This window comes from Portibacter marinus (genome assembly GCF_021533195.1).
Lineage (GTDB): Bacteria > Bacteroidota > Bacteroidia > Chitinophagales > Saprospiraceae > Portibacter > Portibacter marinus.
Genome location: NZ_JAJNKB010000011.1, coordinates 1 through 57,671, shown reverse-complemented (window position 1 = coordinate 57,671; position 57,671 = coordinate 1). Strand labels below are relative to the sequence as shown.

53 protein-coding genes and 3 pseudogenes (1 of these 56 running past the window's edge) are annotated in these 57,671 nt (G+C 39.8%); 47 read left to right on the top strand and 9 right to left on the bottom strand.

The annotated features are described in order from the left end of the window. The 8 genes from L2567_RS18880 to L2567_RS18845 form a co-directional block, all read left to right on the top strand. Positions 1-90, top strand: the 3' end of a protein-coding gene (locus tag L2567_RS18880) for an HAD family hydrolase (RefSeq protein ID WP_235299414.1). The gene continues 771 nt to the left of window position 1, outside the view; the window shows 90 of its 861 coding nt (coding positions 772-861); the start codon falls outside the window, past its left edge; the stop codon is at positions 88-90. Positions 91-107: 17 nt separating this feature from the next. Then, a complete protein-coding gene (locus tag L2567_RS18875; protein WP_235299413.1) occupies positions 108-1,151 on the top strand; it encodes an AI-2E family transporter in 1,044 nt (347 codons plus the stop codon). Positions 1,152-1,327: 176 nt separating this feature from the next. Then, positions 1,328-2,605, top strand: a complete 1,278-nt coding sequence (locus tag L2567_RS18870) for an NHL repeat-containing protein (RefSeq protein WP_235299412.1) — start codon at positions 1,328-1,330, stop codon at positions 2,603-2,605. 228 nt (positions 2,606-2,833) lie between these two features. After that, complete coding sequence (locus tag L2567_RS18865; protein ID WP_235299411.1) at positions 2,834-3,205, top strand: hypothetical protein; 372 nt, start codon at positions 2,834-2,836, stop codon at positions 3,203-3,205. A gap of 10 nt (positions 3,206-3,215) precedes the next feature. Continuing rightward, a complete protein-coding gene (locus tag L2567_RS18860) occupies positions 3,216-3,584 on the top strand; it encodes a nuclear transport factor 2 family protein (RefSeq protein WP_235299410.1) in 369 nt (122 codons plus the stop codon). 49 nt (positions 3,585-3,633) lie between these two features. Further along, a complete protein-coding gene (locus tag L2567_RS18855) occupies positions 3,634-4,518 on the top strand; it encodes an alpha/beta fold hydrolase (protein WP_235299409.1) in 885 nt (294 codons plus the stop codon). Positions 4,519-4,562: 44 nt separating this feature from the next. After that, on the top strand, positions 4,563-5,402 hold the full coding sequence (locus tag L2567_RS18850; RefSeq protein ID WP_235299408.1) for an alpha/beta hydrolase: 840 nt from the start codon (positions 4,563-4,565) through the stop codon (positions 5,400-5,402). 25 nt (positions 5,403-5,427) lie between these two features. After that, on the top strand, positions 5,428-6,678 hold the full coding sequence (locus L2567_RS18845) for a glycosyltransferase (RefSeq protein WP_235299407.1): 1,251 nt from the start codon (positions 5,428-5,430) through the stop codon (positions 6,676-6,678). A 40-nt stretch (positions 6,679-6,718) separates the two neighbouring features. On the opposite strand, the gene L2567_RS18840 is transcribed toward L2567_RS18845, so the two are convergent. From L2567_RS18840 to L2567_RS18820, 5 genes are all read right to left on the bottom strand, one after another. Beyond that, complete coding sequence (locus L2567_RS18840; RefSeq protein ID WP_235299406.1) at positions 6,719-7,780, bottom strand: aldose epimerase family protein; 1,062 nt, start codon at positions 7,778-7,780, stop codon at positions 6,719-6,721. A gap of 215 nt (positions 7,781-7,995) precedes the next feature. Continuing rightward, positions 7,996-9,516 carry an L-arabinose isomerase gene (araA, locus tag L2567_RS18835; protein WP_406626729.1) on the bottom strand — a complete coding sequence of 507 codons (1,521 nt, stop codon included), beginning with the start codon at positions 9,514-9,516 and terminating at the stop codon, positions 7,996-7,998. Next, positions 9,503-10,201, bottom strand: a complete 699-nt coding sequence (locus tag L2567_RS18830; RefSeq protein WP_235299404.1) for an L-ribulose-5-phosphate 4-epimerase — start codon at positions 10,199-10,201, stop codon at positions 9,503-9,505. Before L2567_RS18830 ends, araA begins: the two co-directional genes overlap by 14 nt. Beyond that, positions 10,188-11,879 (bottom strand): ribulokinase, encoded by a 1,692-nt coding sequence (locus L2567_RS18825; RefSeq protein WP_235299403.1) that lies wholly within the window; start codon positions 11,877-11,879, stop codon positions 10,188-10,190. The genes L2567_RS18830 and L2567_RS18825 overlap by 14 nt, the downstream gene beginning before the upstream one ends. Before the next feature lie 7 nt (positions 11,880-11,886). Further along, positions 11,887-13,434 (bottom strand): alpha-N-arabinofuranosidase, encoded by a 1,548-nt coding sequence (locus L2567_RS18820; protein WP_235299402.1) that lies wholly within the window; start codon positions 13,432-13,434, stop codon positions 11,887-11,889. A gap of 277 nt (positions 13,435-13,711) precedes the next feature. Here L2567_RS18820 and L2567_RS18815 point away from each other — a divergent pair. The 10 genes and pseudogenes from L2567_RS18815 to L2567_RS18770 form a co-directional block, all read left to right on the top strand. Continuing rightward, positions 13,712-14,023, top strand: a pseudogene (locus L2567_RS18815) (nuclear transport factor 2 family protein); the annotation flags it as partial. Positions 14,024-14,090: 67 nt separating this feature from the next. Continuing rightward, complete coding sequence (locus tag L2567_RS18810) at positions 14,091-14,552, top strand: (2Fe-2S)-binding protein (RefSeq protein ID WP_235299400.1); 462 nt, start codon at positions 14,091-14,093, stop codon at positions 14,550-14,552. 39 nt (positions 14,553-14,591) lie between these two features. Further along, positions 14,592-16,844 carry a xanthine dehydrogenase family protein molybdopterin-binding subunit gene (locus tag L2567_RS18805; RefSeq protein ID WP_235299399.1) on the top strand — a complete coding sequence of 751 codons (2,253 nt, stop codon included), beginning with the start codon at positions 14,592-14,594 and terminating at the stop codon, positions 16,842-16,844. 172 nt (positions 16,845-17,016) lie between these two features. Continuing rightward, positions 17,017-17,796, top strand: a complete 780-nt coding sequence (gene ku, locus L2567_RS18800; RefSeq protein WP_235299398.1) for a non-homologous end joining protein Ku — start codon at positions 17,017-17,019, stop codon at positions 17,794-17,796. Further along, a complete protein-coding gene (gene ligD, locus L2567_RS18795) occupies positions 17,762-20,182 on the top strand; it encodes a DNA ligase D (RefSeq protein ID WP_235299397.1) in 2,421 nt (806 codons plus the stop codon). The genes ku and ligD overlap by 35 nt, the downstream gene beginning before the upstream one ends. Before the next feature lie 323 nt (positions 20,183-20,505). Beyond that, positions 20,506-23,505: a SusC/RagA family TonB-linked outer membrane protein gene (locus tag L2567_RS18790; protein ID WP_235299396.1), complete on the top strand. Its 3,000-nt coding sequence runs from the start codon at positions 20,506-20,508 to the stop codon at positions 23,503-23,505. A gap of 70 nt (positions 23,506-23,575) precedes the next feature. Next, on the top strand, positions 23,576-25,159 hold the full coding sequence (locus tag L2567_RS18785; protein ID WP_235299395.1) for a RagB/SusD family nutrient uptake outer membrane protein: 1,584 nt from the start codon (positions 23,576-23,578) through the stop codon (positions 25,157-25,159). A 127-nt stretch (positions 25,160-25,286) separates the two neighbouring features. After that, positions 25,287-26,741: a glycerophosphodiester phosphodiesterase family protein gene (locus L2567_RS18780; RefSeq protein ID WP_235299394.1), complete on the top strand. Its 1,455-nt coding sequence runs from the start codon at positions 25,287-25,289 to the stop codon at positions 26,739-26,741. A 10-nt stretch (positions 26,742-26,751) separates the two neighbouring features. After that, complete coding sequence (locus L2567_RS18775) at positions 26,752-28,239, top strand: sulfatase family protein (protein WP_235299393.1); 1,488 nt, start codon at positions 26,752-26,754, stop codon at positions 28,237-28,239. A gap of 189 nt (positions 28,240-28,428) precedes the next feature. Next, complete coding sequence (locus tag L2567_RS18770; protein ID WP_235299392.1) at positions 28,429-29,445, top strand: LamG-like jellyroll fold domain-containing protein; 1,017 nt, start codon at positions 28,429-28,431, stop codon at positions 29,443-29,445. Between the two features lie 131 nt (positions 29,446-29,576). Here the strand turns inward: L2567_RS18770 and L2567_RS18765 are convergent, their stop codons facing one another. Continuing rightward, positions 29,577-29,981: a hypothetical protein gene (locus L2567_RS18765; protein WP_235299391.1), complete on the bottom strand. Its 405-nt coding sequence runs from the start codon at positions 29,979-29,981 to the stop codon at positions 29,577-29,579. Positions 29,982-30,179: 198 nt separating this feature from the next. Between L2567_RS18765 and L2567_RS21200 the strand changes: the two are divergent. The 5 genes and pseudogenes from L2567_RS21200 to L2567_RS18745 form a co-directional block, all read left to right on the top strand. Continuing rightward, positions 30,180-30,374, top strand: a pseudogene (locus tag L2567_RS21200) (mercuric transporter MerT family protein); the annotation flags it as partial. A 15-nt stretch (positions 30,375-30,389) separates the two neighbouring features. Then, positions 30,390-30,608 (top strand): GDCCVxC domain-containing (seleno)protein, encoded by a 219-nt coding sequence (locus L2567_RS21195; protein ID WP_319942141.1) that lies wholly within the window; start codon positions 30,390-30,392, stop codon positions 30,606-30,608. 227 nt (positions 30,609-30,835) lie between these two features. Next, a complete protein-coding gene (locus tag L2567_RS18755; protein ID WP_235299389.1) occupies positions 30,836-31,324 on the top strand; it encodes a DUF4199 domain-containing protein in 489 nt (162 codons plus the stop codon). Positions 31,325-31,387: 63 nt separating this feature from the next. Then, a complete protein-coding gene (locus tag L2567_RS18750) occupies positions 31,388-32,437 on the top strand; it encodes a serine hydrolase domain-containing protein (RefSeq protein WP_235299388.1) in 1,050 nt (349 codons plus the stop codon). 118 nt (positions 32,438-32,555) lie between these two features. Further along, positions 32,556-33,080 (top strand): methyltransferase domain-containing protein, encoded by a 525-nt coding sequence (locus tag L2567_RS18745; RefSeq protein ID WP_235299387.1) that lies wholly within the window; start codon positions 32,556-32,558, stop codon positions 33,078-33,080. Here the strand turns inward: L2567_RS18745 and L2567_RS18740 are convergent. Further along, entirely contained in the window at positions 33,077-37,105 is a 4,029-nt protein-coding gene (locus tag L2567_RS18740; RefSeq protein ID WP_235299386.1) for a PKD domain-containing protein, read from the bottom strand. The genes L2567_RS18745 and L2567_RS18740 overlap by 4 nt on opposite strands. A gap of 519 nt (positions 37,106-37,624) precedes the next feature. Here L2567_RS18740 and L2567_RS18735 point away from each other — a divergent pair. Further along, positions 37,625-38,671: a serine hydrolase domain-containing protein gene (locus L2567_RS18735; protein ID WP_235299385.1), complete on the top strand. Its 1,047-nt coding sequence runs from the start codon at positions 37,625-37,627 to the stop codon at positions 38,669-38,671. A gap of 178 nt (positions 38,672-38,849) precedes the next feature. Further along, a complete protein-coding gene (locus tag L2567_RS18730) occupies positions 38,850-39,971 on the top strand; it encodes a CehA/McbA family metallohydrolase domain-containing protein (RefSeq protein ID WP_235299384.1) in 1,122 nt (373 codons plus the stop codon). Between the two features lie 15 nt (positions 39,972-39,986). Here the strand turns inward: L2567_RS18730 and L2567_RS18725 are convergent, their stop codons facing one another. After that, entirely contained in the window at positions 39,987-41,048 is a 1,062-nt protein-coding gene (locus tag L2567_RS18725) for a bestrophin family protein (protein ID WP_235299383.1), read from the bottom strand. Positions 41,049-41,673: 625 nt separating this feature from the next. Between L2567_RS18725 and L2567_RS18720 the strand changes: the two genes are divergently transcribed. The 3 genes from L2567_RS18720 to L2567_RS18710 all read left to right on the top strand — a co-directional run bounded on the left by L2567_RS18720 (position 41,674) and on the right by L2567_RS18710 (position 42,924). After that, positions 41,674-42,099, top strand: a complete 426-nt coding sequence (locus L2567_RS18720) for a hypothetical protein (RefSeq protein WP_235299382.1) — start codon at positions 41,674-41,676, stop codon at positions 42,097-42,099. Positions 42,100-42,269: 170 nt separating this feature from the next. Then, positions 42,270-42,716 (top strand): SDR family oxidoreductase, encoded by a 447-nt coding sequence (locus tag L2567_RS18715; RefSeq protein WP_235299381.1) that lies wholly within the window; start codon positions 42,270-42,272, stop codon positions 42,714-42,716. A gap of 70 nt (positions 42,717-42,786) precedes the next feature. Beyond that, positions 42,787-42,924, top strand: coding sequence for a hypothetical protein (locus L2567_RS18710; RefSeq protein WP_235299380.1), 138 nt, complete (start codon positions 42,787-42,789; stop codon positions 42,922-42,924). Here the strand turns inward: L2567_RS18710 and L2567_RS18705 are convergent. Beyond that, positions 42,918-43,556: an NAD(P)-dependent oxidoreductase gene (locus tag L2567_RS18705; protein ID WP_235299379.1), complete on the bottom strand. Its 639-nt coding sequence runs from the start codon at positions 43,554-43,556 to the stop codon at positions 42,918-42,920. The genes L2567_RS18710 and L2567_RS18705 overlap by 7 nt on opposite strands. 84 nt (positions 43,557-43,640) lie before the next feature. Between L2567_RS18705 and L2567_RS18700 the strand changes: the two genes are divergently transcribed. From L2567_RS18700 to L2567_RS18615, 19 genes and pseudogenes are all read left to right on the top strand, one after another. Next, positions 43,641-43,967: a winged helix-turn-helix transcriptional regulator gene (locus L2567_RS18700; RefSeq protein ID WP_235299378.1), complete on the top strand. Its 327-nt coding sequence runs from the start codon at positions 43,641-43,643 to the stop codon at positions 43,965-43,967. A gap of 22 nt (positions 43,968-43,989) precedes the next feature. Continuing rightward, entirely contained in the window at positions 43,990-45,618 is a 1,629-nt protein-coding gene (locus L2567_RS18695) for an N-acyl-D-amino-acid deacylase family protein (protein ID WP_235299377.1), read from the top strand. 17 nt (positions 45,619-45,635) lie between these two features. Beyond that, complete coding sequence (locus tag L2567_RS18690; protein WP_235299376.1) at positions 45,636-46,097, top strand: hypothetical protein; 462 nt, start codon at positions 45,636-45,638, stop codon at positions 46,095-46,097. A 55-nt stretch (positions 46,098-46,152) separates the two neighbouring features. Beyond that, a complete protein-coding gene (locus tag L2567_RS18685) occupies positions 46,153-46,347 on the top strand; it encodes a hypothetical protein (RefSeq protein WP_235299375.1) in 195 nt (64 codons plus the stop codon). A 200-nt stretch (positions 46,348-46,547) separates the two neighbouring features. After that, positions 46,548-46,679: a type II toxin-antitoxin system HicA family toxin gene (locus tag L2567_RS21370; protein WP_406626727.1), complete on the top strand. Its 132-nt coding sequence runs from the start codon at positions 46,548-46,550 to the stop codon at positions 46,677-46,679. 50 nt (positions 46,680-46,729) lie between these two features. Continuing rightward, entirely contained in the window at positions 46,730-47,119 is a 390-nt protein-coding gene (locus L2567_RS18680; RefSeq protein WP_235299374.1) for a type II toxin-antitoxin system HicB family antitoxin, read from the top strand. 171 nt (positions 47,120-47,290) lie between these two features. Continuing rightward, on the top strand, positions 47,291-48,964 hold the full coding sequence (locus L2567_RS18675; RefSeq protein ID WP_235299373.1) for a hypothetical protein: 1,674 nt from the start codon (positions 47,291-47,293) through the stop codon (positions 48,962-48,964). Positions 48,965-49,120: 156 nt separating this feature from the next. Further along, positions 49,121-49,375 (top strand): type II toxin-antitoxin system Phd/YefM family antitoxin, encoded by a 255-nt coding sequence (locus tag L2567_RS18670; RefSeq protein WP_235299372.1) that lies wholly within the window; start codon positions 49,121-49,123, stop codon positions 49,373-49,375. Positions 49,376-49,387: 12 nt separating this feature from the next. After that, complete coding sequence (locus L2567_RS18665; RefSeq protein ID WP_235299371.1) at positions 49,388-49,663, top strand: Txe/YoeB family addiction module toxin; 276 nt, start codon at positions 49,388-49,390, stop codon at positions 49,661-49,663. Between the two features lie 151 nt (positions 49,664-49,814). Next, positions 49,815-50,054 (top strand): DUF6364 family protein, encoded by a 240-nt coding sequence (locus L2567_RS18660; protein WP_235299370.1) that lies wholly within the window; start codon positions 49,815-49,817, stop codon positions 50,052-50,054. Further along, complete coding sequence (locus L2567_RS18655; RefSeq protein ID WP_235299369.1) at positions 50,055-50,489, top strand: type II toxin-antitoxin system VapC family toxin; 435 nt, start codon at positions 50,055-50,057, stop codon at positions 50,487-50,489. It abuts the gene before it with no gap. A gap of 74 nt (positions 50,490-50,563) precedes the next feature. Continuing rightward, complete coding sequence (locus tag L2567_RS18650; protein WP_235299368.1) at positions 50,564-51,880, top strand: DUF6090 family protein; 1,317 nt, start codon at positions 50,564-50,566, stop codon at positions 51,878-51,880. Between the two features lie 178 nt (positions 51,881-52,058). Then, a complete protein-coding gene (locus tag L2567_RS18645) occupies positions 52,059-52,970 on the top strand; it encodes an amidohydrolase family protein (RefSeq protein ID WP_235299367.1) in 912 nt (303 codons plus the stop codon). Positions 52,971-52,987: 17 nt separating this feature from the next. Then, entirely contained in the window at positions 52,988-53,677 is a 690-nt protein-coding gene (locus L2567_RS18640) for an Lcl domain-containing protein (protein WP_235299366.1), read from the top strand. A gap of 262 nt (positions 53,678-53,939) precedes the next feature. Beyond that, positions 53,940-54,161 carry a hypothetical protein gene (locus tag L2567_RS18635; RefSeq protein WP_235299365.1) on the top strand — a complete coding sequence of 74 codons (222 nt, stop codon included), beginning with the start codon at positions 53,940-53,942 and terminating at the stop codon, positions 54,159-54,161. Positions 54,162-54,559: 398 nt separating this feature from the next. Next, positions 54,560-55,114, top strand: a complete 555-nt coding sequence (locus L2567_RS18630; protein WP_235299364.1) for a hypothetical protein — start codon at positions 54,560-54,562, stop codon at positions 55,112-55,114. An 11-nt stretch (positions 55,115-55,125) separates the two neighbouring features. Continuing rightward, complete coding sequence (locus tag L2567_RS18625) at positions 55,126-55,995, top strand: hypothetical protein (RefSeq protein ID WP_235299363.1); 870 nt, start codon at positions 55,126-55,128, stop codon at positions 55,993-55,995. An 87-nt stretch (positions 55,996-56,082) separates the two neighbouring features. After that, positions 56,083-57,303 (top strand): LamG-like jellyroll fold domain-containing protein, encoded by a 1,221-nt coding sequence (locus tag L2567_RS18620; RefSeq protein WP_235299362.1) that lies wholly within the window; start codon positions 56,083-56,085, stop codon positions 57,301-57,303. A 175-nt stretch (positions 57,304-57,478) separates the two neighbouring features. Next, positions 57,479-57,671 (top strand): annotated as a pseudogene (locus L2567_RS18615) (Fic family protein); the annotation flags it as partial.

Here is a 57,671-nt window from a genome sequence, read left to right as displayed (position 1 = left end):
GAAGAATCAGAACTATTTAAAAGCCTCAAGCTCGCCATTGATCGCATGACTGCAGAAATAAAGCTATTGCGATTCGGCGTAGGAGAATAGTATAATATGATGGTACGATGAAAAAGGAAAGCGCAATACAGATTAAGAGGTCAACGATGGTCATGCTGGTAGTCATAGCCGCCTCCATCATCATGTACTATGGCAAGGGGCTGCTGATCCCTCTCGTTTTCGGAGGGATGTTTGCTTTTTTACTCAATCCGATTTACGATAAGCTTTTAAAGTGGAGGCTTAATAAGTATCTATCAGCAATAGTCAGTACCCTGTTGATTTTGCTTTTTGTTGTAGGTCTTTTGAGTGCCTTGGGTTGGCAGATTAAAGAGTTAGCAGAACAATCTGACAAGATCAAGGAGGAAATGATTGAACTTCAAAAACAGGCACAGAACTATATTAAAAATTGGTTTGGGATTAACTTTAAAGATCAGGAAGAATACGCGAAAGAAGCAGTCAATAAAATGCAGAATAACATTCTAGCATTTATAGGTGGTGTAGCAGGTATTGTGAGTAAATTTTTTCTTTCACTTGTATATTGCATTCTATTATTGGCAGAAAGAAATCGCATCAGTAATTTTTTTCACAGAATTTTTCATAATGATGAGAAGGCAGAGAATACCATTGAAGATGTGGCAACGGTGACACAAAAGTACCTTAATGGCAAGTTAATCATTATAGGAATTCTATCAGTGGTTTATTGCTTAGGTTTTTTCCTGGTTGGCATTGACTATGCTATTTTACTTGCGGTTTTGGCTGCTTTTCTGACTTTTATCCCATTTGTTGGTAATCTTGTGGGTGGGCTTATGGCTTGCCTGATTACACTAGCTACAGGAGGGAGCATGACAGATATATTATTAATTGTAGCCATCATGTCCGTCGCTCAAGTGATTGAATCGTATATTTTACAGCCCTGGATTGTGGGTGACAATATAGACCTGAATCCTCTCTTTAGCATTTTAACAGTGGTTGCCTTTAGTATTATATGGGGAGCAGCGGGTGCTATTCTTGCTTTGCCTCTATCAGGAATGCTCAAAGTGATGTTTGATCATCTGAAAGCCTATCAACCACTGGGATATTTAATGGGTACCAAGGATGTGGATAATGACTAAGTGATCTATCGAGAGGAATAATATCTATTTTATCCTTAAGTAATATTGTATATTGATGGATGCTTTTCTTCAGAACTTTGTACATTTTGGCATTTGGTAAGGTAAATCTTGCAACTTCATTTTGCATGTTTTTTTTCCTGATCTTTCTTTTTATCATGACGTATGGCTGTCAAAAGATGGAACCTACACAGAGCTTAGAGCCTGCATTCGATCCACAGGCACGTGATAACGGCAACAGGGCAGATGCTTCAGATATAGAAATAAAATACCACCAATTTGGACTGGATCACATCGCCAAGTATAGAATCTATATCGTGAAAGCAGAGCGATTTTCATCACAAGATTTGGACTTTCTTCAAAGTTTGAGTAATGCTCATTATGTAGATGCTCAGCCCAATGAAGTGATCCCTAGAAAAGGTAAGCGGATGCCTTCTGAATTGTTGGATAGCGATGGGGATTTGATCATAGAGGGAAGACCATATCGTGCTGCAATCATTTCCCTACCTAAAGATCCGGAAGTTTATTTACCCTCACTGGTTCATACTCCTGAAGATCTGATACTAAGCTCTAACCGTATAGTTTGTCATCATACAAAACAACTGGAAGGTGGATCAGGTGAGTTGGCCATGAATAAGGACGGCCAACTTGCCATGGCATCTTACCATATTATCAATGATCTTTCAGATGGAGATTTTGAGATGTCCCATCTCATTTACATTGGAGCAAATGGACAAACAACTAATTCAATTAACGCCTACCCATATTTAGGGGGCATAGACAGTGATCCACAAGGAAATTTTTATGTCAGTCATACACAAGCAGGTCAGGTTCTCAAATTTTCATCAGTAGGGTCGAGTGAAGTGATAAGCATGGGAGAGGTAGAATTAAAAAAGCCAGAGGGTATATATTTAGACGGTCAGGGTGTCTTATACATTGCAGATCGGGAAGGGTTTGTAATTAAAGTCGCCATAGACGGAAGTGCATCGATCTTAGCCAAGGTAGATAAAGGCATCAGAGGGCTAACAGGTGATGATTCTGGGAATCTCTATGCCAGTATAAATTCGGAGGAAGGTAAAATTATTAAAATAGATCCCAATGGTGAAGTTGAAACCATCGCTAACATTCCAACCTATGTACCGGATGACTATTTAGTGCCTTTTATTATGTGGCTTGGACATCTGGAATTCTACAATGGTAAGTTATACGTAGCAGGAACCTCTACTCACCGTATTTATTCCGTTACAATGGACGGCAAAGTGGAGGTTTTTGCGGGTACAGGAGAAAGGCTATTGCCATATGGGGATATTGTGACAGCAGATTTCAATCGGCCTATGGGTCTCGAGTTTAGTCAAGATGGTCAGACCTTATTTGTCAGCGGTTGTGAGGATATTGTACCTCAACATACACAAGCCTCCACTCCGAGCAGAATTTATCAAATTAAATGGGTAGAATAGAAAATGCCGGATACAAAAAAGCAGCCGGCATCTTAATTACTAATTTGTGTACTCTTATTCTTACAATGTTTCTCCTTTGATTATAGCAGAACATTGTTTTTTCATGCAAATATGATAACGTTCGCAATTTAAGTTTTGGTGTATGAAAACTCAAGCTTTAGTCACACTCAATTTGTCGCATTTTTCGCATTTGTATGAAAATCTTATCTTCAATATAAAACATCGATCATGCGAGTAATGGGAAAGTGGATGATCCTCATGATTTGTATTTTTATCTTTTCTTGCCAAGTTGATCATAGAAATAATGGCGTGAAAGGATCTGAATCTGCATTTGATGCTAGAAAATGGAAAGAAAAAAAAGGTGCAGATTATCCTTATCGGGCGTCGATGGTTGATGAAATATTATATGGCGATCGCGTAAGAAGCCTTAGGTATCCTGAAATTATTGACTTATTGGGCGAACCAGATCGCACCTCCGAAAAGCATCTGTATTACACCATATCTCAAAAAAGAATTGGAGCATGGCCTATGAGTACTCAAACATTGGTCATCAAGATTTCTGATAATGATAATGTAGAATGGATTAAATTGCATGGATAAATAATAAACGATGAAAAAGAACCCAAAGGATATTGCTAAGGATTTCTTACATCTCGTTGGTACTGGTAAAGTGGAGGAAGGCTACGATAAATATGTTTCAAAAGAATTCATTCACCATAATCAATATTTTAAAGGTGACCGCCAGTCATTGTTGGAAGCCATGAAACAAGCCCACAATGATGAACCCAATGAGTTGGTCGATGTTAAAAATGTTTTTCAGGATGGTCAAACTGTGATCACACATTCTTTGATCGTAAAGAAGAGCATGAAAATTACGGTGGTCCACCTTTTTAAATTTGAAAATGGAAAAATCGTGGAGCTGTGGGATCTAGGACAAATAATTGATGAAGCCAGTCCCAATGAAAATGGTTTGTTTTGATGTACCTTGCCTGCTCTAAGTAAACTTTATAGAGGATCGGAAGTCATTTATGGAAATACAATTTTATCATCATGGTGATCAGAAAATAGCTTTCTCTTCTAAAATATCAAAATCCAATCTTGCACCGATTATCCTAATTCATGGCTTTTCAGCATCATTCAATTTCTGGCAAATTGGTATGGAACAGTTGGCCGTGGAAAGAACCTGGTATCAACTAAGTTTGCCAGGCCACTATCCATCGACTTTACCTGACGGTTTCAATCCCGCAACTGTTGACATTAATTTCTTCAATGACTTTCTCAATGGTTTTATTCTTGATATCGTCAAAAGCAAGGCACTGCTTGTAGGCCATAGTATGGGCGGATTTGTAGCTTTGAATTATGCCAGTCAATTTCCTCAGCATGTCATTTCAGTGATGAGCATCAGTGGTTTTCTTAACGGGAATTGGACGGGATTTGAAGGTTGGGTACAAAAAATATCACAAGGCAACCTACTTCAATCTAAAGCTTTTCAATCCGCTTTTCACATGATGAAGCGAAGCAAGCTTATTTTCAAAGAAGCAGCACTATCATATGCCCATCAGGCTCTCAAACTTCGACGAAAGGAAATATTCAACAAGACCATTGACAAAATGTATCCCTTAATTCGCAAGCATGATATAGCAAAATTACACATGATATTCAGTCAATTGCCCAGCATCAATATCACGGATATGTTGAGAGATTTAAAACCGGAAACCTGGATTATCACAGGAAATCGTGATAAAATCATCAGAATTGAACACGCCATGATCATAGATCATGTGATTCCTCATTCAAAATTATTAATTTACGATGATTGCGGTCATTTGCCCTTAATAGAAGATTTTGAGCGTTTCAGTCAGGATTTTGGCGATTGGTTAAATAATTTTAGTGAAATAGAAACAAGCATTTGAAAAGCAAGTAGAGCATCTTGCAAAACCCTTTAGAACTACGGCATATGAAAGATTATTTTTTATTGCTGATGTGTGCGATGTTCTGGAGTCTTTCTTGGACTCAGGATACGGAATACATTATGGAATCTAATTTGAAATACTATCAGGATTCCAACTTGGTTTCAAATTCATATCAAAGTGAAAGATGTGTTTTAGATCTTTATTATCCGAAAGGCAAGGAGTCTTTTGCTACAATTGTGTGGTTTCACGGAGGGGGATTGACGTCTGGTGAAAAGGAAATACCTGTTGCCCTGCTGGATAAAGGGGTAGCAGTAGTAGGAGTCAATTATAGACTTTATCCGCGCGTGCGAGCTCCAGAATACATTGAAGATGCAGCTGCAGCAGTAGCATTTGTTGTCAAAAATATTAAAAAATACGGTGGGGATCCTTCCCTAATTTTTGTCTCAGGACATTCCGCTGGAGGTTATCTGGCAAGTATGATTGGTCTTGACACGAGCTATTTGGCAAAACATGGCGTTGATGCCAATAATATCGCCGGCCTAATACCATTTAGCGGCCATACCATCACTCACTTTACGGTCCGGAAAGAGCGTGGAATTAGAGGAACCCAACCTATCATTGATGAATTGGCACCACTTTATCACGTGAGAAAGGACGCTCCTCCGGTTCTTTTGATAACTGGGGATCGCGAATTAGAATTACTTGGTAGATATGAAGAAAATGCCTATTTCTATAGAATGATGAAAATAATCGGGCATCAAGACATTGAAATACTAGAATTAGATGGTTATGATCACTCCATGACAGAACCCGCTTTTCCGTTATTATTAAAAGAAATAGAACGGATAACAAAGCGCAATCAAAATTCAGTCATAGATAAATAGTCAAACATAAAGCATTTTCAAAATCATGAAATTTATACTAACCTCAGTAGGTACTCGCGGAGATATGGAACCCTTCCTGGCAATAGGTGAAATTCTGCGAGCCAGAAACCACGAAGTATTATGCTTAATGCCGGAACAATTCAGAGATCTGGCTTTAGATACAGGGCTCAGATTCGAATCTTTGGGACCTGATTTTATTGAAATGTTGGATAGTCCTGCGGGTCAAATAGCAATGGGTGGCGGCTCGTTTGGCTGGAAGAAACTGAAGGCTTATTTGAAGCTCGTCAAAATGCAGAATAAGATCAATGCGGTCATGCTTAAGATTCAAAAAGAGGTGGTGGAGCGAGAACAGCCTGATAAAATTATACATAATGGTAAAGTCATCTATCCGGTAATTTGGAGTCATTCGAACCCTGGACAAACGACTCTAATCAGCCCGGTACCTTATCTTCATTATGTGAAAGACCATGCACATGTTGCCTTCAATAAGGACTTTGGACCTATGATCAACAAATGGACGTACAAATTGGCCAATTTTGGCTTGGTGAAAACGGTAATGGGTGCGGTTAAAAAATTAGATGTCCCGCAGAAAATCAGACAAAAAGATATCCAACAGGCTTTGTTTGGCAATAAAGCCATTTACACCATATCTCCAACATTGTTTCAACGTCCTGATTATTGGCCTCCTCATTGGACGGTGAAAGGATATCACGAACGGTCTAAAACGACTCATTGGAAACCGGATCAAGCCTTGGAATCATTCCTTAAAGATCATAATAAAGTAATTCTGGTCACCTTCGGAAGTATGATTAATTCAGATCCTAAGGGAAAATCTGAAATTGTATTGGATGTTCTTATGAGATTAAGGGTACCAGCCATCATCAATACGGCAGCAGGAGGCTTAACAGCTCTATCTGAATATGACCATGATCTTCTTCATTTTGTAGATCAAATTCCTTACGACTATATTTTTCCTAAACTTTATGCGGTGGTTCACCATGGGGGTTCTGGTACCACACATACTGGACTGAAATACGGTTGTGCTACTTTAATTATTCCTCACATCGTTGATCAATACGTATGGAATAAAATCATTGCCAAAAAAGAATTAGGTCCTCTAGGGATCGATATCAGCAAGATCAATAGCGATAATCTGTATGACAGGATCTCTGATCTTGTCAACAATAAGAAATACAAAAACAATGCTTTAAAAATAAGCGAAAAATTACAAAACGAGAAGCTCGAAGAAGCGCTCTATGAGGAGATCATGATGTGACATATACTATCTTGTAATGGAATGGCATGTCCATTTATAGTCACTTTACGGAAAAGCGATAAGTCGTTTTTGAACGGTATGGCTGACCTGGTTCTAATGTGACTGAAGGAAATTCTTTCTGGTTAGGCGAATCGGGAAAATGTTGTGTCTCCAGACAAAATCCGGAGCGAAATCCGTAAGTGCCGCCTCCATATGCTGGAAGCGTTCCATCCAGAAAATTTCCAGTGTAGAATTGAATGCCCGGTTCGTTCGTGATGACTTCTAAAAATCGACCTGTCTCCTCGTGATAAGCACTCGCTACTTTTCTAAAGGAGCCGTGGTCATTGAGAACCCAACAATGATCGTATCCATTTCCTCTTTTCAACTGCTCATTTTCTACTTCAATGTCTTGTCCAATGGCTTTGGGTACTTTGAAATCAAATGGCGTACCTTCTACCTTTCTCTTCTCACCTGTCGGAATTAAAGTTTCATCTACAGGTAGATATTCATCTGCCAGAATCCGCACTTTCTGGTCCAATATGCTCTGAGAAAAGTCTCCGGATAAATTGAAATAAGAATGCTGCGTCAGATTAACGATTGTTTTTTGGTCGGTTGTAGCCATATAGTCAATCTCTAAAGCATCATCATTGGTTAATCTGTAAGTGACTGTTGAAGTAAGTTTCCCAGGGTATCCTTCTTCGCCATCAGGACTGGTATAAGTCAAGATCAACACTGCAGCATCACCTGGCGAACCTACACTTGCTTCCCAGATTACTTTATCAAAACCTACTTCTCCACCATGCAGATGATTGGGGTCATTATTGGTAGCCAGGGTATATTCTTGCCCATCTAACTGAAATTTACCATTTGCGATTCTATTGCCATATCGACCTATAATTGCACCGAAGTAAGGACTGCCAGAGAGATACTGGCTGAGACTGTCATAGCCCAAAACGATATTTTTGTAATTCCCATCCTTATCTGGTGCTGTCCATGAAGTAATAATTCCACCATAGGTGATGACATCGATCTTCATTCCATTGGTATTGGACAAGGTGTATTTCTCGACGCTGTCACCGGCAGCTGTTAATCCGTATGCACTTTTAGTGATGTTGGTTTTCACTTGATCAGATGGATTTGAATCTGTTTGATTTGCATTTTTCTTGCATTGACATAACAGTAATACCAAGAGAATTAAACCTAAATAAACTTTAACTTTTGAATGCATTTTTTTGAATTAAACATGTATAGAATATGATCAGTCCGAACTGTGTAACTGATTTCATAGAAGCTTTAGTCTAAGTTAATCTCAGGAAAACACCGACGAAGCCCATATGATTAAATGGTATTCTGAAACAAGTGGTAATATACCTCATTTGACTTTATTTTATCTTTAAATGCTCTGATCTTTGTTTCGAGATCGATGACCAAAAGCTCGATTCCTGACATTTCTGACCAGTCTTCCAGGAAGTCCGTACTTAGGGCCTGGGAATAAACCGTATGGTGTGCACCCCCGGCCAGCATCCAGGCTGTTGCGGCGGTTTCAAGATCAGGTTTGGCTTCCCACAGGACACGGGCGACCGGGAGATGCGGCAGTCTGGATTCCGGAGTTACTCCTTCTACCTCATTCACCACAAGCCTGAAACGGTTGCCCAGATCGATCAAGGAAGCATTTAATCCAGGCCCGGGCTCGCCGTCAAATACCAATCTTACTGGGTCAGCTTTTCCGCCAATGCCAAGAGGTTGTATTTCGCATGAGGGTCGACCGGTAGTTATGCTGGGACAAATTTCCAACATATGGGAACCCAGAACCAGTGAGCGTTCTTGTGAAAAATGATAGGTATAATCTTCCATGAATGAGGTACCGCCTTCGAGCTGAGCGGACATCACTTTCATACAGCGCAGTAATCCTGCTGTTTTCCAGTCGCCCTCAGCTCCAAAACCATATCCTTTTTCCATTAATCGCTGCACTGCAATTCCCGGCAATTGCTTAAAGGCTCCTAAGTTTTCAAAAGTGTTGGTGAAAGCTCCGAAATTGCCTTCTTTCAGAAATCTACTCAAGGCTATTTCAATCCTGGCAGCTTCGATCAAAGAATCATGCATGGATTCACCTGATTTTAAATCCTGTGCTATTTCATATTTGTCTTCGTAATCTTGAATTAGTTCAGAAACCAACCTGTCTCCCTTGTCCGGCAGGTGTTTTAATACATCAGAAGTATCATATCCATTGACAGACATGCCTAACTGAATTTGAGCAGAAACTTTATTCCCTTCCGTAACCGCTACTTCCCTCATATTGTCTCCAATCCTTGCGATCTTGAGATTTTGCATTTCATGCCATCCCAGCACAGCCCTAGACCACACGTCAATCTGCTTATGAACACGCTTACTTTTCCAGTGACCCACAACAATCTTCCTCCTTTTTCTCATCCTGGTCAACAAAAAGCCAAACTCTCTGTCTCCATGTGCAGATTGATTGAGATTCATGAAATCCATGTCGATATTTTCCCATGGAATTTCAGAATTAAACTGGGTGTGGAGGTGGCAAATCGGCTTTGTTAAATTTTGAAGCCCACGAATCCACATTTTGGCAGGGGAAAAAGTGTGCATCCATAGCATAACACCGATACAATTTCGAGATCCATTGCCTTCCAGACAGGCTTGATAAATCTCTTCAGGAGTGGTAACCACTTGTTTTTTGACCAGGCGCACTAGTAAGTTAGCTTCTTTATTTAGAACATCTACTATGGTTTGAGTATGATGATCGACCTTTTTCAAAACATCCTGGCCATAGAGGTGCTGACTGCCTGTCATAAACCATATTTCCTTTTTTATGAGGGCTTGACTACTGTCCATAATAAGCGTCTTTTCCGTGTTTTCTTTCGTAATGTTTTTGAATAAGGGAATCTTTCAAAGGCACAGCCTCAGGATTAATCTGCAAGGTTCGATAAGCCATCTCCGCAATCACTTCCAATATTTTGCTGTGATATACAGCAGCATTCGCATCCTTTCCCCAGGTAAAGGGTCCGTGATTTCCGACCAGTATCATACTTACTTCTTGATAATCAAGGCTTCTTTCTTCAAAGCATTCTGTAATCTGAATACCAGTATTGTGCTCGTAATCTCCGCGGATGAGATGATCAGACATACATTGCACGCAAGGTATATCTTTGGTGAGGTGGTCTGCATGAGTGGTTCCATAAATAGGAATGTCTTTCTGCGCCTGTGCCCAGGAGACGGAAAAGGTGGCGTGGGTATGAGCGATTCCTCCGATTTTACTCCAATTTCTATACAACCAGGCATGTGTCTTCGTGTCAGAAGAAGGCCTTAGATCACCTTCAATGATGTTGTTATCAAAATCGACGATGACCATATCTTCAGCATGCAGGTCCTTATAGGGAATGCCACTTGGTTTGATTGCAAAATGGCCTTTGGAACGGTCAACTTCACTTACATTGCCAAAAGTATAAACCACCAATCCTTGCGCCCGTAGCTCCATGTTGGCTTCATAACACGATCTTTTTAGTTCTTTATATTTTGACATTGCTTCTTCTTTTTTCAGTGATTTCTTCAATGAAACGGGCGAGTTCATCGTATGACCGTTCATAATTCTGCAATTCGACAACTTCCTTTTCCTGTGGGAAATAGGTTGCTTCTATACCACAGGTCATTATTTCCATAGCAGATGTAACATTGGGATAGATTCCGGCTGCAACAGATGCATATATCGCCGCTCCCAGTGCAGGAGTTTGATCAGATTCAGCCACTTCGATTGGCTTATTTAAAACATTTGCAAGTAACTGCATGATATATGGTGATTTCCTGGCAACGCCGCCTATTCCAATTACTTCTTTAATTTCGACTCCTTCTGACTCAAAACGATCTACTATTTTTTTTGATCCTAAGCAGATGGCATATACCAGACTTTTGAACAAATGTGAAGCTTCCGTTCCCAGAGAAAGATTGATCATGGCACCTTTTAAATACTGATTGGCATCTGGAGTTCTTCTGCCATTGATCCAATCTAAGGCAACAGGCAAGCTTTCAGTATGGGGAATATGCTCTGCCTCAAAGGATAGTTTTTCTATCAGACCCTCATCAAAAGATTTTCTTATGGCATCTTTTTGTGAGTCAGAAAGGAAACTGATCTGTGGCAACATCTGATCCATGGGCCACAAAAGAATGCTTTTGAACCAAGCCAAAACATCTCCAAAAGCAGATTGACCTGCTTCAAGCCCTATCATTCCAGGGATGATGGATCCGTTCACCTGGCCACAGATACCTGAGACTGGATGATCCTGTAGGGTGTCTTCTGAAGCTACTATCATATCACACGTGGAGGTTCCCATTACACGCACCAAGGTATGTTCACGAGCGCCTGCTCCCACAGCTCCGGCATGGGCATCGAAAGTGCCCACAGCTATCCTGGTCTCAGTGGTCAATCCTAACTTCGTGGCCCATTCTGAGCTTAGCGTACCAGCAATTTCATCTGACGTAAAAGTCTCTTCGTACAAATGATCTCTCAATTGGGCCAGATAAGGATCTAGTTGCTTCAGAAAATCCTTCGAGGGAAGTCCATCCCATGATTCATGCCACATCGCCTTATGACCGGCAGCGCATCGGCTTCTTTTCAGTAGATGGATATCGTTATTCCCTGTCAACATATGGGTTATATAATCACAGTGCTCGACCCACGAATAAGCTGCTTCGCGAACGCCTTCATCCTCCCTGATAATATGTAAGATTTTAGCCCAAAACCATTCAGAAGAATAGATTCCACCTTCAAACACGGTGTAATCGATCCCTCCCCAGTTCCTGGCCAGATGATTTATTTCTTCAGCTTCTTCAACTGCAGTATGGTCTTTCCATAATATCATCATGGCATTGGGATGGTCTGTCCAGGGTGGTTGTAGACACAATGCCTCACCACTTTTGTTGACCGGAAGTGGAGAGCTTCCCGTCGTGTCAATGCATATGGCTTTCACCAATTGTGGATCGAGATGGGCTTCTGTCAGTACTCCCCCTATGGTGATCTCAAGCCCTTCTATATGATCCAAAATATGCTGCCTATATTGATTTTTTGGAGGCTTACAGTAAAGTCCCTGGTTCCATCGTTTATATTCGTGAACCATTGCTGCAACTTCATTTCCGGTCTCTGCATTGACAAGTAGTGCCCTGACAGAATCAGTCCCGTAATCCAATCCAATGACATAGCTACTCATAACGCATCTATTTTGCTGCCTGAATTGCCACCAAGGAAAATGGTGGAACGTCTAATTTAACGATACCGTTTGACATGGAAACATTATTAAATTCTTGTACTACAATGTTATCGGGATCCTCAAACGAATTGTGATCTTGAAGATTGGCTGATGTCAGAATTTTAGCGTCAATTTTATCTACATCAATGGCAGCCACCTTAATTTCAATAGTATGTGTTTGTCTGGCATCAATATTGGCAATCGTTAAATAAGTTTTTCCCTCCTTACCTGAAGAGGCTGAAATAGAGATGGCAGGAAGTTTTTGACCTTCGAATTCATACGTCGGTGAGTCAAAAGATACGGGAATCAGTTGAGCATCGTGATGAGGCGTATACATTTTGAAAACGTGATAGGTTGGTGTCAAGATAAGCTTTTCCTCGTCAGTCAGGATCACTGCCTGTAGCACATTGATGGCCTGAGCAATATTGGCAAACTTAACACGATCTGCATGATTGTTGAAAATGTTAAGGGTTGTGCTGGCGAGCATTGCATCCCTCATGGTATTCTGTTGATATAGAAATGCGCTATTCGTACCTGGTTCCACATCATACCATCCTCCCCATTCATCAACATAAAGATCGACTTTCTTTTCCGGATCATACTGATCCATAATGGCTACATGTTTGGAAATCAGTTCCTCCATTCTAAGAGCCTCCTTCATAATTTGGAAATACTGTTTCTCCGAAAAATCTTTGGCAGGTCCTTTATTTCCCCAGTCGATCACGGAGTAATGATGTAAAGCTATCGCTTCAATCAGATTTTTAGGGATGTTTTGCATCAAAACCTCAGTCCACTTGTAATCTGAACTACTTGCCCCTGAAGCAATTCTCACCATACCTCCACTATTGCTCCAATCTGAAGCATAGGTCGCAAATCTTCGATAAACATCTGCATAGTATTCTGGTCTCATATTTCCACCGCAACCCCAGGCTTCATTTCCGATTCCCCAGTACTTCACTTGCCAGGGTTCAGTACGACCGTTTTTGGCTCTTAATTCCGGCATAGGACTGGAACCTGCCGGATGAGTAGTATACTTGATCCAGTCTGCGAACTCCTGTACTGTTCCGCTACCCACATTGGCCGATAGGTATGGCTCTGTATCCAAAAGCTCACACATGTTTAAAAAATCGTGCGTTCCGAAACTGTTGTCTTCTCTGACATTTCCCCACCATACATTCAATATAGAGGGCCTGTCTTCTTTAGGACCGATGCCATCTTTCCAATGATAGGTATCGGCAAAGCATCCACCCGGCCATCTCAAATTGGGAATTTCCAAAGCCTTTAAAGCCTCTACCACATCATTTCGGACACCAGAAGTATTGGGGATCTGGCTATCTTCTCCGACGTAAAACCCTCCGTATATGCAACGACCCAAATGCTCAGCAAAATGTCCGTAAATATGTTTGCTGATGATGGGTGACTCGCTGTCAGGGCTAAGATTGACTTCAACACTTTGTCCAAAAATAAAAATGCTTGGCAGTAATAATGCGAAAGTGATAAATTTGAATGGATTCATAATTTTTAGTATAAGAGATCTGCTAAAAATAAGATATTATTGAAGATCCTTGTATTTTTGAAAAAGAAAAGCCGAAGCAGAATTTAATATAGCTCTGCCTCGGCGATAAAGTTTGTACGGAATAACTTTTATCAGTTATTTTGCATCAGTTCGATGGTGATTTCTGATCCTTTTTATTTTTCTTCTTCGTTTTTTTGTCATTTGATTTTGCTGGTTTATTCGACCTCTGGTTTCCCCCGGACATGCTACCACCTGGTGATCCACCTTGACCTCCGTCATCGCCACCACCCATCAGATTTCACCAAATGCATCACCTGAGCAGCAAATCTTAGAGTTATCCCAACAAAAATGGGATTGGATGGCAGACAAAAATGTGGAAAAATTGAAACAACTCTTCCATGAGAACGCCATGTTTGTCCACATGGGTGGATCGTGGGATACACAACGCGAACTCGAAATTATAGAAAGTGGAGGGATTTGGTATAAAAAGGCCGATGTACATGAACGATTTGTAAATTTTATAGAAAACACCGCCGTTGTTCTGAATCGGATTGACCTTTTGGCTGAAGTGGGTGGAAGAGAGGTGACCATCGCTAACTTATAATTCAACTTCATTTTTCGTATCTTTAAAATATTAACAACATATACATTTAGCTATGGCAAATTTCAATTTAAACATCAACGGAGAAAAACAGCAAGTAGATGTCGATCCAACTACACCAATGCTATGGGTCTTGCGGGATCATCTGGATTTACCCGGCACTAAATATGGGTGTGGTATTGCGCAATGCGGCGCTTGTACCATTCACATGGATGGTGCTGCAATGAGATCCTGTATCCTTCCGGTATCAGCTGCAGAAGGGAAAAAGATTACAACCATTGAAGGTCTGGCCACAAAAAAAGGCTTAAATCCGGTTCAGAAAGCATGGTTAGAACACGATGTTCCTCAATGTGGTTATTGCCAGGCAGGCCAGATCATGAGCGCCACAGCTTTATTAAATGACAACCCCAATCCTTCCGATGAGGACATCGATGCTGCAATGCAGGGCAACATTTGCCGTTGCGGAACATATACACGTATCAAAAAAGCGATTAAGACCGCAGCTAAAGAATATTAGCATTGTTCCTCATCATCTTTCACTTTTAAATTTTAAATCATGTCTATCATAAAAACATCTGTAGGTCGTAGGACTTTTCTTAAAACTTCTGTTGCAGCCGGTGGCGGAATGATTCTTGGATTTAGTTGGCTGGCATCCTGCCAATCAAAGACAGAGGAAGAAATTCTGGCCATGCCGGAAGAATGGTTTGAGATTAATTCCTACCTTAAAATTGGCGACAATGGTGTAGTGACCATCTATGCTCCTAATCCCGAATTCGGACAAAACGTGAGAACCTCTATGCCCATGCTGATCGCAGAAGAGTTGGATCTCGATTGGAAGAAAGTAATGTTAGAACAGGCACCATACCACAAAGACAAATACGGTAGACAATTTACAGGAGGAAGTCGCGGCATCATGACCAGATGGGAACCATTAAGGATGGCCGGGGCCTCTGCGAGAGCAATGTTAATAGCTGCAGCTGCTCAACAATGGGGCATTGAAGCAGATGAAATAACCTCCGCTGATGGATTTTTGCACCATAGCGATGGCGAGCAAAAGCTTTCTTATGGAGAAATCGCATCCCTTGCGGCTACCATGACGGTACCTGATGAAGTGAAACTAAAAGAAGTCAAAGATTTTAAAATAATCGGGAAGTCTCATAAAAATATTGACGGTAAAGACATAGTTACGGGAAAACCAATGTTTGGTTTGGATTACAAAACAGATCAGATGCTAGTAGCAATGGTAGCCCATCCCCCTGCCTTCGGAATGACCCTGGATCAGGTGGACGGAAACGAAGTAAAATCCATGCCGGGTATCAAGGATGTAGTGACCATCAAAAGCTACAAGGACGATTTTGTAAAGGCTGGATTTGATACCAATGCCTTTCCTGAAGTAGTTGCCATCGTCGGCAGTTCTACCTGGGAAGTGATGCAGGCCAAGAAGAAGCTTAATGTAAAATGGAAACCTTTCGAAGAATATATAGAGACTGTTAAAGGATGGAGCGGAGAATCCCAAAGAAGTGTTCCGGCAGGCCTGGAATCCACAGCAAGGCATCGTGAGCAAATGGAAGAGTTGGCAAAAACGCCTGGCAGAGTGGTGCGAAAAGATGGCGATCCCGATCAAGCATTTGCAAATGCTGCACAAGTAATCGAGCGGACTTACTCCGCACCTTTTCTGGCGCACAACTGTATGGAACCGATGAACTCCTTTGCACATTTTCAGGAAGGCAAATTAAAAATCGCCACTCCCATCCAGATCCCTTCGTCGATTGTTCCCACCCTTGTTTCCAGTCTGGGGGTGCCTGAGGAAAATATTGAAATGGACATGACCAGAATGGGAGGTGGATTTGGCAGAAGAGCTTACGGACACTATGTGGTTGAAGCCGCACTAATTTCCAAAACTGTTGGATCTCCCATCAAATTGGTCTACACCAGAGAAGACGACATGACCAATGGAATTTATCGTCCTACCTATCATGCCACATACCGTGCTGCTTTGGATGAAAGTGGCAATCTGACTGCCCTTCATGTCAAAGCTGGAGGCATTCCGGAAAGTCCTTTATTTGCGAATCGTTTTCCGGCTGGAGCTCTTGATCATTATCTTGCAGAAGATTGGTCGATTGATTCTAATATAACCATTGGTGCTTTCAGAGCACCACGGTCTAATTTTATGGCCGGCGCGGAGCAGTCTTTCCTGGACGAAGTGGCAGAAGCCGCAGGCAAGGATCCCATTCAGTTTCGGTTGGACTTATTAAAGCGTGCAGCTGAAAACCCAGTGGGAGAAAGAAATGACTACGATGCAGAACGTTATGCCGGAGTGCTTGAATTGGTGCGCGAGAAATCGGGCTGGGGCAAAGAAGGGAGCCCGAAAAATAGAGGAGTGTCCGCCTATTTTTGTCATAGTACTTATGCAGCACATGTCCTGGACCTAAGCCTGGAAGAAGGAAAACCGGTAGTGGAACGTGTTTGCTGCGCCATCGACTGTGGTGTGGTCGTCAATCCGGATGCGGCGACCAATATGGCTGAGGGAGCCATTGTCGACGGTATTGGAAATGCCTTATATGGAGAATTGACTTTTAAAGATGGAGTGCCTGAAAAGAAAAATTTTGATCAATACAGAATGATTAGAATGGGTGAAGCCCCGAAAGTAATAGACGTGCATTTCGTGCAAAATGAAATCGATCCGACAGGTATGGGTGAACCTCCGTTTCCGCCCATTTTTGGAGCGATCGCAAATGCCATGTACAAGGCCACGGATAAGCGGCATTATCACCAACCGTTTTTAGGTAGTGACAGGGTCATAGGCTAGGGCGATACCCTCGTACCTCAGGTCGCTATGTTTCGCCGCTCGCTGTTCGCTCGGTCCTTCGGACTCGTTCCTACGCATTCGCTTCAGAACGCCAGCTACACAGCGCTATCGCATCAATATCGATTTTCACTATGAAAATGAAGGGATGCATCTATCTTTATAAAAAAAAGATATGCGATCGATATGGAATGGCTCTATTGGTTTTGGATTGGTGACCATACCTGTAAAAATGTATTCGGGCTCTGAAAGCAGCAGAGTACCATTGGATATGCTGGATTCAGCTGATCATGAACGCATCAGGTATAAACGAGTCAACGAAAAGACCGGAAAAGAAGTCGAATGGAAGAACATCGTCAAAGGCTTTAAGACTGAAAAAGGATATGTCGTCCTGGAAGATGAAGATTTCGAGCAGGCCAATATCAAGAAAAGCAAGACCATTTCTATTGAAATGTTTGTAGACGAATCCGAAGTAGCAGAAGTACTTTACAAAAAACCATATTTTTTAGAACCTCAAAAAGAGGGTGGTAAATCCTACCAACTTTTGCTGAAGGCCCTCCAAAAGACAAAGAAATTAGGAGTGGCATCCTTTGTTATGCGCAACAAGGAACATCTATGCCTCATAGGTCCATATGAAGAAATTCTCGTGGCTAATATGATTCGATTTCAAGATGAAATCAGAGACCCTGCTGAATTAGAAATCGACGTCGAAAAAGTGAATAAAAAGGAAGTTGATATGGCCATATCACTGATAGAGCAGTATACGGAACCATTTGATTTGACCCAATTTAAAGACATTTACAACGAGCAATTGATGAAGATCATCCAACAAAAACAAGGTGGTAAAAAGTTGAAGAAAGTTCAATTCAAAGAAGAAGTAACGACTGCCGATAAATTGATGGCCAAACTTAAAGAGAGTATTGAGCGTAAGAAGAGTGCTAAGAAAGCCTCTTGATATGCCACTGGAAGAGTACAGAAAGAAAAGAAATTTTGATAAGACACCAGAACCAGGCGCGCGTCTTAACGGATCGGATCAACGTCGTTTCGTGGTTCAAAGACACCAGGCTTCGAGACTTCACTACGATCTAAGATTGGAAATTAACGGCGTGCTGAAGAGTTGGGCTATTCCCAAAGGGCCATCTATGAATCCCCGGGACAAAAGATTGGCCGTACAAACAGAAGATCATCCTGTAGATTACCTGTTTTTTGAAGGCACTATTCCAAAAGGCAACTACGGCGCAGGATTAATGACAATTTGGGATACAGGAACTTTTGATGTACTAAACTTTGATAAAGTGCCTGTAGAATTCGATGAATTAAAACTCACGTTTTCAGGCAGTAAGCTGAAAGGCAACTTCACGCTTGTTAAACCGGGAACCCAAAGTAACGAAAAGCACTGGTTGTTGATTAAGAAGCAAGATGACTTCAGCACGGATTTACCTTACGATGCTGAAGTAATTCGAGGTGCTCCTCCCATTTCAAAAATTCCGCTTCCCATGTTGGCATCAAACGCTCACAAAACGCTCAAAGCCGATGATCACTATATTTATGAAGAAAAATACGACGGATACAGAGTGCTTAGCATCGTTAAAAATGGACAGGTAAGGATGTTTTCAAGAAATGGGAATAGCCTGAATGAAAAATTTAGCCCTATCATTCCTGAATTGATAAACCTGGGACAAAATGCGACTTTAGACGGAGAAGTGGTTCTCGTCACCAATGCAGGCCATACTAGTTTTCAGGCACTCCAGAATTATCAAGCGGGATCATCTTTAGGTCAATTGAAGTATTACGTTTTTGATGTACTAGAGGTCAATGGCTACAATACGGAATCTTTGCCACTGGAATTACGTAAGAGCCTTTTAAATGATCTGGTTAACCCTGGCGATTCCTTGCAATTGGTCGAATATCAAGATACCAATCCTATTGATTTGTTTCATAAAATTAAGGGGGAAGGCGGTGAAGGCATTATCGCAAAACGCAAAGACTCTACATACATTCAAGGCATCAGATCAGAAGCCTGGCTGAAATATAAGGTAGAGAATACTGATTTATTTATCGTTGGAGGATTCACAAAAATCGAAAAGGCGGATATTTTTTCTTCACTGATCTTGTGTGAAGAAATCGATGGTGCTTATCAATTTGCAGGGTTAGTAGGAAGTGGATTGAACAGAGACCAGAAAAAGAGATTAAGTAAGGAGTTTGCACCCATTATAAGGGATCGACCGCTATTTGATTTAGAATTGCAAGGCGATAACAGAAAAGTCATCTGGATAATGCCTCGATTGAAATGTGAAGTTAAGTTTACAGAGCGAACCAGCTCCGGTCGTCTTCGTCATCCCGTTTTTTTGAGATGGGTAAATGAAGATGGTCAAAATGTAGAAAGGCCAGGATATGATATTGATCATAGTGATCAAAAGGAGAAACCGCTAAGTGATGATTCACATTTGTATGTAAATGGGCGAAATGTAAAAATCACCAATCCTGAAAAGATATATTGGCCCGAGAAAGGTTTAATGAAGTTTGATTTAATCGACTATTATATACAAATGGCGGAGTATATCCTTCCTTATTTGAAGGACCGTCCTCTAAGTTTGCACCGTTTTCCCAACGGAATTTATGGAGATGCTTTTTTCCAGAAAGACATGACTGACAGCCCTGACTGGTTGGATACATTTCCATTTTTCAGTAATTCCTCCAGCCGAACGGTAAATTATCCACTTTGTAATAACACGGCATCATTGATTTATCTGGCTAATTTAGGGAGTATCGAGTTGCATCCATGGCATACCAGCATATTCGATACTGAAAATCCCGCCTATGCTGTAATTGACATTGATCCTCCTGAAGAAGCTGCATTTCGAGATGTGATTGAAGTGGCCCATGCAGTTAAAGCGTTACTCGAGCAATTAAAATTACCGTCAGTTTGCAAGACCTCTGGGAAATTGGGTTTGCATATCTATCTGCCATTGTCTGGATCCTATACCAGCGAAGTGGCCAGGGATTTTATCCATTTGTTATGTTTGCACATCATTGACATGCTGCCTGATTTAGCTACTGTGGAAAGAAATGTCAGGCAAAGAGAGGGGAAAATTTATTTGGACTATATGCAAAATAAGAGAGGGCAAACGATTTGTGCAGCATATAGTGTCAGGGCGGTTCCCGGCGCGACGGTTTCGATGCCTTTAGAATGGAGTGAAATCAATGAAAAACTGGATCCTTCGCGATTTGATATAAAATCAGCGATTTCGAGGGTGGAGCGAAAGGGAGATTTATTCAGTAGGGTTTTGGGTGCAGGCATCAACATCGAAGAGGCGATTGATCGTTTAAATAATTTGTGAGTTCTTGGCAGAAAGAAGTTATAATTTTCGAGGCTACTAAGTACTGCCATGGGCTTGGCAAATTCCATTTGCCAGCTGCTGGAAAAGATCTCAGGCTAGCTCTTGCAACTCTTAAGGCTCTTACCTACTAAGTTAATTTTATCCTTAATTTAATATCTCCACTTATTCGACTACCTGAAATTATCTTATCTTTGGGCGAATTGTGTAAACAAAAAAAGCTGGAATTTGATCCTACTCTCGGTGTATATCGAAGCAAAGTAAATATTTTCAAGCTTCACACACCTGAGCATAACTCCAAGAAATTCCAGATTAAAAATTTATCCATGACTATACATTTGATGTACTATTTAATGTTGATCGCCGGAACTTTAGGAATTAACCTAAGCGCGGAAAACATGACTTTTGAAAAAGTCGCCATCTTAAATCAATCTGTTTTTGAAGTATCAGGTCAAATCACAGACAGTGAGGGTGAACCCCTTATAGGAGCCACAGTCCAGGAAAAGGGCACCTCTATCGGTACTACAACGGATATAGATGGCACCTTCAATCTTGAGGTTTCCAGCGAGGAGGCTATTCTGGTCGTATCTTACATCGGATATACCACCCAGGAGGTTCAAGTCCAGGGACAAAGTGAAATCAACATCATTATGGAGGAAAATGCGGCCCAACTAGATGAAGTAGTGGTCGTGGGCTACGGAACGGTTAGGAAAAGTGATGTCGTCGGGGCAGTCAGCAGCGTCGATGTCGAAGAGGCCACTGCTATTCCGTCAACGAATGTCAGCGAGATGTTGAGAGGTAGGGCAGCAGGTGTCCAGGTCAATCTTGCCGATGCAAGGCCAGGAGGTAATTCCAATATTGTGATCAGAGGTAAAGTTTCTTTAGTGGGAAATGACCCTCTCATCATTGTGGATGGTGTGCCATATGATAATATCAACGATGTTGCCCCTGAAGACATCAAATCCATAGAAGTATTGAAAGATGCTTCCAGCCAGGCAATTTACGGTGCAAGAGCCGCGAATGGAGTAATCCTGATTACCACCAGAAGAGGGAAAGAGGGCAAAGTGCAGGTAGATTACCACGGATATTCAACCACACAGGTATTGACCAAGAATTTCGATCTTTTTTCAGGTCCGGAGTTTGCACAAGTACGACGCGAAGCAGTGAGAACAGAAAACGGAGATGAGTATCTAAATGATGAGATCATTTTCGAACCTCAAGAGTTGCAATCATTAGAAGAAGGAAGTTTTGTGGATTGGGAAGAACTTTTAATTCAGAATGCAGTCCTGCAAAGCCACGCGCTTACCCTTTCCGGTGGTGGTGAAAGAACCAAATTCTACACCAGTTTCAATTATTTTGGTCAGGACGGAATCATTCCGACCTCTGGATTTAACAGAGGAACCATTCGCCTCAATGTAGATCAGAAAATCAATGAAAAATTAAACCTGCAGGCCAACGTAAATTTCCAGAAGAACTTCCAGGATATTGAGTCCGGTTCAATCAACTATATTACCATATCACCATTGGCACGACCATTTGACGAAAACGGCAACATTGTCAAATTCCCTCTGGGAGAAGGATCTACAACAGTGAGTCCGCTTTGGAACATTCAGGAATCAGACAATAAGATAGAAACCACCTTAACAGATCTGAACTTTGTTGCCAATTATGACATCATCAATGGATTGAGTTATAAGCTGAATACTTTTCTGAGAAACAGAGGGACAGATCAAGGCATTTATCGAAGTACTCAGCACTCAGAGGCAGATGCTGACATTCAGGGCTTGGCAACCCTGCGAAATGAATTTTACAGAGAGTATTTGATTGAAAATATTGTCAACTACTCTCCTGTAATTAATGCTTCCAATGTATTGGATTTCACCTTCGTTCAAGCTACCAACCAAAGAGATAATGAAGAAACAGCAATTGTTAAGTCTGGATTTCCAAATGATGCTTTAGGTTTCAATGGAAATGCAAGTTTCATCAGAGGCAATACCAGAGATGTGTCCCGTCGTCGACTGGTCTCATTTCTCGGTCGTGCGAGATATAATCTGATGAACAGGTATTTACTGACACTAACCATGAGAGCTGATGGTTCAAGTGTGTTCGCTGAAAACAACAAGTGGGGATATTTTCCTGCAGCAGCAGTGGCCTGGAAAATTCATGAAGAACCATTTATCAGGGATTCCAGAGCATTGACGCAATTAAAATTGAGAGTCAGCTATGGCTCAACTGGGAATGAAGGGATCAATCCATCAGAGTCATTAGGGCTCGCAGATTATCTTCCATATACTTTTGGAGGGATAACCCATGCAGGGTTTGCACCGCTGAGCAGATTACCTAATCCAAATCTGAAATGGGAAACTACCACAACATTGAACATTGGAGTGGATTTTGGTTTGTGGAATAATAGATGGTTAGGAAGTATAGAAGCTTACCATTCCAGCACTACAGATTTCTTGTTGGATCGAGTCCTGGCTGGTACTACAGGATTTGAAGTGACTCGATTTAACATCGGGGAGGTAGAGAATCGCGGAGTCGAAATGACGACCAACTACGATGTTTTGAGGAGCCCGAATCTGAGATGGAACATAGGAGCAGTATGGTCTGCGAATCGAAATAAAATTTTGAGTCTTGATGGTAGCGTTGATGAAAATGGAGAGCCAATAGATTTTCTTTCCCAAGGTCTGTTTATTGGCCAACCCATTGATAATATACGTCAAAGGGTATTTGATGGTATTTTCCAAAGCGAGGAGGAAATTGCAAATTCTGCGCAGCCAGATGCAATTGTAGGTGATATCAGAGTCAAAGACCTTAATGACGATGGACAAATAACAGATGATGATCGACGAATATTCCGTGAGAATCCGGATTGGTATGGCTCGATCAACACTTCCGTCAACTGGAGAAATTTTGAGCTTTTTGCAGACGTCTATATAGTAGAAGGTGCCACTCGGCTTAACCCTTATCTGGCTGATTTTGCCCTTGGCGGTACTTTGCAAGGATCCAGAAATGGTATAAGGAGAGACTACTTCACTCCTGAAAGTCCCAGCAATACTGCTCCAAGACCAAGGCCTGGAACGCCATCCAATTTATTCGCTCTCGCAGTACAGGATGCCAGTTACGTTCGTTTGAGAACATTAACCATTGGCTATACCCTCCCCAAAAGTTTACTAGACCGCATCCGATTGAGGAATACTAAAATTTATTTTACCGGAACAAATCTACTAACCTTTACAGACTATCTCTCCTATAGCCCTGAGAATAATCCAGGAGCGTTTCCGGAAGCAAAAGGATATACAGTAGGACTTAAAATTGGAATCTAAGCAAATGAAAGACTTAAATAATAAAATTGATCATAAAGTACCCCGAATTGATTTTAAAAAGGGATTTGATATGAAGAACTTGATAAGATTTCTACCACTGATTTTGCTCATAGCTTTATTGTCTTCATGTGAGAAATTTCTGGAAGATGAACTGCTATCAGAAACTTCAGCTGACTTTTTATACAGCACACCTGAAGGATTAGAAAATGCAGTGGTTGGATTGTACAATCTCAATCGATCTTACATCGAGCGTGGTGCAGGAAACAACGATCATCGAGCCCTCATTATTCAGGCTAAATCTGATTTGACCGCAGGACGGGCAGGTGAGGTGGCCTTGTACGCCAGATTAGGCTGGGGACGAGATCTAACAACCGGTGGCTTAGGTGGATACAGCCACTATTGGAGAAATTACTACAGGGTAATCGACCGAAGCAATGCCATCATCAATGCAGCCGAAAATGTTGAATTTCCCGCCGGTGAAGAGGATAGAAAAAATCAAATTCTTGCCGAAGCAAGGGCAATGAGGGCCAATTCATACTTCATACTGTATAGACTTTTTAATAATATATTTATCACAACTGAGTCCACAACACCCGAAAATGTGTTTGAGTTGCCACAGGATAAAAGCTCCCCTGAAGAAATTTTTAATCTGATCAATTCAGACCTGGATTTTGCCATTGAAAATCTGGATTGGACTACAGAAGATTTTGGACGTTGGACTCAAGCTGCGGCAAGACACGTCAGATCGAAAACTGCTATGTGGCAAGAGGACTGGCAAGAAGCTATTATTCAATCTGAAACGGTAATTAACAATGAAAACTATTCACTTGTACCCAATACTAGAGATGTTTTTGCTGAAGATTTGAATCATAGCGAAACACTTTTTGCCATACAGATAGAAGACGGCGTAATAGGAGGGGGAACGCGTAACCAAATACACTTTAGTGTTATGGCCAACTACTTTGAGATTCCGGGTATTGTTCGAAGTTCTGAAAATGGAGGTAGGGGTGCTGCATTATTGATCCCTAACAACTACTTAGTGGATCTCTTAGCGGAAGATCCCGGAGATACCAGAGATGACAATACCTACATGATTTCCGCCTACATTTACAACGATCCCGCTACACTTCCAGAAGGTGTAGAAATCGGAGATACAGTGATGGTATATACACGTGATAGCGACAACCCTAATATCTACAATCAATATTACAAAACCATGAATCCGGGCGTATTGAAGTTTCAGCAAAGAGATGCAGAGCCGAATGAAGCCGGAACTTTTAAAAATATTATGGTCTACAGACTGGCAGAAACCTACCTGATTTCAGCAGAAGCACATATGAGAATGGGCCAGACCGAGATGGCCCTTGAGCGCATTAATGCCATCAGAGCACGTGCAGGTGCCGCGCCTTATACGGAAATTAATCAGGAAAACCTGTTAGAGGAGCGGGCTAGAGAGCTTTTTTTTGAAGGTCAAAGATGGTATACACTCAAAAGGATGGGCGTTTTGGTCGAATATATTCGTGACCATGCAGCCAATGACAATCTGGTAAATTTCGCTAGAGACAGGATTGAACCACATCATGTCAATTGGGTTATACCACCCGCAGAATTAGATTTGCTTGGCCCCGGTTATCCTCAAAATGATGGTTATTAAAAGCCTAAGCTAAATGAAAAGAAGTTTCTATAAATCATATTTTTGTTTGATTTTGCTAACGATGTTTGGTTCCACATTATTCGCACAGCAAAATCACTCAAATCACCTATCATCAAAGATCAAGGTGATGACGTATAACATTCGTTTAGATGTACAGAGTGACGGAGAGAATGCGTGGACCCATCGCAAGGAATTTCTTGCCAGTCAGATAAGATTTCATGCGCCACATGTATTGGGAACTCAAGAAGGCTTGCCTCACCAAATAGATTGGCTAGATGAGCAATTATTAGCCTACTCCAGAATCGGAGAGGGTAGAGAAGGGGGGCATAAAGGAGAATATAGTGCCATTTATTATGATCGTAAAAAGTTGGATTTAAAGGAATCAGGAACCTTTTGGCTTTCGACAACACCCGATACCGTTTCTATTGGATGGGATGCAGCCTTGCCTCGTATCGTTACCTGGGGCCAGTTTGTGGATCGGGATTCTGACGAAGAGTTCTTGGCATTCAATACCCATTTTGACCATAAAGGAAGTGAGGCTAGAATCAATAGTGTCGATCTTATTCTTTCGATGATGGATTCCTTAAATAAGGAGCAATTTCCCGTTGTCATGATGGGAGATTTCAATCTGACACCGGAGACACAACCCATCCGGAATCTTTCTAAGATGATGAATGATGCTCATGAAAAATCACCGATTAAGCTTGGACCGAGTGGTACTTTTACTGGCTTTAATCACGAGGTGCCAGCCCAACGAAGAATCGATTACATTTTCGTAAGTCCACAGATCGATGTCCTTAAATTTGCGACTTTGACAGACGCTATAGAAAGTCGGTATGCTTCAGATCATTTTGCGCTAGTAGCAGAATTGAATTTGAGAACCCTACCGCTAATCATTGCGCACCGAGGTGCCAGCGGCTACGCTTTAGAAAACTCACTCGATGCATTCGGGAAAGCAGTTGAAATGAATTCTGATATGATCGAGTTGGATGTATTTACTCTTAAGGATGGAAATGTGGTTTGCTTTCACGATAGCGACTTAAAACGATTGACTGGCACTAAAGGAGATATCTCAGAATATACCTTGGAACAACTTAACCAGCTAACTTTGCTTAATGGTTCAAGAATACCACTCCTATCTGAGGCTTTAAAGGTGGTTGATAAGCAGTTGCGAATCAACGTAGAGTTAAAGGGCCCCGGCACTGCAGAACCAACCTATCATCTCATTCAAAAGTTTATCAGTGACCATGGATGGAAGTTAGGAGATTTTCATATTTCCAGTTTCAGACATGATGAATTAGCCATCATGCGAAACTTAAGTAATACCATTGAAATTGGAATTTTGCCTCATGGAGATTTGGATAAAGCTATTGAAGTAGGTAATAAGCTTAATGCCTATTCCATTAACGCGTATCATGGAAGTCTCGATGAAGAATCGGTTGCAAATCTACATGAATCCGGCTTTAAGATTTACGCCTGGACAGTGAATTCCTATTCGGACATTCAACGACTGATGGAACTTGGAATTGATGGATTTATTACGAATTATCCAGACCGGGTCATGCAGGTCGCATCACAATAAATATTGATTAATGAAATTATTTTCTTTCTTATCACTAGTCCTCCTGACGGCCTGCACCAGTATAAAGAGCCAAGGCCCGGAATTCACTTCTCCGCCCAATGTATTACTTATTGTAATTGACGATCAGGGTTATGCTGATTATTCACCATTTGATCATTACAATGGCGAAGCGCAGACTGTCCACATGGCCAGGTTGGCCAAGTCAGGAACCATTTACACGCAGGCATATGTGACCGCTCCTGTTTGCAGTCCTAGCAGAGTTGGATTTCTCACCGGAAAAAATCAATTTCGATGGGATGGTCCAGCAAGTTGGGGCCCGGGACTACCGGATAGCGTGAAAACGATCGCAGAATATTTGCAGGAGAATGGATATGCCACTGCACGAATAGGTAAAAGTGATTTGGGGCGTAATTTTCACGCCAAATATGACAAGCGCGAATATCCATTGCGTCACGGCTATGAGGAGTTTTTAGGTTTTAATGCTCATGCACATGACTTTTGGCTTCACAGCACCTCAATGAGGGAACGCACTCCGGACCCATATGGTACAAGCGCAGTGTTGGGTCCGTTGCTTCACAATGAAGGAGAAAAAAGCTATGAAGAAGGATACCTGACAGACATCCTCACCAATGAAGCCATTGACTATATTGGGAAACGAAGCGAAAAGGATCAGCCTTACTTTCTGACATTGGCATACAATTCCGTACACCATCTTATTCATGAAGTACCTCAAAAGTATTTAGACCTTTATGAAGTGGAACCCATTGACAATTATGATCCATCTGACAGTCTTAAGTTTCTTCATCATGCTGCAGGTTCCTATTCGGCGTACTATGATAAGTATTCACGATTGGGCGCTATTAATCAGGAAGCTATGCGCAAATACTACCTGGCTAATTTGCATTGTTTGGATGATAACATCGGTCGCTTGCTGGATGCGATGGAAAATGGTGATCAATATGAAAATACCATGATCATTTTCGTATCAGATAATGGAGGATCACCACTTACAGGAGCGGATAACGCGCCATTGACAGGAGGAAAATATGCACTTTGGGAAGGAGGCATCAGGGTGCCAATGGCTGTGAAATGGCCCGGTCAGAAAAAAGGTGGTTTGGTGGAAGAAAGAGTGGTTTCAACCTTGGATCTTTTGCCGTCTATTGCCAAGGTAGCAGGCGTAAAACTTGATGATCCTACAATAGATGGAAGGCTTTTATCTGAACCAGACTCAGATCGACTTTTGGTATGGAAATGGCAAAAGACATGGGCCGTAAGAAAAGGAGATTGGAAATTGACGAATACGAACGAAAACCATTGGAAAAGCGAGCCTTCGGCGCAGTACGTTGAGCCTATCAGAGATGATTTAAGTTTAAAACTGTTCAACTTGAGTGTAGATCCTGGAGAGCGAAATGATCTTTCAGAAGCTATGCCGGATAAGGTTCAGGAGTTGCAGCAAGCTTACGATCTGTGGTGCGATGCAAATTTAAATAAATATTAAATGGCTGTTATCATACTGTAAACACGCGTGTTTACTAAGCTGTTATGTTGGACGAAAGTTTTTTATTTACCAATTAATCTCCTATCTTCGTATAGATTGAATGTGTAATGTTTAACCGAGTCATTATGAAATGTAATGATTCAAATTTCACTCAAAACTTAAGATGAAGTGGAATTAAAAACTTAATTTATGAGAAAAATTTTACCTTTTTTAGCGCTTTTAATTTTTACCGGTTTGTATGCTCAAGACCTGGAAGAGGGATTGGTCATGCACTATCCATTAGATGGTAATTTGACAGATACCATTTCAGGTATCACAGCGGAAAACAATGGAAACCTGACATTCGAAGAAGGTATCAAAGGCGGTGCAGTGAGATACTTTAATCAAGATGCGTATTTTGTTACGCCGGAGGGAAAGCTTCAAGTTGGACCGGCAGCAGATGGTGGAACGGCGGGTACTTTTGCGCTTTATGTAAATCATCGAGCGGCACCTTTAGAGACTGATCGCCAGAATTATCTAGCTCAAAAAAATGGTTGTGGTCCAGAGGACAATAACAGAGGTAGGGTTGTGTTGTACAGACAAAATCCTAATAACGAGAGTGATCCAGATAGTATCATTTCATTTTTGACTGGAAGACCTTTAAGGACGAATTATAAGTTGGATGAAGCAGATACATGGATACATTTATGCTTAACGGTTGATCCTGAAATTAGGGAGTGGGCTTTCTTTGTGAATGGCCAGGAAACAAGAAGAGATACTTTCACGGGAGATACGCAAGTGGAAAATTCTTGTGGTGAGTTTGTAGTGGGCCATCACCTGACCTTTACCAACGAGAATCAGACTTTTGATGGTTTGATGGATGACTTAAGATTTTACAATCGAGTGCTTTCTCAAGAGGAAATCGATATGTTGGTAGTAGGATCTTCTTCTGTGAAGAACGAATTGGTGGATAGAAGCATTAAGTTTGCACCCAATCCAGCGAGTACCCATCAGCCTATTGAAATTACTTTAGATCCTTCTGAATTTCAGTCAGGTGATGGATTAGAAATTAGCATAATGAATGCAAACGGTCAAAGAGTGCTTAATCGCCGGTTTGACAGTTTCAGAAGTAAGTTGACACTAGATCATGATCTAAGTGCTGGTTTCTATTCAGTAACCATCAGCGATGGTCAGAATTCTTCCATCAATAAGTTGATCATTCAATAGATAGAACAAGAATAGTAGTTTACTACTAAAAATAAAATTGGGCGCAGCAATAATGGTTGTGCCCTTTTTTTATGTCAATGATGATTTTAAATGGATGGTATATTTGAATAAGTATTTCCGCTTCCTATAAATCATTTAGCATTTATCCAACGCTTTCGCTTTTCCCAATAGTCTTCAAAGGACAAACGAGGATGTGTAATCTTAATTTGCTCTTCATAACTTTTGGGATCAAACACTACGTTGGTATCCACCACTTCCACATAATCAATTCTAGCGGTTACCTTGTCAAATAAATTTCTGAGTTCGTAAATTCTTTCCAACTCAGCGCATGTTATAGTATCTCTGTTTATGGTCACTTTTTCAGTAAAAGTTTCGATGTTGAATACTGATGAAGTATCGGCCAGGACGACCATGCAGTAGGGATCTTCCTTTTTTTGTAAAGTATTTGATGTGCGTTTAATTTCAAACAGTGTGCTTTGTGCAGTTGATGACAATGCTAAAATCATAGTGAAGAAGATGAGAAATGTTGATTTCATTTTACAATTGTTTAATAAGTAGGATGCTGATTTTGGACTTTTTGGTTTGGGGCGATGAGCAGATTTTTAGGACTGGCAAATTCTATTTGCCAGATGATTGAAAAGGCAATTGCAAGGCCCGGAAAAGGAGGTACAATAGTTTAGTCGTAGAAATATGATCCTATTTTCAGTATATTGTGGTCCATTTAAGATTCAAGTTTGAATTACAAGAAATCAATCCTCGGAGGCGCAATCGCTTTCATCATTGCAACGAGTTGCTGTTGGCTTCCAGCTGTATTACTTGGTCTGGGAGCAGGGAGTACATTAATTGGGATCAGTAATGGATTGGAAAAGTATAGCGGCCTTTTCATGACAGCAGGAATTGGACTATTGTTATTTGCAGCACTTCAATTTTACAAAAATAGAAGCATGTCAACAAATCAAAACTTTGTACTTCGCTCTGTCCTTAAATGTCCTGAATGCGGACATCGAAATGTAGAGACCATGCCTACAGACGCTTGCCAATTCTTCTACGAATGTACGAATTGCCAAACTGTACTTAAGCCCAAAGCCGGTGATTGCTGCGTATATTGCAGCTACGGTAGTGTGGCATGCCCTCCGGTCCAATTAGATCAAGAATGTTGTTGATCCAGCCGCATCAACGTAATAGGAAAATTTGTAAAATGTTAGGTAGTACCAAACATTAAAGACGACGTGAATAAGATTAAATTTTTGCAATGTCACCTAGAACTATAGTTGATATCTACGTTTTAGGCTAATGACGTTTTAATGCTGCGAGCTATCAGGAACTTAATTTCTCAGTGAGGTCAACAAGTTTTGCTGATGGCATACGTACTTTACAAAAAGTTGAAATTTTGAATTACAAAACGGAGTTACAATGGAGCGCTATCTTCTTTTCTGTCACCATCCTATGGAAGGTATTTGAGAAGATGATGGGGTGGCATGGCGAAAATATAACTGAGCATTCTAAATTTTCTATCCTTTATGATGGATTGTTTATCGCTGTTTATCTCTTTGCCTTTTGGGATAAAAGAAGGTCTGTAGGATTCAATGGTTTTCCATTAGCAAAAGGTATTAAATTTGGTATGATCATCACATGTATAATTACTTTATTGAGTCCGATAGTACAAGCGATTACACATCAATTAATTTCACCTGATTTTTTTCCTAATATCATAGATCTTGCCGTTCAGAATAATCTTATGAACATAAATGAAGCCCAAAATAAATTTAATCTAAGCAATTATATTATGGAGAATATGATTGGCACATTTGCTTTGGGAACAATTTGTTCCCTTGTTCTAGCATTTGTGTTTAGAAGAAAAGAACACCATGTCATATAAAAGTTGGCGTCTATCACCGAATTTTTAAGATTATTTTACCTTTGCTTGCGAGAAAATAAAAGGATGAAAAAGTTTGTTTACTTTCTATTTTTGACCCTCGTAACCCTATCAGCGGTAGGACAGGGGCAAAAACACAATGACGTCTCGACAGTGTCTTTACCGATCGATACCTTACTGAAGCGAAACAATATTCCGGCTGTCGGTATTGCAAAGATAAACGATGGTAAGCTCCAACAGATTGTCGTTTATGGGCATTTAGAGCAGGGTGAAACAGCACCTTTTAACACGATTTTTAATGTGGCATCATTGACCAAGCCAATTGTTACTATGTTGACATTGCAATTGGTCGAAAGTGGAGATTGGGACTTAGATGAGCCATTGCATATTAATTGGACTGATCCCGATGTTTTGAGTGATATCAACAGTAAAAAAATCACTACAAGGCATGTGCTTTCACATCAGACAGGTTTTAAAAACTGGCGTTCAGAAAACCAATCAGGTCGTCTGGAATTTGATTTTCCTCCTGGTACTTCCTTTCGTTATTCGGGGGAAGGATTTGAATATTTGAGAAGAGCGCTAGAAGCCAGATTCAATACATCACTAGAGTCACTTGCCGACTCTTTACTATTTGAACCACTGAAAATGGAGGATACTCATTTCTATTGGAATGATTCTATCAATGAAAATAGGTTTGCCAAATGGCATGATGCCCAAGGAATAAACGTATATGAAACGTACAAACATACCACTGCCAATGCAGCTGACGATTTGTTAACGACCATTGAAGATTATGGTCGATTTGCCGAATTTGTCATAAATGGAGCCAATTTATCCACTGAATTATTCCATGAAATGACTTCTCGGCAGAATGGTATGGAAAATGCCATCGTCATGGGATTGGGGTGGGAGATCTTACCAAACCTTAAAGAAGATCAATATGCGCTCCTTCATACCGGTGGAGACAAAGGTGTTAATACCTTAATCATGTTACTGCCCAGAACAAAAGAGGGTCTTGTCATTTTTACAAATGGGGATAATGGTAAGAATCTCTTCTTCGAGCTCATCGAAAAGAATCTATCACTTGGCGAGCACATAGTCGGAAAAGCAGAGTAAAAACGGTGCAACTATATATCCATAAGATAAAATGGATCATGATTTTCGGAATGTTATGATCTTCTGGGTTATATTGTTAAACAAGTAAATCATTAATGAGAGCTGGATTGAAGCTTCAATGCTGAGAAGCCTTATGGCTTGTGGGACAGCGTATAGAAGATTTAGGATATGGAAATTGTTTACGATGAGGGTCAATGAAAACAATGATGATATGGTGAGCGTCGAATACGATAAATATTATCAAACAAAAAATTTGTTTGGCGATCCTTATCCTGAATTGATTGCATTTTATTCTGCGATCAAGAATAGAGGAAAGCTTTTAGACTTAGGATGTGGTCAAGGTAGGGATGCAATAGCATTGGCTAGATTAGGATTCGAAGTTACTGGGATTGACCTTTCAAGAGTCGGGATTGAACAACTCAATGAAATTGCGGAAACCGAAAACTTGCCATTAAAGGGAATGGTCAGCGACATCTACGAGTACTCCAATTATAAGGAATTTGACTTTGTGCTATTAGATAGCATGCTTCACTTTGGGAAAAAAGAAAAACAAAGAGAAATGGCGCTTTTAAAAAGCATTATCAAATGGGTAAAACCACAAACTCATATTACAATTTGTATTCAAAATTCAGGAGATTGTTAATCTATATACTTAAACTGCCACGAGAAATGCTCCATAAGCTTGTTGCCAAATATATCTTCGATCAACTCCTCTGACTCCTCTTCCTTGCCGAGAATCAAGTCTGCAATATCAAGGGGACTCCTTCGCACTTCCTCATCCTCCTCCTCTTCTTGTGGTTTCGGTTTTTCATCAGTGGGCAGGCCCAACATGTCCTTCAGTACATTTGCATTTTCTTTGTTTTCATCATCCGATGTCAATTTATCCACCTGCTTAGCAAGAAACCTCTTTAATGGACTGGACTTCTGCTTTGCCTGAGCTTCTCTCTCTTTTTTCTCTTTTTCCTCTCTTTCCTTTTTAGCAATTTCTTCCTTGCTAGGGCCCTTTCGATAGGAAATCTTATATTCTGAATTCGGTGTCAAGGCCTCATGCGGAATAATCTTTATCGATAGAAAGTCTTCCGAATATTCAACGCGATAAGGTACGGCTGATATCTTACCACTCTGGTCTCGCTCGAATATCTTAAACCACTGATCTGATTTTGAGGAAGGCTTGATGGGATTGGAAAATTTGATGATAATATCTTCCATTGATCCGAGTCTCCGATTCGGAGTATACCATTCCATAATAAAGGGAAAATCGAGATGGACGGGAATCAGCTTCGAAGAAGTGTGGTATCCGTCAGAGACCTCCACCTTAAAGACAGGATTCTCACCCGGTTTCAATCCTGACACATTGATATCTGTTTTTGCACCATTTAAGATTTTGATCAACTGCCATTCTTGTACGCCATTTGGACTGTAATAGACCTTGAAATTTAGCTCTTCATGGTCCGGATCAGACCCTGCAAATTCAAATGAAGTCAAACCTTCCAAAGTGTCGTTTGCTGATGGAGAGATGATCTGAAAAGTAGGTCCATATGAAGAAACACTATACGAATCTAAGGTCTTGTCTTTTTCGACAATACTAAAAGTCGAAGGTGACGCATTTCTAGGAATTTCAATCGAAGTATAAAAGGGGATCACGTCCTGCGATTTCTCAATCGAACAGGTTTGGATATCAGGAACAGGACTGAAACTTTGACGCGCGATGACCTTACCTGCCTCATCCAAGCAGCTTAAAGTTAAGAAACCTTCAATTGGCGCATATCCTACCTTATGCTCAAGCGGTCTCACAGCAGTTATTTCAACATCACCACTTCGGCGATCATATTGACCTGAAACATAAACAGAAATGGTTTCTTCTAAGACTGGTTTACTACCCGCTATAGAAGCCCATTCATATCCCAACTCGGAATCAGGGGCATGAAAACTTAATCCCTTTCCTGATTGCTTAATATGTTTTAATGCTTTGAGATATTGTGGTTTGTCTATCCAGGCTTCCTTATAGAAAACATTTGCCAAATCTGGAAACATAATGGAAGCTAATTCATCTGACTCTCCATTTCCATGGTCGCAACTTTTGACGTAGCCACGATTTCCATTGGGAATAATTCTAAATCCATCAATATGGTCGTGCCATATCTCATCTTCCCAATGATCAAAAGGCAGACTAGCAACAATTTCCCTGATTTCATCAATAGCTGCGCGAGGTACATGTTCCAGATAGAATGTATGACCGAGCTCATGTGCCAAGGTGGGTCTCTTTAAATGTTTCTCTACTTCATCAAACCTAATGGTAATAAATTCTTTTCCCCACATGGGCCTGAATCCATCACCATTACTTCGAAAAGTTTCTCCTGGAGCACCAATCTTAAATGAGTAAATCATGACGACAATATCTGCATCTGAAGTCAGAATTAATTCATTGTAAATACGTTCTAACGCAAATTCAAATAAACCATCTTCCATCAAACTTAATAGTTGATATGCCATTACTCCACCAGCTCCACCTTCTGTCAGATCCACAATGCTATCTATGTCTGCGGTCTGTATATCCATGATCTCCTCAGCTATGAGAGAACCTTTGTAGATCGACTGAATCTCATAAATGGGAAAAATTTGCTCGCTCAATCGATTGTTCTTCCTGATGTATTCATAGATATCTGCCAATTCAAGTTCATTGATAAAGTCTGTAAGCCCACTTTTCAAATAATAATATTCCATCTTCAATTTGGGCTTCATGCCAGCGTGCTTCATATTATAAGTGACCTGATACTTCAGATCTTCTCCTCCAGTTGGGCACACCTGATAGTTAGGTATGATCTCAATATCCATTGTATTGCCATCCGAAGGCCGAGGTTTCCAGGAGTAAAGATTCTGCGTATTGCGAGCCATGGTCGTATCCTCCCTGTTGAATTCACTCTGATGTTTAATGGTCACCGCCTCATCCCTCCCTAGTCTCCTTCCATTTCCCCTCATTTTAATGACAGCCGGAAATTCCTTCACAAAACTTCGATCACTCACATCACTGGGCTTTTCCCAATTCAATAAAATCCTTACCACGGTGTTTTTATCAGTGATCAAAGGAGCATCCGCTACCGATTGATACACTTTGACAGAGAGCTCATTGGGTTCAATTAAGGTAGAAAACGTCCATTCTTCTGCCTGGGTCAATTGGCCTCCCTGGTCACTCTTCAAACCTTGTGGTCCATCCTGAATCATTAATTGGTATTTGACCCCGTTCCGCAAAGCATCTTTTGGAATGATCAAGATTTTGCTTGGATCCGTATAATCAATGGCAATATCTGCAATCTTAAATTGCTCAGAACCATCATAGTATCCTAGCTTGATGTTATTGGCTGTAATGGAATTGGGGTCAATGTTTTCTGTAAATGTAACTTCCAGACAGGGGTCATCAGGATTGACGTTAACCTTATCATTTCCCAGGGAAAAGTCCAGTATTGAAAATGGATTGAGCTCTTCCTCACAGCCAACACTCATATGCCAGGCTGCAACATCATTGACCCTTATGTTGAAGCTCAAATCAACATTAATGTACTGAGGTGGATTCTCAGGGTCTTCAGATTCGCATCGTTCACACATTAATGCTGACAAGCTACCTTTCAGGCGTCCACCGACCATCGGTTCAAAGTTGACAGTACCTGAAACAGCCTCAAAAGAATGACCATAAATATCTTCGCCGGTTTGGGCTGCATTTAACATATCAGGAATCAAACTGAGTTGCCGAAAGGCGGAGCCGGTAAATTGTGTCCAATCCTCTTGCACTTCCTGGATTCTAAACCCAGTCTTTTGATTTTCATACAATGAGGTCATCAAATAATTTCTTAAAGACAAATAAAATTTATCTTCCCCTTTCCCAATCTCAAATGAATTATCGGCTAATCTTAACATACTCTGATTGAAAAGCCAGAAAAAAGTATTGGTGTTATCGTCATACAGCGTGATGGCCTTAAAGCAAGAGGTTACTTCTCGGGTGATGGTGTCGATTCTGGTCTGATACATGATACTGGTGGCTCCCGCAAGATTAAGATCGAGATCTCCGGAGGTCGATCCATACCAATCATTTTCCACTGAAATAGTAATAGATTCAGAATCCTTACCACCATCACCATCATCCACTTCAAGTCTGACTGTATAGACACCCGGTAGGGTATAAAAATGAGAGACTTCATCGTAACTCGTTCCCTCTTTGATGTTGCCATCGCCAAAATCCCATTTATAAGTAATCTGGTCATCTCCCGGATCATAAACCACTGCCTCAAATGTTGCTTTCTGATTTGCAAAATCAGTATTCTTTCCATTTAGATAGCGTATTTCCGGCCTGACGTTGTTGACTTTTATGGTCTTACTTAAGCTCAGAATTTGGCCTTCTTCATCCTGGGTTGAAAAATCAATCGCATAACTGCCATCATCTGAATAAATATGACCCGTTTTAAATGAATTCAACAATGCTTTGGGACTTCCATCTCCGAAATCCCAATGGCATATGAGGTTCCCACTTTGTGTACTGTTATCAGTATCAATTTCGTAGCTTTCAAAGGTGCCTTCATCAATTTCAGAAGGTGTAATGATTTCCTTCAAAACAATTTGCGATTGCAAATTCAAGGACAAAGTTATTACCAAAATAAAAGTCAGAAACCTTACCATAGCTTTAGGAGTTTTTATGATTGCTGAGATAAATTAGCAAAAAGTCCATAAAATTCCTAGGAATTTAGTAATTGCTGTTTAGTAGTGATCTGTACAAGCGACCCGTTCACGCAGAAGGACTTTTAAGTATGGAGGACATTTTTCTATATGCAAGGTATAAAATGCATGTGTAATACATTTTCTGGAACCATTATAATGAGGGCGTAGGCCGGAGAGAGCGACCCTTTGACGATGCGGTAGAAGTGTTAATTGTCGATCAATGAACTTAAGGAATACAAGAATACATTCTTTAAATCATTTTCGACAGATTTTCACAACATACCTCGATCAATACATGACCATACCAGCCTGCACAAGATCTTCTAACTACCAGTGATCCCATTGACTTAGATGAGCACTCTTATGCCTAAGATGCAAAAAATGTTTACGACCTAAGCAAGACAAATGCAACGATAGGAAATCGCAAGTGTCTTTAAATAAAATTTACTAAAATCATTAAATTTTAAGAAACCTGAAGTAATGACGAAATCTAGCTTATTCTTCCTTTTACTAGTATCAATTGTAAACAACTCGTTGGCTCAAAATACAATAGAGACTGAGCGTACTGCTCAGCAAGAAGTGATAGCGTGGATCTCAGAGGCCAATGTCCCGGGAATTGCCATTTCTGTTATTGAGGATGGCCTTGTCGTAAACACAATCGTAGAAGGAATTGATGTCAATGGCAACGACATATCCTCTTCTACAGTATTCGACGTTGCTTCACTTACTAAATCGATCACAACCCTTGCTGTGATCAAACTCATAGAAAAGGAAAATCTGGATCTTAATGAACCTCTTTATCACCAGTGGATTGATCCGGATGTGCAAGGTGATATGAGACATCAGAAATTAACTTTTATCAATACACTGAGTCACCAGAGTGGTTTTAAAAATTGGAGGTACATGTACGATGATAAAAAGTTAGCATTTGAATTTGAACCCGGAACGCAGTTTCAGTATTCTGGAGAAGGATTTGAATATGTCCGGAAAGCTCTGGAAAACAAATATAACGACTCATTTGAAAATCAGGTTCAAAATTTGGTTTTCGAGCCTTTGGGTATGAAAAATAGTTCCTTGGTATGGAGTCCGAAAATGGAGGAACTAAACTTTGCGGGGGCCCATGATGGAGCAGGAAATGCGTATGATTATGTCAAGTCCGATGAGGTGAATGCGGCAGATAATCTTTTAACCACCTTGGAAGATTTTACCGAACTTACCTTGGCATTGCTTCAAAGTACTTATCTCGACCAGTCTCTCTTCAATAAAATGATTGAACCACAAGTTGAGGTCAGAAGCGGAATAAGTTTTGGACTGGGTTGGATCGTTTTCGAGGATCTATCCAATGGCGATTATGCATTATTTAACTCAGGCAGTGATCAAGGTGTAAATTCTCTGGTTGTGATGTTACCGGAGTCAAAAAGAGGTCTGGTGGTGTTGACCAATGGGGATAATGGTAGAGATCTGTGCATGAGAGCTATAAAACACTTCCTTGGTGAACCGGGATTGGAAATGTTGTCACGCTTTTAGGTGATTCTCGTTAGACTTTATATTATATTTGTTTGGTACTACCTAACTTTTGATATTTCAATGACCTATGATAAGGCTTTATAAAGCATTTCTCAAACTCCACGCTTTACATTTCGTATTCATATGGATAGGACTTTTTGTACTGTGCATTTCCTGTAATGACAATTCAACCCCGGAGATGAACAAATGGTATAAAGGCAACCTCCATACCCATTCGTATTGGAGCGATGGTGATGAATTTCCGGAAGTCATCATGGACTGGTATAAGCGTCATGATTATCACTTTGTGGCTTTGTCAGATCACAATACATTGGCCGAAGGCGATCGATGGGTCACCATCAGGAAGGATTCTATGTATCAGGAGGCTTTTCAGGATTATTTGAATTCTTATGGTGAAAATTGGGTGACTTATAGCATAGATACAGGCGTGACCCGTGTGAAATTGAAAACCCTGGAAGAGTACCGAAGTAAGTTTGAGGAAGAAGAGCAATTCCTGATCATTGCTTCAGAGGAGATTACGGATCAATATGATCGAAAACCCATACACCTCAACGCTACCAATATTCAGGAAACAATCGAACCTCAGGGAGGTGGCAGTGTCAGCGAGGTATTGCAGAACAACATTGACGCAGTCCTACGCCAACGAGAAGCGTTACAGGTCCCTATGATTCCTCATGTTAATCATCCCAATTTTGGTTATGCATTGACCGTATCAGACATGATTCAGCTGGAAGGGGAACGTTTTTTTGAAGTGTACAATGGTCATCCACAAGTCCATAATACGGGAGATTCGACCCACGTCTCCACCGAGGAAATGTGGGACCTGATCAATATCGCTTATGTCAATAATGATCAACCTTTGATGTATGGATTGGCCACAGATGATGCCCATCATTATCATCGAAAGGGAGAAAGTTGGAGCAATGCCGGTCGGGGCTGGATTTATGTCAATGCAGATTCCTTAAAACCCCGTTCACTGATTGCTGCGATGGAAGCAGGAAATTTTTATGCCAGTACAGGAGTAGAATTGGAGGAGACCCTTTTCCAAGACCATCAATTATCCGTAAAAGTGAAGGCAGTCGAAGGCATAGATTACGAAATCAGTTTTATAGGATGCAGGAAAGGGAATTCGACATCAGAGGAGTTTTTGAAGGTCAATGGTACAAGTGCTCAATTTGAATTAGAGTCGGAACATCTATTCGTCCGTTGTAAAATTACCTCTTCAAAGCTTCATCCGAATCCTGTAGAAAACATTCGCTTTGAATCTGCATGGGTGCAGCCTGTTAGGATAGGGGATTAGCCAAACCTTCCCACATTACATTTGAGTGTCATAAATCATTGGAAATTGAGCTGGAATCTCTTCATCCACTTCTCCCAGGTTTTGTCTCAGATCAATTTCAATTCCTCGTGCTATAGTGGAAATCGGTACATCATTGGCCGAACCCTCGAATGGGTTTTCACCGGTTCTTCCGATCCGTTCCATAGTATGAAAAACCCAGGCCACAGCCACGTAAAATGGAATGCTTAGCCATACAAAAAGATCACCTATGATCGGCTGTTTGTCCATCATATCGGCACCTATTTCTGCAAATTGTGGAACCAGTGCCAATGGTAAAAACAGTACAAAAATCCACATAAAGTAATGGTTCAAAGTGGCAAAATGACGTGGATATGGAAAGTTCTTGATCCGTTCAGATTTGCCCTGGAGGGTAAACAATTCTTCTAAGACGCCCTCCAACTGTAAGAACGAAAACTCCCAGACTGATCCGGCTTCTTTAAGTCTCCTTAGATGGTGAGACTGGAGATAAAGTAGGGCCGTTTGTTTGTTGTTTTTGCTAAGTACATAATCAATGTCATCCTGACTCAGGTAAGGTTTGATATCCTCGGCCACCGTGGATTCCCATTCTGGTGGGTGGATCATTTTACTCCATTCCTGATTGCTTTTTTCCTGCATCACATGCTCCCAGGGTTTGGAACTTCTCATAGCGTGCCTTAGTGCGGTCATCCAGGCGATGTGACGGTAAACAAGGGTCTTGATTTCTTGGTGAATTTCTTCCTTGGCCAATGGTATTTTTGCATGTTCATTGGTCACCATATCCTGCACATACATACCGAAGGTTCGGGAAGTATTCACGATGCCTCCCCATATTTTGCGGGCCTCCCAAATTCTTCCATAGGCGGCATTATTTTGAAAACCAATGACGAAAGCTACTGCAGTGCCAATGAGGGCAAGAGGTGTCCATGGGATCTTGAGCCAATTGAGTTCAAAGAAATAATAAAGGGCAACCACTACTGTGATTACTCCGATAAAAAGGAAGGTCTCAAATCGAGTCCACCTGATCATGTCTGAGGTCTTGTAAACTTTTTTAGTGTACATATGGGCTGGGTAAAAATTGAAGAATCGTTAAATATTCGATTAATATAGTAAACTTCAGGGAGATTGATGAAAAGATAAATGAGTAGGATAAGGTGATTAATGTGGACATTGCGAGAATGGATGAATGGCGAATAATGCAATAATTACGAATTACGGATTATGAGTGATAATCAAATTAGTTCTAGAATCTAAATCAAACCAGTGAGTTCTAAAGTGAATTTGTAACCAATGCAGTAGTTCTTGTATGTACACTACGATACTGAAGAACATTTGATTATCCGTATTATATAAAAGGGCGGCATTAATCTAGAGATCACAGTCATGAAGACTGGTCAGAATATCTCGTGAAGACCAATATTAAGTGGGAAAATTACAGAGTAAACGCTAAGTTTCACAATAATCCTATTAGTCAATTGGGAATAGTGAATTATACTACTTATTTAATATTAGATGAGGATTCAAAAGTAGCTTTACGCACGTCAAGTTTGACCGAGGTTTCTGAATTTATTGGAAAATATAGAAAGCGAAATGATAGATAATTGGCTTTAACACCATTGCTTAGGTGAAATAAGATGAGAAAATATAGACATAAAGCGTCTTTATTCGTTTATAAAAAAAATAGCACATGAAAAATCTATTGATACTTACAATCCTCTTGTCCTTCTCCGCGTGCGAAAAACATCAGATTGAAAAAATTGAAGAGCGCGATCTTGTTGGAGAGTGGGGAACTGAATCGATCCAGCTCATCGATATAAATGGTAATGAGATTGATCATGAAACAATGGCAGGTTCTTATTTAAGACTATCTGATGACAAGACTTTCATCTTAAATTATGTCGGAGGCACGTGGAGTGTGGATGATCGAAAATTGATGGTTAAAAACCAATTGACGGACTTAAGCTTTAGCTTTAACTATCGGATTATGGATGTAAACGATGAATCGTTGGTCTTGAAAATTGAAGATGTTAACAGTGAAAATGCCCATCATCCCCTAAAGGGTATTGACGACAATCTCCAGTCAATTGTTGAGACCTTTAAAAAGATTGAATAGAAAGCGTAGTTTGATGTATTGACATTTTTTAAGTAGTATTTTAGGCCAAGCAGGGCTTTGTTTTACTTCATCCAGAAACGTTGAATCCTTCCCGCCTTTAATGTTTACTTTTACAAAGGATCCTAGTACTCAGATATCAACAACCCTTTTTTCAGCAGTAAAACAGAAAGATGAGCCTCATATTGATCACAGGAGCAACTGGAAATGTTGGAAGCGCAGTGCTTGATCATCTGCTTTCTGAAAGGCAAGATTTCAGGATCTTGGCAGGAGTCAGAGATGTAAAAAAAGACAGTGAAATACTTCCTGCTAATGTAGAAGCCGTTCCTTTTGATTTTGAGGATCAACACAGTATTAAGGCAGCTTTAGAGAAAACGGAGATTCTTTTCCTGCTCCGACCACCACAACTGGCAGATGTCAACAAGTACTTTGATCCTGTCATTTCCATGGCACTGGAAGAGCAAATCCAGCACATTGTTTTTCTGTCTGTTCAGGGTGCAGAAAAAAGCAAATTCATTCCATACCACAAGATTGAGAAACTGATCATCAACAGCTCGCTTCCTTATACCTTTTTGAGACCTGCCTATTTTATGCAAAACTTCACAACGATTAAGAGCTGACATCATCACAAAAAAACAAGTCTTCCTTCCCGCCGGCAAGGCCAAATTTACCGTCATTGATCTCGACGACGTGGGGAGAACAGCAGCACAAATATTGACAAAGACAGAAGATCATGTCAACAAAGCCTATGCCTTGACCAATCATGAACAGCTCACTTTCAATCAAATGACCGCTACAGTCAGTGAGGTGTTGAGCGAGCATCAATAGCTCACGAAAGGCATTTGATTCAGAAACTCATCTGATTCAACCTGTTTCAAAATAAAATCGGCCAAATCAGCTCTGGCTATTTTTGTGCTGGCATTAACACCCACCCATCCCACACGATAGGTACCCTTTGGTGGATCATTGGTCAACCTTGGTCCGCGCACGATAAGCCAGTTAAGATTGCTTTCTTCCAGTACTTTGTGGTGCGCAATGGCATCATTCAAAATTTTGGGCACCGCTACTTTCATGATAAAACGAATCATTTTGTCCACAAATTTGGGTTGGTCCTTCTCGGGAAATGGGAGTCCTCCGCCAGACAAAGAAATGATTTTTTCTACTCCTTCCTTCTTCATCGAAGAGACGATATTTTTGGTTCCATGGGTCTGTAACCATTCAGGAGATCCTTTGACATGACCAAAGAGACTGACCACTACATCAGTATCCTGAATCAGTTCGTCTACGTCGTTCTGATTTAATACATCGCCCTGCACCACATGCAGATTTTCGTGTTTAACCTTTACTTTGTCGGGTTTGCGAACCAAAGCCTTGACCGTATATCCTTCGGCAAGTGCTTTTTCCAGAAAGACTGATCCTGTCTGCCCTGTAGCTCCCAATAACGCAATTTTGCTTTTCATCGTAAGTTTATTTTACTTGATGACACAAACTTAGGTTGTTTGCGCAAAGCGGACTATCTTTAGTACACTAACCTTTTGGTGTGTATGAAGGAAGAGAAAATATATGTGACGCCTCGATGTCCGATAAGAACTACCTCAGAATTGATAGGGGGCAAATGGAAATTGGTCATTCTCCAGCAACTGTTGACCCATGATGAGTTGAGACTCAGTGAACTGAAGCGACTGATTCCGGACATCAGTGAAAAAATGTTAATCCAGGAATTGAAAATTTTGGTGATGAATGATCTGGCAAAGCGGAAGGATTATGATGAGTTTCCGCCAAGGGTAGCCTATTCTATTTCTGATAGAGGCCAACATATCGCACCGCTGATAAAAGAGATGGTCAGCTTTGCTCAGAAGTATGAACAATAATGGTCAAAAAAATAAAATCCATATGAATCAGACCATATCAACTAATTTTTGGGCGGGAATAGCTCTTTTGCTATTATTGGTTTCTTGTAAGCCAACTGCATCCTTTAGCATCGTCATTCGAGACGGACAGATCTATGACGGATTGGGCAATGCTCCAAAAAAAGGCCATATAGGGATCAAGGAAGGAAAGATGTTTGTGCTTGACAACAATCAAAAATTTCAAGCTGAAGAAATTATCGATGCGAACGGACTTGTGATTGCTCCCGGCTTTGTCGACGTTCATAGTCACACGCCAGAAGGAATCATTAATCCTGAAAGGAATAGCAATGAATGCTTTATCAGGCAGGGAGTCACTACAGTTGTGGGAAGCCCCGATGGATACTGGAGTTTGGATGATTTTAAAATGTTTCAAGATACCATTCCTAAGATAGGGTCCGGAACAAATGTAGCGGGATATATTGGTCATAATGGAGTTAGAAAAGCTGCCATGGGAAGTGATCAACAGCGAAAACCTACAACGGAAGAATTGGACAAAATGAAAGCAGACATCGAGGAAGCCATGAAACTGGGAGCATTGGGACTCTCCACGGGGCTTATGTATCCTCCAGGTATGTTCAGTGAAACCGAAGAAATCATCGCATTGTCCAAGGTTGCCGCACGATATAATGGCATATACGATTCGCATGTACGAAATCCTGTACATCATTGGCTGGCTTCCAATATGGAGGTCATTGACATAGCCGAAAAGGCCAATATTCCTGCAAAAATGGGCCATATCAAGGCAGTCGGGCTTCAGAACAAAGGAAAAACAAAAGAATTGATAGCCTATGTCGATCAAAAACGAGCCGATGGACTAGTTCTGGTTTCAGATCAATATCCATATGACGGCGCTGGCGGACAGTTGACCTTAAGAAGCATCATCATCCCAACGGGAAACCCTTCCGTGAATTTTCCATTGTTGCAAAATCCAATGGCAGATATGAGTCCTCACTTGACCTCGGAAATTGCAAGGAAACAGGCAAAGAAGTTTACAGAGAATGGCATCAATAATGGCTTTTCCTGGGTCAAAGCCATTGGATATGATGGTTTTAGAATCGTAGATAGTTATGATTATCCAGATTTGGTGGGTCAATACATTTCAGAAATTGCGCTTGACCAACAAATGGATCCATTTGATCTGATCGCCCAATTAATATTGGACGCAACACAACCTGTCCAGGTCAAGGGTGGGGTAGCAGAAGAAGATCTTCGTGCGCTATTGATCCAGCCCTGGAATATGATTGCAAGCGATGGGTTTTTAGTAACAGAAGATGATCCTAAGATTGGGCATCCGAGGTCTACGGGCACCTTTCCCAGAGTGTTGGGTAAGTATGTTCGCGATGAAGGTCTGTTGACTATGGAAGAAGCCATTCGGAAAATGACCTCACTTCCAGCTGATTTTGTAGGGCTTCTTTCAAGAGGAAAAATTGAGGATGGCCTCCCGGCTGATATTGTTGTCTTTGATCCTGAACGCATTATTGATCGATCAACTTATTCGGAACCTAATCGATTTTCTACAGGTGTGATTCACGTCCTGGTCAATGGTCAATTTGTATTGAAAGATGAGCAAATGACTGCTGAACGACCCGGGCGTTTTCTGGTGAGGGAATAAATAGCTAAACACCCAATATGAAATTTATCTTATTAAAAGTTCTGGATCAAGTTCTGGAGTTATACAAGCTGCCTGGAAATCGTGAGCGTTTTGAAAAGTATTTGTATTTATTACAAGGTGCCAATAAAAATGATATGCTTTTGCCTATTGCAGGATTCAATCCTATGGGTAAAGAACTGGCTCTGAATAAATTAAAGCAATTAATAGCTCTGGAGGCAGAGGAATTGGTAAGTCAATGCCTTCGAGAAATCAATTTGAAATTAAAAGACACGTCGGATCGTACGATTCAAGTGGCCATCAATTTGGTCGACGATGTTGAAGGTGCATGGTCCCCTTATGCCGTTACGGATTATATTCACACCCATTTTCTATACAAGCGAATCATCTGTAAGCGAAGAAGATATCATTCAAAGAACAAAAGCATATGTATACAGAACCGTTTATTGGATAGAAAATGGCAAACCTGCAACCCTTCATGATTATTTTGAACAGGAAGTTTATGTCAATGTGACTTGTAACCAACAATTGTCAAGAGTGAAACTCAAAAATGTAGAGTGGCTAAGGCAGTATTACGATCAAAATCAAAATTCCGAAGACTATAACTTAAAATTGAATTTCTTTTATGGCGATGAAGCAACCCAAATAATGAATTTTCCATCTTTTGGGATTCCAAAAAACGCAGGCTTCGACTATGCGCAATACGTAGCTGAGCAAAGAAAGAAATCTTGACACATCTTACACAGTAAACATGAGATTTAAAATATCAGCCCTTGGAACCTAGGAATATGGTCACACTGAATTTCAATGATTTAGGAGAATGATTGTGGCCACATCAATTCTCGAGATATCTATTTTGTTCGCAAGGAAGAGATGACTAGAAAAAAAGCAAATCGGTTTGATTTCTAGTAACATTATTGTTACCTTTAGTCATGAAATGCGATGAGCTATTTAAAAAGCTAAAGAAAAACGGTTGGAAAGAAATCCGACAAAAAGGAAGTCATAAAATACTTCGAAAAGAAGGAGTTAAAAACACAATTGTTTTCCCGTATCATAGCGGCTAAGAAGTTCCGACAGGTACTGCAAACAGTATTCTTAAACAAGCTGGATTAAAATGAAAACATATAAACTAATAATTGAAAAAGGAGAAGATGGATTTTGGGGAAGAATTGATTTTAAAGATGATTTAGTTACCTCGTTCGGAGAAACGATTGATCAACTAAAAACAAACATGAAGGAAGCATTGAAATTATACTTCGAAGATTCAAGCAAGCCAATACCAAATTATAATTTTGAACTGGTTATGGATATTCAAGAGTTCTTCCTAGTTAATGACTTCATCAACATTTCAACCCTTGCAAAACGCATTGGAATGAATTCAAGTCTTTTAAGACAATATGCAAAAGGAATCAAGTTTCCAAGTCTTAAACAGGTAAGTAAGATTGAAAATGCAATCAGGAAAATTGGTAAACAGCTTAGTTCAACAGAATTACAGCCAAACTAACGCCGATCTATAACATGCAGCAAAAGCGATCATTCCTCCTTCGTCGGAACGACGCTTGCTGCTATGATGTTATACCAAACCCTCAAAAGCACTTAGCCGAACGTCAAGATTTCTTGCAACCTTTCATTCTGTTAGCCGTCTTTAAATTAAATTGATCAATTAAATTCCAATATGAAAACGATAATTATTTCTATTCTGGCGCTCCTGTCATTTCAAATGGTAGCCCAGTATGACTTGACCGATCAGCAATGGGAACAGGATCTTAGGTTCATTCAAAAAACCATACATACTGACTATCCATTTCTATTCCAGAAGACCACTGCTGAAGAATTTGACCATGCGGTGGAGGTGCTCAGCAAGGAAATTCCCGACTTGCAAGCCCACGAGATCGTAGTTGGCTTTGCCAGACTTATTTCTTCCTTTAAGTATGGCCACACGGCCCTGGGATTCAGACACAACAATAGTATCTTTCGCCAGCTACCCGTTAACTTCTATCTTTTTAAAGACGGATTATACATTCAAGGTGCACACAAGGATTACGAAGAAGTTGTGGGAGCAAAGGTCCTTCAAATTGGTACTATGAAAACCGCAGATGCTTTAAAAGCTATTTACCCTGTACCTCCGAATGAAAATGATCAATACTTTAAAGCTTATGGACTCCGCTATTTGTCAATGCCTGCGGTACTGCATGCACAGAAAGTGATTCCGCAATTATCCGATTCCGTTGAAATAGTTGTGGAAAAAAATGGCCAACAATTTATTTCTGTGATTGAGGCTTTACCATCTGGTGAAAACCTGGACACTCAATACGGTTTTGTTACTCAGTCAGAAGATTATGTAGATGCACGCGATCAAACAAAAACGCCACACTATCTAAAGAATCTGGATAAAATTTACTATTATGAATATTTGCCGGATGAAAAAACGGTGTATGTAAGACAAAGTCAGATTCAGGATGATCCGGAAGAGAACATTCCTGCTTTTTATGAAAAGGTGTTCGATTTCATAGAAAACAACGATGTCGATCGATTGGTACTCGATGTAAGGCTGAATGGAGGTGGAAATAATTATAAAAATAAAGCGGTTGTCACCGGAGTTATTGAGACTGAAAAAATCAATCAAGTCGGTAAGTTCATCGTGATTATAGGACGCCGAACTTTCTCAGCATGTCAAAACTTGATCAATGAATTGGACAATTATACCAACGTGATCTTTGTTGGAGAGCCATCCTCAGAAAATGTCAATTTTTATGGAGATAATAATCGATTAGAATTACCAAATAGCAAGATACCTTTATTTCTCTCATTTGCATGGTGGCAGGACAAACCCCAATGGGAAGGAGCGCAATGGACTGCTCCACACGTCGCAGTAGAAATGACTTTTGAAGAGTACAAAAATAACCTTGATCCGGCACTAGCGACAGCGCTGAGTTTTGAAGATGATGATTTCATTCTGGATCCGATGCAACACCTTACAACCTTATTTGAAGCTGGAGATATTGAAAAACTCAAATCTGAGACCCTTCGATTAGTGAACGATCCTCAGTATCAGTTTTTTGATTTTGAAGGTGAATTGAATAGTGCAGGTTACCGTCTTATGAACCAAGGAAGAAATAAGGAAGCGATGTTTGTGTTTGACATGAATACCCAACTTTTCCCTGATTCTGCCAATACATGGGATAGTTTAGCGGAAGGCTATTTCAAATCAGGAGACACGGATAAGGCTATTGAACTTTACAATAAAGTGATTACCATGGACCCTGCGGGGGTGACCGGTGCAAATGCCAAAAGAATGCTGTCGATGATAAAGAGTCACCTCGAAAAATCTGACCAGAAGAAGAAGTAGAGAGATAAGTTAGCCAATGCCTTTTGCAGGTATAAGATAATTAGATAGCAGAACTGAAGGGACTATATAAGATAACTGAAGCTAATCTACAATTCAACTTGTTTTTCAAAGAAGATGTACATATATTTGTACAACTAGAAGTACAAATATTATATCATGAAAGCAGTTTCAATCTCTTCTCTAAGGTCAAAAATGAAAGCATATTTTGATGCTGTCAGTAAGTCACTTGAAGTTATTATTGTTCCGAGAAACAATAACGACGATGATGCGATAGTAATCATGTCAATTAAAGAATATAATTCATTGCGTGAAACTGAATATCTTCTTTCAACAAAAGCAAATAGAGATAGACTTGAAGAATCTATCGATCAATTGAAGTCCGATCGTACAGTGAAATTCAATTTAGATTAGTAATAACAGCGCATGCTCATTGAATTTACGACTAACGCCTGGGAAGATTTTGAGTACTGGCTAGAAACGGATAAAGATATCGTCAATAAAATTAAAGAATTACTGAAGGCAATAAGAGATACACCTTTCAAAGGAATAGGCAAACCAGAGCCACTCAAATATGGAATGAGAGGATTTTGGTCGAGAAGAATTACTCAAGAGCATAGATTGGTTTATAAAATCAGTGGAAAGAAAGGTTTTGATCGAAAATGTTCAATTATACAATGCAGATTTCACTACGACGACTAAACAATACCTAGATAAACCATCACACTTCCTATCGTCGCTCTTCTATATATCGCCATCTCGTAAGTGTCCATAGAGGTAAGCCCATAAGAAGCATCTCGATTAAAAATTGACCTTCTAATTTAGATTACGTATTTTTGTGAAAAGTATACGTATGCAAAAAAAATTGACATTGTCCATCGATCGACAGATTATCAAGCGAGCAAAGGAATATGCAAAACGGTCCAATCGAAGTCTTTCTGATATTATAGAGACTTATTTAGAAAGAATCACAGACCAAAATGCAGATGAAATCGATCATGAATTAAGTCAAATAGTCGGAGTTATTGAATTACCAGCTGACTTTGATGAGAAAAAAGAGATACGCAATATTTTGACTGAAAAATACAAATAGGTGAATCTGTTTCTTGATACTAACATTCTTATCGACTTAACGGCCAATCGACTTCCATTTTCCAAGTGGGCAATCAAAATTTTTATGGATGCGAAAGAGGGCAAATATCACTTGATCACATCTACATTTTCAATGCTTACTTGTTATTATATTATAGAAAGACAAATTGGCTCCAAACGAACAAAAAAAGTGATAAGAATATTGCTCAACAGAATTCAAACTCAAGATGTATCTAGAAAAGAACTTCTTACAGCCTTAACAACGAAAGTAGAGGATTATGAGGATGCCGTCCAACATGAATGCGCTAAATTATGTAATTCAATTGATGCAATCATTACAAGAAACAAAAAGGACTTCAAACATAGTATAATCAAAGTTTTAAGTCCAGAAGAACTATATTTAGGAGATAAAGCTACGGACCTTTACACGCCGTGAATACGGTCATGCCTGTTGTCGATAGGGCACGACCTTTAACGCTATTACTCAGAAATACAGCCAACCGCAAACCAATGATAAAATTTTTTAGAAAAATTAGACAAGATTTACTTTCAAGAGGGAAATCTGGAAAGTATTTAAAGTATGCTCTTGGAGAAATCGTACTTGTTGTGATAGGTATTATGATAGCAATTCAGATCAATAATGCCAATCAAAAGCGATTAGATCGTGAGACGCTTCAGGGCTACCTAAATAGCATTGCTCAAAACATTGAAAGTGACCTTAAAAAGGCTGAAAAGATCAATAGCATACGCCTTGAGATTTTCCCTAGATTGCGTCTTGCAGGGCGGCGTATGGATCCGGAGTATTATCAAATTCGTGCTGAAGTGTATGATGAACAATTTTCACCAGGTTACCCCTATAGCGTAGAAAACATCGATTTTGTTTCTAGAGCGATCAACGATGCTTGGACAACACGCTACTTAACGCCAAATCTTAGTGGCTTTGAATCCTTGAAAAGTTCAGGATTTTTAAGCCAACTTCAAGGCTCAGATTTAGAAAAAGTCATTTTCAACTATTATAACCTAATAGATGATCTTATCACCACAGAAAATAATTACAATATTAGTATTCGTAATTCATTTGACGAGTTTCTTAATGCGGATCTACCTGGCACCTTTGCCTTTTTTAATGCTGGTTCGAGAGACTGGCAAACCGAGATAGGGGAAGGATATGAAGCAATGATTGATGATATTATGGTTCACCCCACCCTTATACCTGTTTTCCTTGTACCCTACGAGCTAATTATCAAGTACGAGAATATTATAATTACCGGTAATGTTCTAAAGAAGATGATCATAGATGGAGAATCAAGCTTTAGTCAAGAATCGCTTGATCAGTTATCTCGTGTTTACAACGAATATGACGATACACCCTATGCTAAAGTGATGAGGTCTGGCTATGTTACTCATGGTTATGATCGTGGAATAGCTAGTGCCTATAATAGTCAAGGCGTTAATTTTCAATTTTTGGGAAGCCATGCGACGATACAGTTTAAAAATGAACCTTGGGCCGTATTATATTTTTATACGGGTTATGGTGTTCCTGACCCCAATAGGGTGAAAGACTTTTCAAACTTTGAAACTCTAAGGCTAAAGTTAAGAGGTACTCAAGGGGGTGAGAAAGTCGATATAGCTCTTAAGGATATAACCAATCCTACTGATGGCAGTGAAACCAAAGTGCAGCTTACCTTAACCAACGAATGGCAGTTTTATGATATCTCTCTCAATAAGTTTAAGCCTACAAACATGGAAAAGCTATTTATGGTCACCTCTTTCATTACAGAAAACCAAGCCATAACCATAGAAGTTGAATCTATTGAATTTTTGTAAAATAGGTGGCGAGTAAATGGTGAAGAAATAAACAATGGAGAATCAATCAAGGAAAACAAAGCACTGCATATCATTTAACAAATTCAACCCTAAATTAAACACTACCCTTCATGGCTATTACCAAAATACCACGACAGTCACTTCATCACCATTAAGGCACAATTAAAAACAACATTTTATGAACAGAACAATCCTTGTCATACTTACTTTCCTGGTACAATTATCACCGGCTTTCTCCCAGACTAAAATTATTGACATGCATATTCATTCCTATTCAGAAGCTGACTTTGGCGAACGTGAACCACCAAGTGATTCCTATGGAAAGAAAGGTGCTGCAAATGCCGAAATACATCGGATTGAAACCTTCGCAGCTCTTGATAAATTTAATATTGTGAAAGCGGTCGTAAGTGGTAATCCTGAAAGTGTGGAAGAATGGGCCGCAAAGGATAGCACTGATCGAGTGATCAGGGGAATATTGATTTTTTCTCCGGATGATTATGGGATGGACAGTGTTAAGTTTGAGCAAATGGTTATAGACAAGAAAATTGAAGTATTTGGAGAAGTTGGGGCGTATTATAGTGGTACAACACTAAGCGATTCAATTTGGCAGCCCTATTTACGTATTTGTGAAAAGTATGATATTCCCGTTGCAGTGCATACAGGTGGTGGCGACCCAGGAGGAACATATTCGTGGGCTCCAAAAGCAAGACTTAAGTTGGGTGACCCGTATTTGATTGAAGATGTTTTGGTAAACTATCCGAAACTGAGGATTTATTTGATGCATAACGGTGGAGAAGAGTGGCACGAACATACGTTGCGACTCATGGCCTATTATCCCCAATTATATACTGATATAGCTGTTATGCTATGGGTTGAACCCAATACTCAGCGAACGGTTACCGAATTTCTAAAGAACGCAAAACATGCGGGCTACTTAGATCGGGTGATGTTTGGGTCTGACCAAATGGTATGGCCATATGCTATTGAAAAGTCAATCCATTTTTTAAATAGTCTTGACTTTCTAACTGAACAGGATAAAGAAGGCATTTTCTATGACAATGCCGTAAGATTTTTGAGACTCAAAGAATAGAAATGAATTTGTTAAGAATGATCAATATTAAAGCGTTAGCACTTTTAACTTTTTTGATAAGCCTGCAAGGTTTGAATCTTCAAGCACAAAATGTAGAAATAGACGGTACAACTAAGATAACGGTAATGGATACCGTGACTGACGTTTCCGGTAATGTTGTAAGAAAATCAGACGGTACGCTGGCTTTGCGTCAATATAAGATTGGTGATTTGGCTCAAGGAGGTATCGTTTTTTATGTAGATGAATCCGGAGAGCATGGTCTCGTAGCAGATCTTACGGATGTAAGTGCGGGAGTAAGATGGTATGCGGGTACAAGTGGTAGTACTCAAGCCAAGGGAGATGGCGTGTTTGCAGGGGAAATGAACACGGCGATCATCATTTCTTCTCACGTGGCAATCAGTGACGATGGTCAGATCTACGCAGCAAGAATGTGTGCAGAGCTAGAGAAAGGAGGATATGCAGACTGGTATCTACCGTCATTGCATGAATTAAATCTGATGTATGAGAATTTAGCTGATACAGATGGAGACAACAGTAATTCAGGCCCCGGTGATCCCAATAATATTGGAGGATTCGAGAATGCTCTTTACTGGAGTTCTACGGAGTTAAGCATCGTGAGAGCATACGGAATGCAGTTTGGAGGTGGCTTAGAGAACGTTAACAGTAAGAGTATAAGTTATCGCGTTCGGGCAATACGAGCTTTTTAACGCCGAAAAAGGTATAAGTCTTCGGCTAAAGCAAACTTCAATGATAATATTCTCCAGTAAAACTAGACAAAAACTACTTACGGAAAATAAATTTACCGAGTATCTGCTAGAAGAAATATGGGCCGAAGACGGTCGCTGGCTTCAACCTTGCCCTTACAGATGTTTCTAGCGATTCCATAAATAGTTTTATCCGTAACGCTAGTCTGAAACAAGATTGGTTTGAAAAAGCGTTCAACGATTGGACTCATTTAGACCCTGAATATTGAAAGAAAATGAAGGAAACCGGTCCTATCGACCCAGTGCTGAGCTTAGGACAAAGATATGTCCCGACCTTGATAACGAAGACTTTCAAGTAATGACCATCAAAGGAGTTACGCATAATTTTATCCTTCAAAATAAGGATGGAAGTTTTAAGTATGTCGATGGCTATTGGGACAAAATGGCGGAATGGTTGAAAGAGAGAGGATTCACTAAAGCCAAATAGAAAAGCCAGTTGCAGACAAGTAATATAAGCTCTGGCTGGTCTGTACCTACCTGGAATATCCTAAACTAAGATTTTACCAGAGTTTTCAAAACAAAAGGTAAATGATGCCTTCTTTTCAGTAAAATTATTCCTTGAATTTCCTTTATCCATTTGCTAAATAAATTGAAAGTTTTATGTTAGATGTGAATAATCATCATATGAACTGACTTTCGAAACACACTACACCCTTCTTCGAATTTCAAGGAATGTTAATTATTAGGTGAGTATGCTAGAAATGGCTGGTGCTATGCTGTTTTAGGTGGCTGAGGTTGGCTAGAATTTTCAAAAAGCCTATGATGAATATATTTTTGTAAGGATATAAGTTAGTTAATCACAATTTAAAAATATAACTACAAACTATGATAAATGTTAAAGCAGAAATCTTGGATCATTTCTATGCAGCTGAAGATCTACTGCAAAATATAGATGAAGCATTAGCAAATATTGATGTTCTTATTAAGATATTAGAGAATGTAAAATGTCAAACATTCAATTCAAATTATTTTTACAACTGTTTGGATGTTTCTGGTTTATGTGACTATGAAGATGAGACTTTAGTTCCCGTCCATCAAAACCAATTTCCTAGTATAAGAAACATAGAGTATGATAGATATTTTAAAATTCCTGTAATAGATGTACTTACAAACTTGGGATTGGCGATGCAAAATATTCAAACTTATTATATTCTTCTCTTTGATATAAATATGGATTATTTTGAAGAATATAATGATTTTGAAGCAAGACTCGAAGGGGTTAAAATATATGTAAGACCAGTGATTGATAAAAGCATATCACCACATCAAAATGCGATAAACTATGCAATTGGAATCAAAGAAATTTTAAAACAAAATCTTCCTGAGGTTTTAGAAAAGTATAAACACCATATTTCAACTTTAGAAGAGAAATTGGGATAAACACATTTAAAATGCATCCAAAACTGAAGGTCAAACCAATCCCTGGAAAGTATTACTTTATCACCGTTAATGAGCTAGATGAAATAGATATTGTTGAAGAGATTTCAAATTACTTGTATAGGGAGCTTAAGAAAGCTAACGATATTCTCTTTGAGATGAATTATCAATTTCGTAGAGCAACAGAAGTATTTTTTAATTTAGAAGATTATAAAAGGGTTCTAGATTTACACTTAATAAAACTTGCAAGTCCTGGTACGCACGCAGATTACGGAGAATTAGCTCTTATAGATGTAAATAGAGTGATAAATAACATATTTTCTTCATTCAAGGTTTTTGTTGATCACTTTGAAATTTACTACCGCAAAAGTTTTGGGGAAACATCAACAAAATACATTGAAGCTAAGGCTATATTAAATTCTGCATATGTAAACAATTTTGAATATAGGTTTGCCTATGGCCTAAGAAATTTTAGCCAACATAATCAGAAGTATATTCTAGGTAAATTATCTTTTGAAAAAACCCATAATAAATCTAATTACAAGTTGACTCCTTATGTCGATAAATTGTTGCTTATTAATGACAACACATTATCGAAATACTTAAAGATCGATCTCAAAGATTATAACCTGTTTTTTCCAATAGATCCAATAATTAATAAGTTCCGAAAGGTATTTGATGAGGTAGCTGATAATTTATTAAATTTGGAAATTACAGAAAGGAAAAGTGAAATCAACCTGTTTTATTCATATATCAAAAAGTATCCTAACAAATACAAAGTCGGGTTTGCTGAATCAGTATTGATTAACAAAGTTATTAACTTTGAGATAGAATTAATACCACAAAACTTGATTATTCAAACTGCAAACGGAAACTGTGATTAACATGCCGCGATCACGGAACATTTCGCTTTCGCTCATGCTCCGGATGCGGCTGAAACGTTACCTTCTATATAGAAAAAAAATAATAGCATGAATAAACTCTTAACTACAGTTGTAATTGTATTCTTTACAACAAATATCTACACTCAATCACTCGATGACCTTCTTGTTGGCTATTGGAAATTTGAGAATAATTTACTAGATAGCTCTCCAATTGGTGATCATGGCAAGGGACAAAATACTATCCTTGTTGCTGATCGTTTTGGTAAGGAGAATTCCGCAATATTCTTCAACGGTACTAATGCCTACATAGAATTAGATACTATCAATTACGAAGAATTTACTTTTGCTGCTTGGGTTTCTGATTATAGATTCAGTGATACTTCTGCTGTTATTTCAAAAGGCTGTTTTTATAATTGTGATTTTTCAGGTTATTCTTACTACAATTCAGGTGGTACTTATTGGATTCGTGTAAACAATGCCTCTGATTGGAAAGAAATAAGATCAGAAGTTAATTTTGCTGATTCGGTCTATCATCATATGCTCGTTACAACCAACAAAGATGTGTACAGATTTTATGTTAATGGAGAATTAGTCGGATCCAAAAGCATGATAGAAGAGCCACTTTTGCGTAACCCTTTTCCTAAATTAATAGGAGTTGATATTCGGGGAAACGATGGTATGGTTGGGTTTTTTCGTGGGGTAATTGATGATGCTTATATGTGGAGTAAATCATTTACTGAATTAGAAGTAAAGGAACATTTTAATTCTACTAGAACAATTGAGATGTTTGATACATTGAGTTATAACGTGTTAGGAAACAGTCAAGATTCTTTATTGCCACAATATGTTCAAGTATCATCTGATACTATCAGAAATCTGCAGAATCCAACTGGATTTACAGTGAAAACCAAAGTCGCTCAATTTGACTTTATCGATGAAATAAAATTTGATACGGTACTAGTGTTTGACACATTGAATATCACAGTGTACGATAGTATTACAGTAACAGACACATTAATTATTGATATTGAAGAATCAACTTCAACAGACCAAATAGAAATATCTCAAGTTAAAATATATCCTAATCCAACAAATAGTGAATTACATATAGAGTTTCTAAATCGAACTAATGTGGAAAACCACGTTATAAGACTTATAGATGTAGGAGGACAGTTAATATTTGAAAGAATTTTGACAGACAATCACATTTCTATAGGGTTAGATGGATTTCAAACCGGTACGTATTTAATACAAATAATTGATGGGAATAATGTCTTATTACATTCAAGAACAATTATTCTCATTTAACTACGACAAAAAGAATACAGAAGGTAACATGCGTCATCACATAATGCTCCCTCTCGGTCGCACTCTGGATGTCGCTGGCCGTTACCCCTAATTCAAATAAAATACGAATAATTTATAGATAGATTGAAAGAAATGTTATATTTGGATAAAATATAGATAATTTTCAAATAATCTAATGGAGAGCAAACTTCAATTCGATTTTCGAACAACCCAAGAAATAATCAAGCTCATTGGTCAAATTGACTCTTTCAAAGGTATGTGGAGTATCATTGATGGAAAAAAATCCAAATACCTCAACGAGCTTCGGAGAATTGCCACTATAGAAAGTATAGGATCGTCAACTAGAATAGAAGGATCTAAGATGACTG

Bases quoted from the DNA above. Each gene is read 5' to 3' on its own strand.
- L2567_RS18875 (WP_235299413.1), top strand. From the start codon at position 108: ATGAAAAAGGAAAGCGCAATACAGATTAAGAGGTCAACGATGGTCATG.
- L2567_RS18870 (WP_235299412.1), top strand. From the start codon at position 1,328: ATGGAACCTACACAGAGCTTAGAGCCTGCATTCGATCCACAGGCACGT.
- L2567_RS18865 (WP_235299411.1), top strand. From the start codon at position 2,834: ATGCGAGTAATGGGAAAGTGGATGATCCTCATGATTTGTATTTTTATC.
- L2567_RS18860 (WP_235299410.1), top strand. From the start codon at position 3,216: ATGAAAAAGAACCCAAAGGATATTGCTAAGGATTTCTTACATCTCGTT.
- L2567_RS18855 (WP_235299409.1), top strand. From the start codon at position 3,634: ATGGAAATACAATTTTATCATCATGGTGATCAGAAAATAGCTTTCTCT.
- L2567_RS18850 (WP_235299408.1), top strand. From the start codon at position 4,563: ATGAAAGATTATTTTTTATTGCTGATGTGTGCGATGTTCTGGAGTCTT.
- L2567_RS18845 (WP_235299407.1), top strand. From the start codon at position 5,428: ATGAAATTTATACTAACCTCAGTAGGTACTCGCGGAGATATGGAACCC.
- L2567_RS18830 (WP_235299404.1), bottom strand. From the start codon at position 10,201: ATGTCAAAATATAAAGAACTAAAAAGATCGTGTTATGAAGCCAACATG.
- L2567_RS18825 (WP_235299403.1), bottom strand. From the start codon at position 11,879: ATGAGTAGCTATGTCATTGGATTGGATTACGGGACTGATTCTGTCAGG.
- L2567_RS18820 (WP_235299402.1), bottom strand. From the start codon at position 13,434: ATGAATCCATTCAAATTTATCACTTTCGCATTATTACTGCCAAGCATT.
- L2567_RS18810 (WP_235299400.1), top strand. From the start codon at position 14,091: ATGGCAAATTTCAATTTAAACATCAACGGAGAAAAACAGCAAGTAGAT.
- L2567_RS18805 (WP_235299399.1), top strand. From the start codon at position 14,592: ATGTCTATCATAAAAACATCTGTAGGTCGTAGGACTTTTCTTAAAACT.
- ku (WP_235299398.1), top strand. From the start codon at position 17,017: ATGCGATCGATATGGAATGGCTCTATTGGTTTTGGATTGGTGACCATA.
- L2567_RS18790 (WP_235299396.1), top strand. From the start codon at position 20,506: ATGACTATACATTTGATGTACTATTTAATGTTGATCGCCGGAACTTTA.
- L2567_RS18785 (WP_235299395.1), top strand. From the start codon at position 23,576: ATGAAGAACTTGATAAGATTTCTACCACTGATTTTGCTCATAGCTTTA.
- L2567_RS18780 (WP_235299394.1), top strand. From the start codon at position 25,287: ATGACGTATAACATTCGTTTAGATGTACAGAGTGACGGAGAGAATGCG.
- L2567_RS18775 (WP_235299393.1), top strand. From the start codon at position 26,752: ATGAAATTATTTTCTTTCTTATCACTAGTCCTCCTGACGGCCTGCACC.
- L2567_RS18770 (WP_235299392.1), top strand. From the start codon at position 28,429: ATGAGAAAAATTTTACCTTTTTTAGCGCTTTTAATTTTTACCGGTTTG.
- L2567_RS18765 (WP_235299391.1), bottom strand. From the start codon at position 29,981: ATGAAATCAACATTTCTCATCTTCTTCACTATGATTTTAGCATTGTCA.
- L2567_RS21195 (WP_319942141.1), top strand. From the start codon at position 30,390: ATGTCAACAAATCAAAACTTTGTACTTCGCTCTGTCCTTAAATGTCCT.
- L2567_RS18750 (WP_235299388.1), top strand. From the start codon at position 31,388: ATGAAAAAGTTTGTTTACTTTCTATTTTTGACCCTCGTAACCCTATCA.
- L2567_RS18745 (WP_235299387.1), top strand. From the start codon at position 32,556: ATGCTGAGAAGCCTTATGGCTTGTGGGACAGCGTATAGAAGATTTAGG.
- L2567_RS18740 (WP_235299386.1), bottom strand. From the start codon at position 37,105: ATGGTAAGGTTTCTGACTTTTATTTTGGTAATAACTTTGTCCTTGAAT.
- L2567_RS18735 (WP_235299385.1), top strand. From the start codon at position 37,625: ATGACGAAATCTAGCTTATTCTTCCTTTTACTAGTATCAATTGTAAAC.
- L2567_RS18730 (WP_235299384.1), top strand. From the start codon at position 38,850: ATGAACAAATGGTATAAAGGCAACCTCCATACCCATTCGTATTGGAGC.
- L2567_RS18725 (WP_235299383.1), bottom strand. From the start codon at position 41,048: ATGTACACTAAAAAAGTTTACAAGACCTCAGACATGATCAGGTGGACT.
- L2567_RS18720 (WP_235299382.1), top strand. From the start codon at position 41,674: ATGAAAAATCTATTGATACTTACAATCCTCTTGTCCTTCTCCGCGTGC.
- L2567_RS18715 (WP_235299381.1), top strand. From the start codon at position 42,270: ATGAGCCTCATATTGATCACAGGAGCAACTGGAAATGTTGGAAGCGCA.
- L2567_RS18705 (WP_235299379.1), bottom strand. From the start codon at position 43,556: ATGAAAAGCAAAATTGCGTTATTGGGAGCTACAGGGCAGACAGGATCA.
- L2567_RS18700 (WP_235299378.1), top strand. From the start codon at position 43,641: ATGAAGGAAGAGAAAATATATGTGACGCCTCGATGTCCGATAAGAACT.
- L2567_RS18695 (WP_235299377.1), top strand. From the start codon at position 43,990: ATGAATCAGACCATATCAACTAATTTTTGGGCGGGAATAGCTCTTTTG.
- L2567_RS18690 (WP_235299376.1), top strand. From the start codon at position 45,636: ATGAAATTTATCTTATTAAAAGTTCTGGATCAAGTTCTGGAGTTATAC.
- L2567_RS21370 (WP_406626727.1), top strand. From the start codon at position 46,548: ATGAAATGCGATGAGCTATTTAAAAAGCTAAAGAAAAACGGTTGGAAA.
- L2567_RS18680 (WP_235299374.1), top strand. From the start codon at position 46,730: ATGAAAACATATAAACTAATAATTGAAAAAGGAGAAGATGGATTTTGG.
- L2567_RS18675 (WP_235299373.1), top strand. From the start codon at position 47,291: ATGAAAACGATAATTATTTCTATTCTGGCGCTCCTGTCATTTCAAATG.
- L2567_RS18670 (WP_235299372.1), top strand. From the start codon at position 49,121: ATGAAAGCAGTTTCAATCTCTTCTCTAAGGTCAAAAATGAAAGCATAT.
- L2567_RS18665 (WP_235299371.1), top strand. From the start codon at position 49,388: ATGCTCATTGAATTTACGACTAACGCCTGGGAAGATTTTGAGTACTGG.
- L2567_RS18660 (WP_235299370.1), top strand. From the start codon at position 49,815: ATGCAAAAAAAATTGACATTGTCCATCGATCGACAGATTATCAAGCGA.
- L2567_RS18650 (WP_235299368.1), top strand. From the start codon at position 50,564: ATGATAAAATTTTTTAGAAAAATTAGACAAGATTTACTTTCAAGAGGG.
- L2567_RS18645 (WP_235299367.1), top strand. From the start codon at position 52,059: ATGAACAGAACAATCCTTGTCATACTTACTTTCCTGGTACAATTATCA.
- L2567_RS18640 (WP_235299366.1), top strand. From the start codon at position 52,988: ATGATCAATATTAAAGCGTTAGCACTTTTAACTTTTTTGATAAGCCTG.
- L2567_RS18630 (WP_235299364.1), top strand. From the start codon at position 54,560: ATGATAAATGTTAAAGCAGAAATCTTGGATCATTTCTATGCAGCTGAA.
- L2567_RS18625 (WP_235299363.1), top strand. From the start codon at position 55,126: ATGCATCCAAAACTGAAGGTCAAACCAATCCCTGGAAAGTATTACTTT.
- L2567_RS18620 (WP_235299362.1), top strand. From the start codon at position 56,083: ATGAATAAACTCTTAACTACAGTTGTAATTGTATTCTTTACAACAAAT.